Below are 49,074 nucleotides of genomic sequence, written 5' to 3' on the forward strand. Positions count from 1 at the left end.
ATTTCCATTGATTCACGAATTGCCGTCCCTGCGGTAATCACATCATCAACTACCACAACACGCCCTTGTAAAGGACTTCCGACTAACACGCCGCCTTCCCCATGGTCTTTAGCTTCTTTGCGGTTGAAGCAGTATGGCATATCGATGTCATGGTGCTCAGAAAGTGCTACCGCTGTCGTCGTTGCAATGGGGATCCCTTTATACGCTGGACCAAAAATGACATCACACTCAATTGCGCTATCTTGTAATGCTTGTGCATAAAAACGACCGACAAGTGCCAGATCACGCCCTGTATTAAATAACCCCGCATTGAAAAAGTAAGGGCTTTTACGACCTGATTTCAGCGTAAACTCACCAAATTTAAGTACCTGTTTTTTCATGGCAAGTTCAATAAAATCGCGCTGATAGGCTTTCATTGGTCATTCTCCTCGTTGATGATTATTTATCTATTTTCAAAGCTGGCACACTAGTTGATGAACCAGCAGGCATAAAAAAGGCGACTTTTCAGCCGCCTAATTAATGATTAACTTACTTCAGCGCTTCTCGCTGAGCTTCAAAAATGGTATTTAAACCTGTTTTAGCTAACGCCAATAGGGCTAATAACTCTTCATGACTAAACGGTTCGCCTTCTGCGGTGCCCTGTACTTCAATCATTCGGCCATCATCCATCATGACAACATTCATATCGGTTTCAGCTGCAGAATCTTCAACATACTCAAGATCACATAGAGCTTCTTGGTTTACAATTCCAACCGAAACGGCAGCAACCATTGATTTTAGTGGGCTTTTTGCAATTTTACCTTGCTCAACCATGTTATTCAGTGCATCAACAAGCGCCACACAAGCACCAGAAATCGCTGCTGTCCGTGTACCACCATCCGCTTGAATAACATCACAGTCTAAAGTAATCGTGTATTCACCTAATTTTTTAAGGTCAACCGCAGCACGTAAAGAACGTGCAATTAAACGTTGGATTTCCATCGTACGACCGGTTTGTTTTCCTCGTGCAGCTTCACGTTGATTACGTGAGTTTGTTGCGCGCGGTAACATGCCATACTCCGCTGTAACCCAACCTTGCCCCTGCCCTTTTAAAAAGCGAGGAACCCCTTCTTCAACAGTTGCATTACATAACACCTTCGTGTCGCCAAACTCAATAAGAACAGAGCCTTCTGCATGCTTAGTATAGTTGCGCGTGATGGTAATCGGGCGCATTTGGTCTGCTTGTCTATCTGCTGGGCGCATGGTGTTATCTCCATTATCAACTCAAATTGGGACGCATTATACGTTGTTCAAGCGATAATGCCTATCCTGTCATCCTGCATAGCGTTATAATCGCCTAAATCTTTACGATAATGGGAACGAATTATGATCCGTAGTATGACCGCTTTTGCCCGTCGGGATATCAAGGGTGAATGGGGGAATGCGGCCTGGGAGCTGCGTTCCGTGAACCAACGTTATTTAGAAACGTATATTCGCTTACCTGAGCAATTCAGAAGCCTTGAGCCCGTTATTCGCGAACGTCTGCGTTCTCGCCTAACACGTGGAAAGGTAGAATGTAGCCTACGCTTTGAGTTAGATGGCGCAAATCGTGGTGAATTAATCCTAAATGAACAATTAGCACGCCAATTAATCAGTGCTGCGAATTGGGTTAAAAATTACAGCCATGAAGGTGAAATAAACCCATTAGAAATTTTGCGTTGGCCGGGTGTGATGTCAGCAGGTGAACAAGATTTAGATGTCATCAGCGAACAGCTACTGGCAGGCTTAGATGAAGCTATTGATGCTTTCATTCAAAGCCGTGAAGCTGAAGGTGCTTCATTGCATGCACTTATCGAACAACGCCTTGATGGCGTCTTAGTTGAAGTCGCAAAAGTACGTCAACATATGCCAGAAATTTTACAGTGGCAACGTGAACGCTTACAAAATAAGTTAGAAGAAGCTGATATTCAAGTGGATAACAACCGTCTGGAACAAGAACTTATTCTATTGGCTCAACGTGTTGATGTTGCAGAAGAACTGGATAGACTAGAAGCTCACGTTAAAGAAACGCGTAATATCTTGAAGAAAAAAGAGGCAACTGGTCGCCGCCTTGACTTTATGATGCAAGAATTCAACCGCGAAGCTAATACGTTAGCGTCAAAATCAATTAATAGCGAAGTTACAACCTCTGCAGTTGAACTCAAAGTATTAATCGAGCAAATGAGAGAACAAATTCAGAATATTGAATAATCACTCCTTGACGATTTTAATCCATAAAAAGCTAATCGACCTTAATTATCGTTTGGCTTTTTTTGGAGATATTCTCAATATTTACTCGAAATAGGTGCTAGTTGTCACGATTTTTGAAGCTATACTCCACAACACCCCTTCGACGATATTAAAAAATTTATACCGAAGCAGTATTAATTATTCTTTCTCAAATAATTAGTAACGTCGATTAAATCGTTTCCCATGAAATCATAAAAACTTGATTTTTCATAATAAAATTTATTACCTATCTATTTTCCTAAAAATAAGATCTCGCTCATAAATCAATCAAATGTTTTGAGTTCAGTCACAGATAACAAAACAGATCTTTGACACCTCAATAACTGCTTATTAACATCCGTCTTGTATACAAGTTGAATTCAATATAAATACAATAAGGTTGATTACCTCGACAAACCAATAAAAAGGTAACTCTATGTCACATAATGATTCTGTTGTAACACCAGCAACGAAAGACTCACCAGGGCGTTTACGTTGGGGATTAGCAGCAATATTTTTTATTATCGGTTTGATTGCGTATATGGATCGCGCCAATATTTCCATTGTGGCCGAACATATGATGACCGATTTAGGAATGAGCAAAGTTCAATTTGGCTTTTTGGGTGCGTTATTTTCTCTTGGCTATGCACTAGCCCAAATCCCAAGCGGGATACTTGCAGAGCGGTTTGGTAGCAGACTAATCGCAACCATCAGCCTATATATTTGGTCTGCATTTACCATCTTAACTGTCGTGGCTCCTACCTATATTTGGCTATGTATCGTACGCTTCCTATTCGGCGTTGGGGAAGCGCCGCTCTACCCTGCAAATGCCGTTTTTAATACATGGTGGTTTCGCCAAAATGAAAAGGCACGAGCCGCTAGCTTCTTACTTGCCGGTTCCTATTTTGGGCCTGTGATTGCCCCCACTCTTACCGTATTTATTATGATTTCATTCGGGTGGCATGCCGTTTTCTATATATTTGGTGTGATTGGCATTCTTATCGGCATGGTTTGGTATTTTTTTGCCAGAAATAAGCCTGAGCAACACCCTAAAATTTCTCAAAGTGAAATCGCATTCATCCATGAAGGCCGAACAATTAGTGAGCAAGGCGGTACTGATGTTAAAGCCCCTTGGCGCAAATTTATGAAAGAACGTCCTTTCTGGGCTGTTGGCTTCCAATATTTTTTTGTTGCCTATATGACCACCTTATTCATGATTTGGTTACCCACCTACTTACAAGAAGCTCGAGGCTTTTCATTAACCCAAATGGGCGTAGCCGCCAGTTTTCCTTGGTTAGCAATTTGTATCGCAGTACTCACTGCAGGCTCAATTTCTGATTGGTTACTCAACAAAGGGTACTCGCAGTTAGTCGCTAGGGGCTATATCGCGATTGCCGGTTTTATTCTATTTATCGTGGGGATTTGCGGCGCAGCTCAAACTGAAAGTGCCATCGCTAGTGTTGCATGGCTAACCCTTGCGCTCGGCTCTCTAGGATTACCAGTTGTGACCTCTTGGGCAATCGCAGCAGATAAAGGCCGCCAATATGCTGGCTCGGTCAGTGGATGGATGAACTTGTGGGGTAATCTCGGTGGTGTTATTTCCCCTATTTTATGTGGCTGGCTTGCACAGCATTTTGGCTGGACCGTCGCTTTACTTTTCAATGTGATACCTATCAGTTTAGCGATTGTTTGCTGGTTTTTCATTCAGCCTGATAAACCTTTAGCTGCTGCCGTTAATCCTGACTAATTTTTACCCAAAACACATTATATTCAATAAATAAAGGTGTCCTTATGTTTACATTAAATCCTCGAGTTGCCTGTTTTAGCCCAGAAGTTATCGAAAGTTGCCGTGATGTTTGCCCGTCAACTATTGGACACATGACCGACTTCGGTTTTCTAAAAACATTACGCCCACAAATTGAACAGTGCCAATTTATTGGTAATGCTGTAACTGTACGTATTCCGCATATGGATTCATCTGCTGTACATAAGGTTTTCGACATCGTGCAAGAAGGCGATGTTGTCTGTATCGATATGTCTGGGGATTATGATCGTGCTTGTTGGGGCGAAATGGTTTCTTACATGGCACGGGCAAAGAAAATTGCCGGCGCAGTTATTGATGGTTGTGTCACTGATATCAAAGCATTACGTGAGATTGGTGTTCCTATTTATGCACGTAAAGTGAGCCCGTTGACGACGCGAATCTTAGGTATTGAAGGCGCAATTAATGTGCCAATTAGTATAGATGGCGTAACGATTCATCCCGGTAATTTAATCATCGCAGATGGTGATGGCATTTTAGTCGCCGATGAAGTTACTCTGCAAGAATATCGTCAACGAGCCCTTAATGCTCAACATGCTGAAATTGATGTTAAAAAGCGCATTGATGCTGGTGAAACATTAGCGGCGATTTCAGGTGCAGCTAAATTTTTTGAATAAGGAGACTCCATGAAAATTGCAATTGCTCAGCTTGCCAGTAGCCCAGATAAAGCTCTAAATTTAAAAAAAGCCTGTGACGCTATACAAAAAGCTGCTCAAGGCGGTGCCGACCTCGTCCTATTGCCGGAAATGTTCATGGCATTTGTTCCTGCAGATAGCGGTATTAGCTATGCCGATGTCGCAGAGCCTGTTGATGGCCCTTTTGTCTCCGAGTTGACAAAAACCGCTAAACAATGCGGTATTTATGTGACTTGTGGAATTTATGAAAGTGCCCCGAATGAGCCGAAAAGAGCATTCAACACGACAATTATGTTGAACCGCCAAGGTGAGCTTATCTATCATTACCAAAAAACCCACCTGTATGATGCCTTTTCATATCAGGAATCCCTCAACATTATTCAAAGTAATAATGCGTTAAAACCTGTGGAAACTGAATTTGGCAAAATTGGCGTTTTAGTCTGTTATGAGTTGCGTTTCCCAGAAGTTGCTCGAAAACTAACCTTAGCTGGCGCAGACCTTATACTCGTTCCCACAGCATGGGTAAGTGGGCCACTTAAAGAGGAGCATTACCAAACATTAGTTAAAGCACGCGCTTTGGAGAACACAATTCCTGTCTGCGCATGTGACCAAACTGGTAATATTTTTATTGGCCGCAGCCTTGTTTGTGATGCGCTTGGCGTAACCATTGCCTCTGCTGGCTACGATGAAACACTATTTTTTGCTGAAATATCAACGCAGCATACCGCAGAAACACGAGAAAAATTACCTTGCATGCAAAACCGGCGCCCTGAGCTGTATTAGTCTAAAAAACTGGCAAGGATGCTGGTTTATTCAACAAGTTAAGTTCAATTACCCACCAAAATTTAACAGCACCCTAAATAATATAAAACTAGTGCATTACTTGTATACCAGCCTATTCCTTTCTATACTCACTAAAATTTCTATTATTAACACAAGATCCTGATGAAAGATAAACCACTAAGCCAACAAGCCTATACCGCAATTAAGCATAAAATTCTCAGTAAGCAATTTGGAGAGGAAAGTTATACCTCTGAAAATAGCTTAGTTGAGGAACTCGGTATGAGTCGCACCCCAATTCGCGAAGCCTTATATCAATTGCAAAATGAAGGCTTAGTCAAAATTATCCCTCGAAAAGGTGTTTTTATTCAGAAACTATCGTTAAAAGAGACTCGAGATAATTATGATTTACGCTTAGCAATTGAGTCACATGCAATTAAATTAGTGCGTGAATATTTAACTAATGAGCATTTTTCTATTTTAGAGACCATTATTGAGCGGCAAAATGAATTATTGAAGGAAAATGACTATCAAGGTTGGATAAAAGAAGATGAACGATTCCACCGTTTCTTCTTAGAATTACTGGATAACTCAGTTTTCTTAGATTTAGCGGACAATATTCGCCAGCGAGTATATTTTCAGCCCGACCCTATTTATCGCAATGAATATTATTATGAATCTACACGCCAACATCAGCAATTGGTTGAGCAACTCAAAGCAAAAGAATTTACCCTTGCGGAAGAAACGCTGACTGAGCATATTTTACGCGGTAAACGTAATTATGTTTAATGTTAAAACTAACAAAAAAGAGAAAACCAAATTTATGGTTTTCTCTTAAATTGAATGTTATTTATAACGATTTATCTTAGCTAGATTTGGCTTCTTTCAGTGCTGCGTCTTTATCATGGTGATAATGGAACGTAAATTGGAATATTATTGCCAATACAACAGTATAAGAAGCAAAAACTAACCAAATCATTTGCCAATCTTTAATACCATCCACGGTGTAATAGTCGACAACCAATCCACTTAGTATCGCACCAAAATAGGCCCCAACACCGTTAACCATTGTCATAAATAAGCCTTGGGCACTCGCACGCATACGCGTATCTACTTCTCTTTCAATAAATATAGAGCCTGAAATATTAAAGAAATCAAATGCGCAGCCATAAACAATCATCGACATGATCAAGAACATCAAACCAATGGCTGATGGGTCGCCAAACGCAAAGAAACCAAAGCGTAGTGTCCAAGCGAACATACTTAATAACATGACTGTTTTAATGCCATAGCGTTTCAAGAAAAATGGAATTGCTAAGATAAAACACACTTCAGCCATCTGAGAGATCGATAATAATATCGATGGATACTGTACCACCAAACTATCTTGGTATAACGGGTTCAGCCCGAAGTCGTGCAAGAATGGGTTACCAAATGTATTCGTGATTTGTAAAACAGCGCCAAGTAACATAGCGAATAAGAAAAATACCGCCATAATAGGCTTTTTAAATAACACCAAAGCATCTAAACCTAGCTTACTGATCCAACTACTTGAAATCGCTTTTTTATTGACTTCAATTTTTGGCAAAGTTAGTGAATAAAGCGCTAAAAGCAATGAACAACCACCTGCAATATAAAGCTGCATACTACTTAGCTCAAATTTCAATAAGCTAATGCTCCACATTGCAACAATAAAGCCTACCGTACCAAACACACGAATAGGTGGAAAGTTACTCACTGAATCGAGCTGATATTGGCTTAATGATGAATAACTGATGCTATTTGAGAGTGCAATTGTTGGCATAAAGGCCATTGCATTAATTAACATCACCCAGAACATGATAGTTGAACTTGTGACTGTTGCGGCATAAAACAATGCAGCAGCCCCAATCAAATGGCAAATCATATATAAACGATTTGCTGGAATGTATTTATCTGCAATGATTCCGATAAGCCCGGGCATTAAAATAGCAGCAATACCCTTTGAGCTATACACCATACCGACTTCTGCACCTGAAAAACTCAATGTTTTCATCATGTACGAGCCGAGTGTAACTAACCAACTTCCCCAAACAAAATATTGCAGGAAAAGCATGATTTTCAAGCGGGATTTAATATTCATACAAGGCTCCGTTTGGAGTTATATTTATTTGTTTTTATTTTCAACTCAGCAATGGTAACACCCATAAGGATGACAGCAACACCAACAAACTGAATGAATTCAAGAGGTAAATGCAATACCGTTACGGATAATAAAATCGTGACAGGTAACTGCATTGAGCTAACAATGGTCGCTAAACTGGTACCGATCAGTGGAGTACCTTTGGCAAACATCCACATACCGAAGAAAGAACCAAAGAAAGCCAGAGGTAATCCGTATGAGAAAAATAGAGATTGAAACGTTGAAGCGCTCAATAAGAATGTTGGCGGAACAACAATTGATGTCAAAATTGCGCCCCCTGTTACCATAATTGCAGAACGCATCATAGGATCTGTTTTAACCGCTAATGCTCCACTGACGTAAACACGAATAGCGTTCGATAATGCTGCACATAATCCTAATAGCACACCAAGCCAGTGAAACACGATCCCTGAACTGTTTAACAAACCTGTCGCTAATACTGTTCCAATTAATATCACCACAACTGACACCATGGTCATTACGGGAGGAATTTTGCGGTCAATAAATGCGTTAATTGCAACCCCCATCCATGTAAATTGCAAAAAGAGTACGACACCAAGTGCAGGGGATAAATATTGCAATGATGCATAATACAAAAGCCCGGTTAACCCGGTTGTCGTCCCAGTGAGTAACATTAATAGGCCTTGCCGACGTGTTGGCCATACTAGACGTGCTTTTTTAACTAATACGCCTGCGACAACAAAAAACCACAGTAAAATCGCACCTAATACCGTTTGGCTACCGATGACATCATTCAAGGAATACCCTGCGCGGTAGGCCAACACGACGAGTGTTGAAAGGATGCCATAACTACAAGCGCCTAAAGAAACTAAAATTAGACCTTTAAATTTCATTTCAATATTCACCTTATTTAGTGTCATGGACATCTTTATATTAGTTTGAGAAAAAGAACCTAAAAAATTAGAAGCGTTCGATCACGCCTGTCACTAATTTCAAGAAGGTCGCTTTAACTTTTTCAGCTGTTTCAATAACTTCGTCATGACTAAGTGGCTGTTCTAAAATACCGCAAGCCATATTGGTTAAGCAGGAAATGCCCACTGTTTTAATTTGTGAATGATGAGCGACCAGAGCTTCTGGTACGGTAGACATACCAACAGCATCTGCGCCTAAGGTTCTGATCATACGAATTTCGGCAGGTGTTTCATAAGTTGGGCCTGTCCACCATGCATAAACACCTTCACGGACAGAAACACCTTGTTCAGCCGCTACATTCTTGATTGTTTGGCGTAATTCTTTGTTATACACCTCACTGACATCCAAGAAACGCACCCCTAATTCAGGGTTATTTGGCCCCATCAGTGGGTTATTTGCAGTTAAATTAATATGATCGGTAATAATCATCAGATCACCTGGGTTGAAGTCGGTATTTACCGCACCGCAGGCATTGGTGATAATCAATTTTTCAACACCCAACGCTTTCATCAAACGCACAGGGAAAGTGACTTGGTCAAGGGTAAAGCCTTCGTAATAGTGGAAACGGCCTTTCATGGCAACCACATTTTTACCTGCGATGGTGCCGATCACCAATTCATTGGCATGCCCTACCGCTTCAGATTTAGCAAAGTGTGGAATTTCGCTATAAGGAATATGCACTGCATTTTCTAATGTATCCGCAAACGGACCGAGTCCTGAACCCAGAATAATGCCCACTGTTGGTTTAATATCTGTGCGAGACTGAATAAAGCTTAAGCTTTCTAGAATATCTTTTGTATGATGCATGGTTGTTGTCTCCAAATTGACATCGACTAAAAATTGTTAAAATTGATCATAAAGCAATTTAGAAACAGAACAGCGATCTTAATCTCATTTTAATAAAAAGTATTTCGATATGATGTGTCACAGGAAGCAGAATCTTATGCGTATATTTGCTAATCTTTATCGATAGAGTCGGAATGAAAAGGAGTGAGGCGCTTGTTACATACACTATTAAATGAATTTCGCACCTCAAAAAATTCAAAAACACAAAAACTCAAAACGCTTTACCGATTAATTTTAAACCATGGTCCCATTAGGGCAGAGACGTTGACATCACTGGCTAGCATGAAACCAGCAACTTGTGCTCGGTTACTCGACGAACTGGGGAGAAATCACTTAATTTCGACTTCTGAGCTCGGAGAGTCGACCGGTGGCCGCAAACCAATCCTCTATAACATTAATGCTGCAGATGGTTATCTTGTTGGCATTGAAATGAGTGATATATATTCAACGATTGTTTTACAAAACCTAAAATTGGATATTTTAGGTATGGTAAAAGTGAAATATGAGCACCTAGAAACCGCAGAAAATATGGTGGATCATCTGCTCAACAGATTAGATATTTTATTAGCTGAACATGGACTTAGCGTAGAAAGCTTGTTGGGTATCGGCATCGCCATCGACCATATTTTAGAACGTGATAAACTGCCATATCATCAATACCACGCAAGAATAAAAGAACTTCACGACTACATTTCCAGTAAAGTTCCTTGTTTTGTGTTACTCGGAAGTGGGATTAGTTTTGCGGCTTTTGCTGAGTATCGCTTGCGCTATACCTCTGATAGCCAAAGATTTTTATTCACAACCTGTGATACTGATATTCGCAGTTGCACCATCATCAATAACCAATACGCTCCGGCCCCCATTAGTACAGCTCAAGCCTTTGGCCATACAACGATTGATATTAATGGCCAGCGCTGTGAATGTGGGTCATTTGGCTGTTTAAAGCAATATAGTTCACTGTCTGCGATTAAGGCACGAGTAATCCAGCAACTCAGGTTGGGTAAAAGTTCAATAATCAATGAATTAGTTAATAATGAGTCTGAAATTAGCTACCATACTATTTTCCAAGCTCTCACATTGGACGATGCCCTGTGCCTCGAAGCGCTTGGTGAAGCGGCCTATTATTATGGTATCGCCATCGCTAATGCTATTTTAACGACTCAAGCCGATGTGGTGGTGTGCGGCGGCACCCTGACACCTAAAAATCACTTTTTTGAGATGACCAAAAAGTCGATTGAAGAAAAACTCGCTATTTTCCCCCATATTAAGACACGCATTTATCCCGCCAATGATTCATATGAAATCGTTGCTCAGGGTGCTGGTGGAATGGTAATGGAGAAGTACCTTGCTGATTAAGCGGTTCTTTCATTAAAACAGATAGAGTGTAGAATAAATCAACAAACCTATACTCTATCACTATTAATGAGGGGATCATGTTAGAATTTGAACACATCAGTAACACGGCGAAATCACTGGTACTACAGCAACTTAATTCTCAATCTCCTCTTGTTCATTGCATGACAAACGATGTTGTTCAGACCTTCACTGCCAATGTCCTATTAGCACTCGGCTGTTCCCCAGCCATGGTGATTGAACCCGAAGAAGCTGAGCAGTTTGCCGCTATCGCACATGGCTTACTAATTAATGTGGGCACATTAACGACAGAGCGTCGATATGCGATGAAATGTGCGGTTAACAGTGCAAATCAAGCACAAAAACCTTGGGTACTTGACCCTGTCGCTGCAGGTGCGCTCAGCTTTCGTACCCATTTTTGCCATGAATTGTTGACACTCAAACCTGCCGCTATTCGCGGTAATGCTTCTGAAATTATGGCGTTAGCAGGAAGCAGTGCAGGTGGCAGAGGCGTTGATTCCCTTAACTCCACTGATGATGCACTCCCCGCGGCACAATTATTAGCGAGACAAGCTAAGACTATTGTTGCGATAAGCGGTGAAGTGGATTACATCACCGATGGAACACGCACCTTTGCGGTGACTGGCGGCCATATTTTAATGACTCGGGTGGTCGGTACGGGATGCGCTCTTTCTGCGGTGGTTGCTGCATGTTGTGCTCTACCTGGTGATAGGCTGCAAAATGTTGCCGCTGCTTGCGCTATCATGAAGCAAGCCGGAGAAACCGCAACCCAGCGCTGCCATGGGACAGGTAGTTTTATCCCTGAATTTTTAGATGCGCTTTATCAATAGTTTTGTTGTGATCGGTAACTTTGTTATTTTCGGTAATTTAGTAGTAATGAAAACTTGGCATAGCACACTAAAGCCGAGTTTTCTTTCCTCTTATTTTTCTTGACCAATGACGAAAGTTATCTCTAAAACGAATAAAGCGATAAACACAATTTTTGCTATCGGGTTCAATATCGTAAAAACGCTGTAATGCAATTAAATCATTCGCTTTGCAAATAGCAAAATTACCATAATCTGATAAATCAATAACCTTTAGCCCCACATTGGTTACAACAAAGTTTCCTGCATGGATGTCATTAGAAGATAAACCATAGTTATGTAATTGGTTAATGACAGACTTCATTTCTGCATAGTAAGGCGTAATATCATCCAGTTCAGATAAAACCGTTCCTTCCACATATTCCGCAATAATCCATGTTTCTACTGACTCACGACCGACCATTTTTTCAGCAACGAAATAGATGTCATTGGTTACCATACAACCTTTATTTTGAGCAGAGACTAATCGCATTAATAACTGTGAATAAAAAGGTCCTGAAATAATACGCATCAACCGTTTTTCAATACGCTTATCCCGTTCTTTTTCACATTTAATAATATAGTTTTGCCCATCTACATGAATACGAGCAACACTTCTCTCAATATTTCCGCTACCTAAATTTTTACCCGAGATCTTCCCATCAATATAATCATTAACAATTTGCCAAAAATCTATCTCACCTTCTTTTTGATAGGTGATAAAACCGTCTCTTTGTTTTTTTATTATGTTCTGCATAGCAAAATAGCCAATTTTTAATCAATTGACGGATGCTAGCAAATGGCAAACGACATTTCTTAGCGATTGTTGCAAAATGGCGTCTAAAAATAGGTAAGTTGTGCGATATACCTCAAAATTGGTAAGGTTTTAGAAAAGCTGTACGGCTCTATCTATGAGAGCAGGTCACCATAGTGCCAACCTACTCTCATAAAAACCGCTTAGTCGTTACCAAATAAATCGCGGGTATAGACTTTCTCTGCCACATCTTCCAGCTCAGGCACCATCCGGTTGGCTAAAATAATGTCGCTTTCTGCTTTGAAAGTCTCTAAGTCACGAATAACTTTAGAGCGGAAAAATTCATTTTCTTTTAAAACAGGCTCATACACCACCACTTCGATACCCTTGGCTTTGATGCGTTTCATCACACCCTGTACCGCAGAGGCGCGGAAATTATCAGAGCCAGCCTTCATCACTAAGCGATAAACACCGACTTTACGTGGTGCTTTAGCAATAATCGCATCGGAAATAAAGTCTTTGCGGGTACGGTTCGATTCCACAATGGCGTTAATCAAGTTATTTGGCACATCATCGTAGTTAGCTAACAGTTGTTTGGTATCTTTTGGTAAACAATAACCACCGTAACCGAATGATGGGTTGTTATAATGGCTGCCAATACGTGGGTCTAAAGAGACCCCTTCAATAATTTGGCGTGCATTTAGACCGCGGCTTTCTGCATAGGTGTCGAGCTCATTAAAGTATGCCACACGCATCGCTAAATAGGTGTTGGCAAACAGCTTAATGGCTTCGGCTTCGGTGCCATCCGTAAATAACACGGGAACGTCTTTTTTAATCGCACCTTCAAGCAGTAAATCCGCAAAAATTTTCGCGCGCTCTGAACGCTCTCCTACCACGATACGGGACGGGTGCAAGTTATCCCACAAAGCGCGGCCTTCACGTAAAAATTCAGGGGAGAAAATCACGTTGGTATAACCAAATTCTTCACGTAAACGCGCGGTAAAGCCCACCGGAATAGTGGATTTTACGATGATCGTCGCTTGTGGGTTAATTTCATTCACATCATGAATAACAGACTCAACCGATCTAGTATTGAAGTAATTGGTTTTTGGGTCATAGTCAGTTGGTGTAGCCACAATCACGTACTGAGCGCCTGTGTAGGCCTCTGTTTTATCTTCTGTAGCGCGAAAATTGAGCGTCTTTTCCGTTAAAAACTGCTCAATTTCTGCATCAACAATCGGTGATTGATGGTTGTTTAACATCGCCACTTTTTCAGGGATGATGTCCACGGCGACCACTTCGTGGTGTTGTGACAGCAACATGGCGTTAGATAAGCCGACGTAACCGGTTCCTGCGATTGCTATTTTCAAACTTGCCTCTCAAATCCTGCTAAAGATGTTACAGCTTATTGATATTATTGGTGGTAATAAGAACGATACCAATCCACAAATGCCTGAACACCCTGCTCAATAGAAACTTGTGGGCGATAACCAGTCACATTAAACAAGTCTTCTGTATCCGCCCAAGTGGTGTATACATCACCCGCTTGCATAGGTAAAAAGTTTTTAATCGCTTCTTTACCCAGTGCTTTTTCCAGTGCAGAAATAAATTCAATCAATTTAACGGGTTGACCATTACCAATATTATAGATTCGATATGGCGCGCTGCTTTCTGCCGGTGATGCCGAAGGGTTATTCGGGTTTGCTTGTGGAATTATATCTGAAATACGGATCACACCTTCGACAATATCATCAACAAAAGTGAAATCACGACTGAGATTGCCGTTATTATAGACATCGATAGGCTCGCCCGCCAAAATAGCTTTCGTAAACTTGAATAAAGCCATGTCTGGGCGCCCCCATGGGCCGTAAACCGTAAAGAAGCGCAACCCAGTCGTTGGAAGCTGGTATAAATGCGAGTAGGAGTGCGCCATTAATTCATTAGCTTTCTTCGTTGCCGCATACAGTGAAATAGGGTGATCGGTTGCCATGTCCGTGGTAAATGGCGTCTTATCGGTCACTCCGTACACCGAACTTGAAGAGGCATAGACCAAATGCTTCACTTTTGCTTGGCGACAGCCTTCTAAAATAGCGAGGTGACCAGTCAAATTACTGTCTGCATAAGCAAATGGGTTTTCCAATGAGTAACGGACCCCCGCTTGTGCTGCTAGGTGAATGACTCGGTCAAATTGCTCTTGGGTACACAATACCCGAACGGTTTCACGGTCAGTGAGGTCAAGATGAATAAAGCGAAATAAAGGGAACTGCTCCAATAAATGTAAACGGGATTGTTTAAGCCCTTGATCATAATATGCATTTAAGTTATCAATCCCAACAACTTCATGTCCGTCCTCTAATAAACGCTGGCAAAGCTTAAAACCAATAAAACCCGCACTTCCCGTGACCAAATATTTCATATTCATTGTCTTCTAGCGTTAAACCATTCTTAAGCTCTGAATGAGCACCAAATTTCACAGAAAAAATACCTAAAATTAAGACAAAAATAATAACGAATGGTTTTGTTATTAAAACAAGAAAGCCTAAAAAAATAATAAATTTTAAGAAAGTATTAATATTTTAGGTAGGAAATAACAAAAAAGAGGGGATCAGCCGTAAATATCTACGGCTGATAATAACATACTATTGCATATCACCTTTATTGGCGTTAGCCGCTTCTAAAGTTCCATAAACATAGTTACGGTAGCTATCAAGTAACTTTTGGTCTTCACAATCATTCAGCTTGCCATCACATAAGTGACGCATTTTGATGTTAGCCTCATAAAATGGGGATATTTTTAAATTCGCTCTTTCCAATAAAATACCACCTAAGAAGGAAATATCGGTTAGCTGGCCCGTTTTGATCACCGTCCCTGATTTTAAATTATCCCGTAAGGTAAATTGTGTTAAGTAAGCGGGAGATGAAAATGAAGAATTATACTGATTTAAACTAATGCCTGGCTGATGGTCACCAAAATATAAAAACATCAACGGGCGCTCACGTTTTTCAATAAAGTCTGCAAAATTGCGTATTGATGCATCTGAAGTGGCGATTTTGTCCATATAATGGCTAAATTCACCCGCAGCATCAGGGTTTTTAATTTTGTCTTTTATGCCATAGTCATCACTATGACTCTCTTTATAAGGGCCATGTTCATACATGGTAAGAGAGAAAATAAATACAGGTTTATCTGTTTCTTGAGCTAAGATTTCTTTCACGTATTTCAGCATATCATCGGTGCTGATCGTCCATAAGTTATCTTGTAGTTTTCCTGGGTAGCCAAGTTCTTGTGGTTGAATAATTCTATCAACCCCAAGCGTTTCATAGGCATGGCCTGAATGGTATGCACCTTTATTAAAAGGAGTAAGTACCACAGTATAATAACCGTTGGCCTTCATTTCTTTGAATAAGCTATTTTTAAGGTGGTCAACGATAAAATAAAATACACCGCTTTTTTGCGCACCGAAATCATCGCTATTTAAGCCAGTTAAGGCGGAGAATTCAGATAACCAAGTTCCCCCTCCAAAAGTTTGTACCCGCATCTGACTATGCGCACTTACGCCATTATCTTGCTGGAACATAAATAAATCGGGAAGCTTGGTTCCTTCAGGTAAATCATAAATATGTGGGTCAACAGTAGATTCTTGTAGTAATAAAACGATGTCTGGCTTTTCTGATACCACATTATTTTCTAAGGAGACAGCAGCTGCTTTTTTTACAAAGTAATCAGCTGAACCTGCAAATTCAGGAGACTGATAACTCGCATTTTGTGCTGACATAATAATATTGGTCACTGTCCCTCGGCCTTTTGGCAACGTCTGAGACCATCTGTCATAATAATGTGAGCTTGTGAAGTTAATACTAAAATAACCTGCAACAATAAGAACGACACCAATAACGCGAGTAATCTTTGATTTACTTGGTTTGACCAACCGCCAGCTAATAACCCCATTAATGACTAATAATATAAGCAACCCGACCAATGCGACACCCGCTAACCAATAATGACCCAAGGTCCCCATATTGGAAGTGTCCGTCATGATATTGATATCACTAAAGAAGAGTTGTTCTTTGTAATAATGAACTTTTAACTGGTTCAGGAATTTAATGATGATAAATAATGTACTGGTAATAATCACAGAAAATAACCAGCGGGCTGTTAGCACCATTAAAATACCGAATAAAACGGCATATACACTGACCGATATGAGTGCAGGATAAATTACACTACCTTTTTCAAAGACTAAGAAAAGGGAGCCAATAAAGATCAATGCCAGATAAAAGCCTGCAAATAACTTTTTCTTCATTAGTTTTACCACAAGTTTAATATTGGAGGTTGCTATGAAGCACTACTATAACGGATTAAAACACTCAATTTATTCAACGAAAATGCCTTTATCTCGTAAATGGTGACCATCGCCTTTACGACGAGTAAAACCGCTTTTATCAAAAAACTCAAGAATTTGAATCGCGAGTTTTCGACCAATCCCTAATTCGTTACGAAAATCAGCCGCAAAAATAGCTTCATTTTCCAAGCAATAACGATGAATAAGTGAAGCAAAATAATTAATTTGTTCATGACTATAATAGCGGTCACGAACTATTGCCGTAATTAACCCCATTTGTGCCGCCTTTTTTAACACGCGACGCATCGTATCTTCTTCATAACCACTTTCTAATGCTAAATCACGCACCCACCACGCCTCATTACGTGAAAATAATGGGTATATTTGTTGCCAAATCAGCTGCTGTTGCGCATCAAAAACCAACCCATGTTGAGGCATATGCAACCAGCCACGTGTTTGCTTAATAACATTGTCAGTAATTAGGTCATCAATGAATTTAAAGGCTAATGCTTCACTCATTGAAGGCAGAGCCATACGTTTTAAACGTGCTTTGCCAACACCAATTTGGTCACTGTGTATTTCATTAAATTTTTCAAGAGCTTGAACGATATGTTCTTTCGCTATTTGCGTTTTAAATATGGATAAAACGTGATTGCCAACCCGTTCCACATCCGTTTTTGCTAATAAGTTATCTAACGCCTCATGGGTGAGCTGCCGCGCCCAACTGTAATCCCGTAAATTAAGTTCACCTTGTGGAAGTTGTAACTTAAAGTGAGCCAGTTCGTCTTGTTCTCGGCAAAGCCTAGATAACCAATCCAAAAACTCTGGGAGTCTTTTACCTCGGCGTGGGGAAACCAAACGTATCACTCGAGCCCCACCTAACGTTTGGCGAGCGCTAATATCACGAATGATTAACCGGTCATTCTCTACTAACCATAATGGGGTATCTAAAATTAATTCTGCGAGAACAGGGGTTTCTCCTTGTTCCACTAATAATGATACTCGGCCAGTGATATGGCTTGCACCATGATAGAGATGCACAGGCTGCCAGTGCTTAATTAATGTATCGCATTCCAGTTCGACAATAACCCGTGTTGCAATAAATGCGGGTTGCTCTGCAAGTAACCAATCACCTCGAGTGATATTTTCTTTATCAATATCACCTGTCAAATTTAAAGCCACACGGTCCCCCGCGACAGCGAATTCAGATATTTGGTTTTGCCGGTGAATACCTCTGACACGAACTTGCTTATCCGCCCCAGTCACCCAAAGTGACTCGCCAACGTGAATTTTTCCCGCTAACGCGGTACCAGTCACCACAATCCCTGCACCTTTAACCAAAAAAACGCGGTCAATGGCTAAACGAAAACGACGTTGGATATTGGGATGTGAACCACTTTGCTGATGAAGCTGTTGCAGATATAACCGTAGCGCATCAATGCCACGCCCATCTTCAATAGACGTAATAAATAGTTTTGCATCTGGCCAACCTTGCTGAGCCAACTCAGAGGTAACTTGCTCCGTGACCTGTTCAATTCGCGAATGATCAACTCTGTCAGCCTTCGTCAGTATGACACTGACATTTTCACAGCCCGCTAGTCTTAAAATAGAAAGGTGTTCTAGGGTTTGCGCCATTACACCATCATCACAAGCGACAACCAAAAGCGCATGATTTATACCGCCAATCCCAGCCAACATATTGGCTAAAAACTTTTCGTGTCCTGGAACGTCGATAAAACCAATCGAGCTACCATCAGGCTGCGGCCAGTAGGCATACCCTAGGTCAATGGTCATTCCGCGCTTTTTTTCCTCGGGGAGGTGTGCGGTATTTACGCCAGTAATAGCTTGAATTAATGAGGTTTTGCCATGGTCAACATGGCCTGCTGTCGCAAAAATCATGAAAGTAAAGCCTGTAATAACGCATGTTCATCATCAAGACAGCGCAGGTCAAGCCACAATTTACCTTCTTTCATACGCCCAATCACAGGTTGAGGTAACTGACGCCATTGCGTAGCGAGTTGCTCTAATGTGCTACCTTTTCCATTTAATGGTGTAAAGGTTACCGCAAAGCTTGGAAGACGGTCGATGGGAAGTGAGCCGCTACCTATTTGTGAGAGGCAATGCTCAACTTCAACAATAAATTTATCCCCGTAAAAGGCTTGTAGAGCAACAACTATGCTTTCTGCGCTATCACGAATAATTTCAGGATCTCGTGTTAGCCAACGTAATGTGGGTAATTCTGTTGTGAGTTTTTCGGGCGTTAAATACAGTTTTAGCGTTGCTTCAAGTGCAGCTAGAACCATTTTATCAACCCGTAAAGCACGTTTTAATGGATGTTTTTGAATTGCATCAATCCATTTCTTCTTCCCTAAAATAATCCCTGCTTGTGGACCACCGAGAAGTTTATCTCCAGAAATTGAAACTAAATCAATACCTTGAGAAAGGTAACTTTGTGGCATGGGCTCTGCGGGTAGCCCATAAGCCGTCATGTCAATCATCGAACCACTGCCTAAATCAATTGCCGTTGGTAATTGGTACTTTCTACCTAGCTCTGCAAGCTCTTCACCTTCAACTTCAGCAGTAAATCCTTCAATACTGTAATTGCTGGTATGCACTTTCATTAATAGTGCAGTTTGATCATTAATCGCATTCTCATAGTCACGTAAGTGGGTCCGATTTGTTGTTCCCACTTCAACTAATTGGCAGCCAGCCTGAGCCATGACATCAGGCACTCGAAAAGCCCCGCCAATCTCAACTAATTCACCACGAGAAACAATAACTTGCTGGCCATTCGCAACCGTTGCTAACAATAATAAAACTGCAGCAGCATTATTATTAACAATACACGCATCTTCTGCGCCAGTGAGCTCACACAGTAAATCAGCAATCGCACGGTCACGATGCCCACGCATCGCGCCATCTAGAGAATATTCTAATGTGACAGGCGAACTCATCACTTGGCTAACCGCATTCACGGCTGTGGTCGACATTACCGCACGACCTAAATTGGTATGTAACACCGTACCGGTCAAGTTAAACACGTTTTTTAGGGCACTTTGCCCTAAAGCTTGATGGCGTTGAGCTAACTCTTTTACCCAATCTTCCTGCCAGGCAGGTAATTTCCCTGCCTGTGCAATACAGGTTCGAGCTTGCTCTTGCATCTCACGTAAACATGCAGTGACCCAGTGAGCCCCTGATTGTTCAATCAATATTTGCACTTCATCGAGTTGCAATAATTTATCAATCGCAGGAAGTTGGCGATATAAAACCAAGTCTGATTCAGCCATAGTCACGATTCTCTTTTACCGCTTATTTTTCACCAGGGAACAAGAACGGATTAATACTGCTACGTGCAAAACCTTCTTCTTCCATGCGAGCATCTAAAATAATTGACGCTAAATCATCAGCGACAGCTTCAACTTTAGCTTCTTTTTCTTGATAAAGGATTTTCAGATAGCTACCACAATCACCACAGCTTTCAGCTTTAACAGCCGCATTTTCATCATCCAATGACCAATAATTCAATTTACCCGTTTGCTCACAGTTACTGCATTTAACGCGCACCATATGCCATTCAGTTTCACATAAATTACAGTGCAAATAACGTAAACCTTGTGATGTACCAATTTGCACAATACTCGACACTGGCATGCTATTACATACAGGGCAGAAATGACGATGGTCACCATGTTCTGCACGCGCTTTACCCGGGATATTTGCTGCCATTTGTGCCCAATACACCGATAATGCAGCCCAAATAAACATCGATTTATCCGCAGGAACTTTTTCAAATTCTTCATTTAGCAGCGCAGTTGCCATAGCTTCAAGTTCTGTTTCAGACGCTTTATTCAGGTTTTCTAACGCAGGGCGTACAGACTCAGGCACGACTGGCATTAATTCGGCAATAATTGCCGTCAATAATTTGTGCCAATGTGTTGTGCGTGGAAATGTTTTTGCATCCAATGGCGAATTATTGGTATTTGTTGAACGCTCAAGGATAGATGCCATATCCATTTCTAATGGATTATCATGCTGTGCATTATGTTGCGCGGTTGCCACTTCAGCGGCAAAATTCAGATAATCTGCAAAAGGATGTTCTCCCGCACCAAGTTCTTTAAGTCGCTCAGCACGGCGCTGATATAAGCTTTTTAAGTTAGGAAACAGAACTGGTGGAATAAAACCAATTCCTTTTTCTTTCAATCTTTCTTGTCCTAACTCTTCTTTAGGAACGATACGAATACCCATTGCGTTCTCTCTTTTCTATTTTTTTATAACGACAATTCCCGAGAAAAGGCTATTTATTTTCTCGAAAGCGTTTTTGCTCATCATATTTATATCCGCGAAAGCGGTTCTCTAATGTTCAGGATAAAACAAAAGTCATCTTGAGGCTACTCTAGCCCCTGAATTATCCCTTCCATTAACCCGGAGTAGATCAAGGTAAATGTAAATCAGGATGATGATTGTTTTATTTGATATAAATAAATTGTTATCACTAGGATAAAAATTCTGAAGTTATGGTTTGAAGTGGTTATGACTACAAGCTTATGCTGCAAGCAGCCTTCTATTTGCAACAGGAATAGGTATTTCACTCTTATCTCAGGTGTTTTTTATTGCCGTTCTTCAATAAGAAATAAATAAAAACATAAATATAATTAATATCATATCTACTGTACCTTTTAGATAAAAATAAATATAAAAAGCATTTATGGTCAATAGAATACGCGACCAAATACTATTCGGTCGCGTAACAATGAAATAACAGTTTTGCTTCTTTAGGGGTATAACAGTCCCTTTGGTATCATCAAAATACCAAATAAAAAGCCAATATTGTTAACAACGAATTAGGTTTTAGATTTTCAGTAATTCAGGGTAATACATACGCTTAATTGCGAGCTCTAAACCTCTAACTTCTGCTAAACCTTTTAAGCGCCCAATAGCGGAATATCCTGGATTGGTCACCTTTTTCAAATCATCTAAAATTTGGTGGCCATGGTCTGGTCTCATTGGAATGGGTGCAAGTCCCGCAGCATAGCGTTTTTGTTCAACCGCTAAAATGGCTTTGACCACTTCAAACATATCAACATCACCTGCAATATGATTGCCTTCATGGAAGGTATTCGGGTTATTTTCTCTCACCGTTGAACGTAAGTGCGTGAAATGAATGCGATCACCAAATTCATTAATCATTTTTACTAGGTCGTTATCGGCTCGTACACCATAAGAACCTGTGCACATAGTAAACCCATTATGAATACTATCGCAGCTTTGCTTAATAAACCGCATATCTTCAATGGTAGAAACAATACGTGGCAGGCCTAAAATTGGGCGTGGAGGGTCATCAGGGTGAATAGCTAAAACCACATTTTCTTCTTCACAGACAGGAACGATTTTCTGCAAGAAATAACGTAAGTTCTCACGTAACTGATTTTCATCAATATTATTATACAGCGCCAAGCGCTCACGGAATTGGTCTAATGTATAACCTTCTTCCGCACCCGGTAGCCCTGCGATGATGGTTTTAATCAGGTTTTCAATGTCATCAGATGACATATTGGCATAATACTCAGCCGCTTCTTTAACTTCTTGTTCTGAATAACTCTCTGCCGCATTTTCACGCTTTAAAATATGAATTTCAAACGCAGCAAAAGCAATATTATCAAACCGTAACGCTTTGGAGCCATCCGGTAGCGTGTAAGCAAGGTCAGTACGCGTCCAATCTAGAATTGGCATAAAATTATAGCAAATGGTCTTAATACCACAGGATGCTAAATTACGAATACTCTGTTGGTAATTTTGAATATAGAGATCAAAATTACCTTGTTGAGTTTTAATATCTTCGTGAACAGGAATACTTTCCACGACAGACCAAACTAACCCAGCATCTTCAATAATAGCCTTACGCTTTAAAATCTCCTCGACACTCCAAACTTCACCGTTAGGAATATGGTGGAGCGCAGAGACGATACCTGTCGCCTCTGCTTGCCTAGCATCACTTAAAGAAACAGGGTCATTAGGACCGTACCAACGCCACGTATGCTCCATGAGTACTTCTCCTTCGATTATTCAAAAATAGTCTGATAAGGAATTGTTTCAAATAGGTAACCATCAAAATTGGGGTCATCAAAATCAGAAAGCTGCATTAGCGTATTTTTGACATTCTCTAAATGCTGCCACATCTCTTTTTTAGCCAACTCCGGATCACGTTTTTGTAGTGCATTTAAAATATTTTCATGATCAACCAACCACTTTTTTCGGTAAGTGGTGTTGTCAATATGTTCGTGAAGCTTATCCCACATAGGGCTTTGTAACCGCACAGCCCAGATATCATCAATAATCTTCGCCATCATGTCATTCTTGCTTGCGCGAGCAATTAACACATGGAACTTATGATCATTAGCATCGTCACTTTCATTATTCGCGACTTTGATTCGCTCATCTTCTAATAATGCGCGGATCTCTTGGATATCGGCTTTTGTTGCTGACAAAGCAGCGCATGCAGCTATTGCACTTTCAATCACTTGGCGAGCTTGCAGTATTTCAAAAGGGCCATGATCTAAACTTTTAATTTCATCAATCAATAGGTCTGGATGATTAATGACATAAACCCCAGAACCTTTCTTGATAGAAACCAATTTTTCAATTTCCAACATGATGAGTGCTTCACGTACCAATGAGCGACTAACATCATATTTTTTAGCGATCTCACGCTCTGGCATTAAACGACTTCCTATCGGATATTCACCAGATGCAATGAGCTCTTTTAACTGCTGACCTAGGTATTGGTACGAGCGGTATTGAGTTTTCATATATATGTACAACGCGTTGTCGAATTAAATTTAGTTCTTCCATTGTAGATTATCGTCCCTCATTACAATGGTCAACCAATTTATCCACTATTTCCGCAAAATTAGTTAACCAATTTGTGATCAGATTCACTTATTGTCGTCTTTTTAGTCATTGTTTTTTAATTTACCGATTGATAGAGTGAAAAAAAGAGAATTTGGTCAACCAATAAATAAACCACTTTGAGTATTTCATGGTAATTTGGTTGATCAGTTGGTTAACAAGTAATAGGGATTTGGGCCAAAATGAAAATTATAAAAGCAGAAGTCTTTGTATGTAGCCCCGGTCGTAATTTTGTCACATTAAAAATTACAACCGATGAAGGCGTATATGGATTAGGTGATGCCACCCTTAACGGGAGGGAGCTCTCTGTAGCATCCTATCTTCAAGATCACCTCTGTCCTCAGCTAATAGGCCGTGACCCACATAAAATTGAAGATATTTATCAGTTCTTCTATAAGGGAGCTTACTGGCGTAGAGGCCCAGTTACGATGTCCGCCATTTCTGCGATTGATATGGCACTGTGGGATATTAAAGGCAAAATTGCCAACCTTCCGGTCTATCAGTTACTCGGTGGCGCTTCTCGTGAAGGAGTGATGGTTTATTGCCACACCACGGGTACCGATATTGCTGAAACACTAGATAACTACGCAAAATATAAAGAAAAAGGTTTTAAAGCGATCCGTGTGCAGTGTGGCATTCCAGGAATGGCAACTACCTATGGACAGAGTAAAGGAAAAAACCTTGCTTATGAACCTGCCACAAAAGGCCATCACCCTGAAGAACAACTTTGGTCAACCGAAAAATATCTGGATTTTATGCCCAAACTGTTTGAAGCCGTTCGGGACAAATACGGATTTAATGAACACCTTCTACACGATATGCACCATCGCTTGACCCCTATTGAAGCGGCTCGCTTCGGTAAAAGTATTGAAGATTATCGATTATTTTGGATGGAAGATCCAACACCAGCAGAAAACCAAGCTTGTTTTAGATTAATTCGTCAACATACCGTCACCCCAATCGCCGTAGGTGAAGTTTTTAATAGCATTTGGGATTGTAAACAACTGATTGAAGAGCAACTCATCGATTATATCCGCACCACAATTACCCATGCCGGAGGTATTACAGGCATGCGCCGAATTGCGGACTTTGCATCGCTTTACCAAGTCAGAACCGGTTCTCATGGTCCATCTGACCTATCCCCAATTTGCCATGCTGCCGCCTTACACTTTGACCTTTGGGTACCCAATTTCGGCGTTCAAGAGTTTATGGGCTATTCAGAAGAAATGTTGTCCGTATTTACGACTAACTGGACGTTCAACGATGGTTATATGCACCCAAGTGATAAGCCCGGTTTAGGTATCGATTTTGATGAAAAACTGGCAGCGAAATACCCGTACAACCCAGCTTATCTTCCAGTCGCTCGTCTCGAAGACGGCACGTTGTGGAACTGGTAATTTTTATTTTATTCGGAGTCAAATATGAAAGCTGTAAAATCGGTAGTAATCAAAGAACCCAATACATTATTGATTGAAGAACGTTCAGTTCCTGAACCGGCTGAAAACCAAGTACAAATAAAAGTTCGCTTAGCTGGTATTTGTGGTTCTGACAGCCATATCTACCGTGGCCATAACCCATTTGCAAAATATCCACGTGTGATTGGCCATGAATTTTTCGGTGTCATTGAAAAAGTGGGTTCAGGCATAGATAGCAAACGCATTGGTGAACGAGTCTCTATCGACCCTGTCCTTAGCTGTGGTCATTGTTATCCATGCTCAATTGGTAAACCAAATGTGTGTGAAACACTAGAAGTATTGGGTGTTCATACTGATGGCGGGTTCACTGAATATGTCAATGTCCCTGCGGCTAATGCTTATACTATTCCTGATTCAATCAGCGATGAGTGTGCCGTTACCGTTGAGCCATACTCTATTGCCGCCAACGTGACTTCGCATGTTCATCCAACTCAAGATGACATCGCATTAGTCTATGGTGCGGGTACGATTGGGTTAACCTGCGCACAGGTTCTCAAAGGGGTTTATCAAGTCAAAACCTTGATCATGGTTGACCGCGTGGCTGAGCGTTTAGCTAGAGCAAAAGATTGTGGTGCTGATATTGTCATTGATAACTCACAAACCCCACTACCAGATCAACTCAAAACACTGGGTCTTCGCCCAACGTTAGTACTTGATGCAGCTTGCCATCCCGCTATCTTACAAGAAGCCGTCTTGATTGCTTCTCCCGCAGCAAGAGTTTCTATTATGGGCTTTTCAAGTGAAGCAAGTGCCGTTACACAGCAAAGTATCACCAGCAAAGAGATTTCATTGTTTTCTTCACGTTTGAATGCCAAAAAATTCCCTGAGGTGATTAGCTGGATAGAATCTAAAAAAATTGACCCAACGAAAATCTTGACGCATCAGTTCCCATTCACTGAAGCGCAAGAGGCAATCTTAACCTTTGAAAAAGACCAGAAAACCTGCTGTAAAATTCTTTTAACCTTTTAATTTAATTAAAAAAACTAAATCCGATTTGGATACTACCCTACGTGATTAATAGGATAATAATATGAATACTCAGTCAATTGACCCATCAGGGAAAGTGGAACGCAGTTCTGGCGATCTAACCAAAGCTGCAGTTTCTGGCTGGCTAGGAACCGCTCTAGAGTTTATGGATTTCCAGCTTTACTCGTTAGGTGCAGCACTTGTTTTCCATGAAATATTTTTCCCTGAACAATCCGCTTCAATGGCATTAATTCTTGCGATGGGAACTTACGGTGCCGGATATGTCGCACGTATTGTTGGTGCGATTTTCTTTGGTCAAATGGGCGACCGAATCGGCCGTAAAAAAGTACTCTTTATCACCATCACCATGATGGGGGTGTGTACTACATTAATCGGGGTATTACCAACCTACGCACAGGTAGGTATCCTCGCACCGCTGTTATTAGTTCTCTTGCGAATTATTCAAGGCTTAGGGGCAGGCGCTGAAATTTCGGGTGCAGGTACCATGCTAGCAGAATATGCACCAAAAGGCCGTCGTGGTATTGTGGCCTCATTAGTGGGTCTGGGAACAAACTGTGGCACATTAAGCGCAACTGCAATTTGGGCTGTCATGTTCTTCTGGTTAGATAAGTCAGACTTATTGGCTTGGGGCTGGCGTGTACCTTTCTTGGCAAGCTTCGTGGTAATGCTGTTTGCAGTATGGTTACGACTGAATCTGAAAGAAAGCCCTGTATTTGAGAAAGTGCAAAATACGGAAGAACAAGAAGCCAAAGTTGCAGTACAAACACCACCGAAAGAAAGTTTCTTTGCCATGTTTAAATCTAAAGCATTTTGGTTAGCGACTGGCATTCGTTTCGGTCAAGCAGGTAACTCTGGGTTAATTCAAACTTTCTTAGCAGGATATTTGGTTCAAAGCCTGTTGTTTGATAAGAGTATTCCAACTGATGCGATCATGATCAGCTCCGTTGTCGGTTTCCTAACTATTCCTGTGATTGGTCTGATATCCGATAAATTTGGTCGTCGTATTCCTTATATTATTCTTAGCTTATCTGCTATGTTGCTCGCCTATCCGATGTTATCTGTCATCGTCGATGGTGCGAACAGTGTTAGCTTAATTACCATCTGTATTATTATCGTTCATAACTGTTCAGTACTCGGATTATTTGCCTTAGAAAATATTACGATGGCTGAAATGTTCAACTCACGTAATCGCTTCACCGGTATGGCTGTGGCCAAAGAAATTGGTGGCTTAATTGCCTCTGGCTTAGGCCCAGTTCTAGCAGGTATTTTCTGTAGTGTCACCGGAAGCTGGTGGCCAATTGCCATCATGATCATCATTTACTCTGCCATTTCATTAATCAGCGCCATCATCATGCCTGAAGTGAAAGATCGTGATTTAACCAGTACGTTGGATGCTGTTGAAGAGGCTGAACAACAAAAAGGTAAAGTGAAATATGCAACTGTCAACCAATAACCTAAACCAATTACCTGCGAATATCAAAGTACCAAGCTATGATAGGGAGCAGATAAAGGTAAAAATGCTTCACTTAGGTTTCGGCGCGTTCCATCGCGCCCACCAAGCCATCTTTGCGGATATTTTAGCTACAGAACAGCAGAGTAATTGGGGTTTTTGCGAAGTCAATTTAGTCGGTGGCGAGCAACAAATTGAAGATTTACTCGCTCAAGATTGCCTTTATAACGTAGTTGAAATGCAAGGCGATAATTGGCAAACCCGTACGGTGGGGGTGGTAAAAGAAGCATTACACCCAACCATTCACGGAATTGATGCTGTTATCAATCGCATGTTAGACCCTAACATTGCCATCGTTTCCATGACTGTTACTGAAAAAGGTTATTGCTATGTACCCGCGACAGGCTCGATTGATTTTGCTAACCCCGCTATCGCACATGATTTAGCCTCACCAAATGCTCCAAAATCATTGCCGGGCCTGATTGTTGAAGCGTTAAAACGCCGTAAAGCACTGGGTATTGCACCATTTACAGTCATGTCCTGTGATAATATGCCTGAAAATGGCCATATCACGAAAAATGTCATTTTAGCGATGGCCGCAAAACAGGATATCGCACTGGCCAATTGGATTGAAGCCAACGTCACTTTTCCATCTACCATGGTGGATAGAATTGTACCTGCCATGACACCAGACACTGCGGAGAAAATTCAATCTCAACTGGGCCCTATCGTCGATAACGTCGCCATTGCCTGTGAGCCATTTCGCCAGTGGGTGATTGAAGATAATTTTGTCGCGGGTCGTCCTGAGTGGGAAAAAGCGGGCGCTCAATTAGTGACAGATGTCATTCCATTTGAAGAAATGAAACTGCGCATGTTAAATGGTAGCCACTCTTTCCTTGCATATTTAGGTTATTTGGCTGGTTATCAATACATTAATGAGTGCATGCAGGATAGCGCTTATGAAAAAGCGGCTTATCACTTGATGGTCAATGAGCAAGCGCCAACGTTATCCATCAAAAATGTGGATTTACCCGCCTATGCTAATGCCCTGATTGAGCGTTTCAAAAATACGGGGTTGAAACATCGTACTTGGCAAATCGCGATGGATGGAACGTTGAAATTATCTCAACGTTTACTCGACTCTATCCAAATTCATCTTAAAAACGGCCGATCATTTGATTATTTAGCCTTAGCGGTTGCAGGATGGATGCGTTATGTCAGCGGAAAAGATGATCATGGTGCAGAAATTCAAGTCAGCGACCCACAGGCTGTAAAATTGGCTGAACTAGTTGCAAACAGCACTGATGATGAAAGTCGTGTTCATGCACTGCTTTCTCTCAACAGTTTGTTTACCAAAGAACTCGTTAATAATTCGTTGTTTACTGAAAAGGTGACTGCATTCTACCTTTCACTACGTGATAACGGTGCCCAAAAAACGGTTGAAGCGCTTAACCACCAGCACGCCTTGTAACAACATCTTAGTAGGCGGGGCTTCCCCCGCCTCTTTCACTCAAACTAGTTTGAATCTATTGGCATTCCTTTATTTTCTTTCGAAAACTGATGTCCAAAGAAAAATATCAAACACAATGGGATTAATGTAGCAAATAAAGCGTATTCCTTTGCAAAATCAGCTAATAACACCATCATGAAAGCCCCGCCAGCAAAACCCAATAGCGTCAGAAAATAACAATAACTTTTATATAATGCACTTTTTCTTTCTTGGCCTTTAAATGCAATAGATTCTGCCAATGAACTAAAGCCAAGTTGCACATTCAAAGTAACCGCAATATTGCCATATAGCATGCCATTAATCTTATGAAACGCATTACCTTGCATTCCCGCAATAAAAGAAAGAGCCCAAACAGCATGAAACCCATTTGACTGTACGTTAAATAAAAAAATATAAATAATAAGTAATAATAAAAGGACAATTTCCAGTGACAATAACGTAAATGTCCAAGTTTTTTCATCAGTATTATAGCGATAACGGATCCATGCCAACAGCATTGCTCCCGCACCAAAGGAAATAATAGAAATAATATAAGGCATCACTGCGGTTAGGCCGTGCTTAGCAAACTCATAGCCTAACATAATAATATTGCCTGACTGAAAAGTAGCGAATGATTTAGTCGTAAAAAAGGCATATCCATCGAGCATTCCTGACGCAATAGCTAATAAAAATGCGATAGTGGGTAGCTGCATAAAAGGAACTTTTGGAGAGGAAATCATAGTTTACTTACCTGTCTTGATGATTCTTTTTCTGACTGACTTAGTCGACTAATAATCGAGGTGATGTATACCGTAAAAATAGGAAAAACCGTCATACCGGTAGCCGCTAGAATAGTGGTAATGACTTTGCCAGCACTCGTCACAGGGATAATATTTGAACCCAATGTGGTGACAGTCATTGCCGCCCACCAAATGGCATCCCCATACGTTTTAACATCAACATTAAGACCCCTTTCGAAAATGTAAAAAATTAAGCTAATAAAATAAACCGTTGAAAATAACAAAATCATATAAGATAAAAATAATGCTGTCGTATTTCGTTTTACAACCATCATCATAAGCATGACAAACGCTGCACCACCACGAAATAAGGGGATAAACCGAATAAGATAAATTTGCTCCTCAGTAAATTTTATCGATGTGTAATCCAATATGGTTAAATACGGAACAGATAACAAAACGATAATCGCGTATTTTTTGACAAACTTTTTTTTATTTTTTGAAATAAATAAAAAAATAAAAAAATCACATGTAAAATAAATACAGATCCAAAATTGAATATCAAAGTAAATTGACCGCTTAAGAAAGGGGTCATGATTAAAGGTTTCAATAGAAATACTCGCTATTAAAACCAACGAGGCCACAATCCCTAAAAAATGAAGTGTTTTAATCCACGTTTCTTGACTACCAAACTGTCGAAAAGTCAGCATATTAATAATCTAATTATTGAAGCCATTAATAGGGCTTTTATTCATGATAAGATCCCGTTGCTATTTCTCTAACAACAACGGGAAAATATAAACATTACTGTGTTAACGGGGGAAACCAAATAGCTTGCTGACCACTCACCAACCGTTCTTGGTTAATCCACGTAAAAGGAGCAGGTACCTGAGCTTGCAAACGCACATCTTCAGCCCCTCGTTGTGCTGTTAAGGTTGGAGTAAGCACGACAGGCTCTGGCCCATAAATAGCCGCTGACGTAGAATCACGTTCGTTTCGTCCTCCACAAACCACCCATAATTGGTTTAATGTCGCGATGGCATAAGGGATAAAATCGGCACGTCCTGTCGGCGGCTCTTCAACCGAAAAAAGATGGCTATCAATTTCTACTTTTAAATCACTCGGGATACCGGCTGGCGCAGCAAGGATATCAGCGCGTAACGTACTGTATAACCCCCCTAATTCAGGAACATCTAATTCATGTGCAGCCGCCAGTGCAATACGCCCAATTGGCGTTGCTGTCACACTCACAGAACTACCCGCTGTTGCCCAGCCACTATCTCGCTCATTAAGATGTGTAACGCGATAGCGCGCTAATATTTCCCCTAATGGCCCTGCAAGCACCACCGTATGGAACAATCTATCCGTTTCAATTTCAGGGTAGCTTCCAACAATATACCCTTTCCCCTTTTGAGCCGCCTTACTCAATGTTTGCTCAAAAGTGCCCCCTTTTTGTTCGGCATAAGACAAAATAATGTTGGGATCGTTGGTATAAGGTAGCGCAGAAAGCTCAGGAAGAACCAGCAGCTCATTTTCTCCCACTTGGATTGAGTCTAGCTTAGAAACTGATTTTTCCCACTGCGCCGCAATCAGCGTTGTTTGCGTTATTGTTGATGTGGCATTGATATCTGTCGGGCTACGATGAAAAGCAAGCATTGGGAAATATAATTCAGGCCGTCGCTTCGCCAGTAATGCATCGCGCTGTTTATCCGCTTCATCTAAGTCAATCATCGCACTGTATATGCCATTTAACCCCGGTTCTAACTCTAATGGGCTAAGCACTGGAGATTGAGCCACTTTATGTCCTGATGGCGCCCATACGCTCGAACCACCATTATAATAGAGCTGCCCTTTGGTAATTGGGTTAGTTTCAATTCCACTGCGTGTTGCACAAATTACCCAAACACCATTGAAAGCACTCATATGCTGTACATGCGCAACGGTTGAGTGATCCCCAAGCATTTCAGCAGGACTCGCGTTAGGCATCATACGGTCGGATACTGAATGCCAACCAATGATTTGTGCCCCTTCTAATGCGGCTAAACGTACATATTGCCAGTAGGTATCATCATAACAAATCAGTAATGCAATACGGCCAATTGGTGTTTCAAAGGTTTTGACGCCAGTATTACCTGGAGCAAATACTTTTTGATCTTGAGAATTTAGGCCTATTTTACGATATTTACCAATAATGCCTTCCGGCCCCATCAAAACAGCTGAATTATAAGCCAGTCCAGTTTCGCTATCCCGCTCCGCAATACCCACACTCATATACATTCCTGTTCGAGCCAATACAGGCAGTATTGCAGCGGTCGTTTTGCCAGGAATAGTATCTAAATAAGGTGCTAATTCTGTAGAGTCCGAAAATAAATAACCACTCACAGCCGTTTCTGGAAATACGGCATAATTTATCCCTTGAGCGGCCACTTTTTCTGCCGCTTCAACTAAACGTTGAATATTTCCATTTAAATCTCCCCATGCAGGAATAAAATCAACGGCTGCCACCTTACTACTTTTTTTTATTTCAGCAATACTCATACAATAATCCTTATTCAAAGAATTTATTAGTAAATAAATAATTTTTTGCTATTAATAAAAATAAATATTAAATAGGAAGAACATTTCTATAATTCCAAATAATTTAGGTAATAATAGCTTGAGTGTAGCGGCTATATTTGAATACATCGAGTATCTAAATATAGCCGCTAATATTAATTTTCTTTTTTAGAGAGTCATATTAAGAGCGAATTTAATGTTATTAATTAAATAACATTATTTTTTTTCATTTCCATAATTTGTTCATCACTATAACCAAGCTCTTTTAACACTTCGTTATTATGTTCCCCTAACAATGGAGCACTTTTAATTTCAGGAATAAACGCTGAAAACTTCATTGGGCAACCCACCGTTAAATATGAGCCTCGTTTTGGTTGTTGAACCTCGACAATTGAGCCACTACGACGCAAAGAAGGGTCTTCCATAATTTCTTTCATACTTAATACTGCAGAACATGGCACATCAAACTGATCAAAATAATCGGTTAGTGCATGTTTATCTTTGTCTTTGGCGATTTCTTCGATTGCATCCCATACATCTTGGATATGGCTTGCACGTGCCTGTGTAGTAGCAAAAGCAGGGTCAGTCTTCCATTCTGGGCGCCCAATTGCATCACAGGTATTTTCCCAATTATGATCTTGATTAATAAAATAAATATAGGCATTTGGATCAACATCACTGCCTTTACATTTGAGCATCGTCCCCGGCTGGCCACCCCCACTCGCATTTCCCCCACGGGGAACTGCATCACCAAATGTTCCATTGGAATATTGAGGATACTCCTCTAAGAAACCGAGTTTTTCTAAACGTTGTTGATCACGTAATTTCACACGACATAAATTAAGCACCGCATCTTGCATCGACATCGTAACACGTTGCCCTTTACCTGTTTTTTCTCGGTGTAATAATGCCGTCAGTATGCCTATCAATAAATGCATCCCCGTGTTACTGTCCCCCAATGCCGCAGCGCTTACCGTCGGAGGGCCATCAGGAAAACCTGTCGTTGATGCGGAACCTCCTGCAGATTGAGCAACATTTTCATAGGCTTTAACATTCGCATAGGGCGAATTTTCATTAAACCCTTTAATCGAGCCAAAAATTAACCGAGGATTAAGTTCTTGGATGTACTCCCACGTAAACCCCATATGGTCGATAGCCCCCGGATGAAAATTTTCAACTAATACATCAGACTGACGTATTAATTTCTCCATCACGGCTTTTCCCTCTGGGGTTTTGGTATTAAGCTCTAAAGAGCGTTTATTACTATTTAACATCGTAAAATATAACGCATCGACATCAGGGATATCTCGTAATTGATTACGAGTTACATCCCCAACCCCTGGACGTTCAATTTTGATTACATCAGCACCGAACCAAGCAAGCATTTGTGTACAAGATGGGCCTGACTGGACTCCTGTAAAATCAAGAACACGTATCCCATCAAGCGGTTTTGAAGAAGTCATAATTCACCTTTTTACAAAACTGCCATGGCGTCATTTCTCACGCCATGGCAACTCATTTTGACCTATTTATTCTTTCTATGAAACAAGTCGAGAGATATAGATCCACGCTGGAGCTGCGATGATAAAACCAAGCACACTCACCGCCAGCGATGCTGTTCCTGTCCGGGTATACAGATTAAAGCGACTCGCAATAATTATTCCAGAGAAAGCAGGTGGCAACGCCCCGGCTAATACCATCATTTGCAGTTGCTCTGTCCCCATATTAAACATCATACCTGCCAGTAACATTAACCCTGGCATTAACACTAGCTTTAATAACGTGTTATAGACAATCTCACCATCGAACTCGAACTTATTCGCGGCTAATGTCAGGCCCGCAGCAAATACCGCAACACCGGAGTTTGCTTTCGCAATTAAATCAAATGTCGGGTCCCAAACCGTTGGAATTTTCACACCAACCAGTACCAAAGCAGTCGCGAGTACCGGAGCCCATACGACAGGTTCTTTAAAGGCTGAGATTAATGCATCCATACCGCCACCGCCTTTTTTCCCTTCTGCATCAGATGGGTTCAGCAAGAACAAGCCGATAGGGATTGTAATGGCATTAACGATGATGGATATAATGGCAACAACTAACCCCGTTGAAACGGTTTCACCATAAATAGGGTCTAGAACCGCAAACCCTAAGAAACCAATTGTCGGAGAACCTGCAATTAATGCACATACCGCAGCTTCGCCACGACTATGTTTAAAAATATATTTACAGCTAAAGAAAGAGAAAAAGAAACAAACGAGCAAGACCACAAATGAAATAATAGTCAATTTAGCGTCTGCAAATATCATTTCTCGATTAGCACGCGCGATAGACACAAATAATGCAGCAGGTAATGCGTAATTTAATACCAACTTATTAAATGCTTTCGCTTGGTCACTGGTAAACACATTTCGTTTACCACTCACATAACCTAGTACCATAATAATAATGATAGGTAATAGGTCGCTCATAAAAATCTTATACATAAAATCAGCCATAAGACCCACCTATTTGGCAATAAGACCCCGTACGCAGCTCATCAATATGAGCCGCGTAAGGTAATCTTTGTTAGTTAACGTGATGCTGCGTTAATTCTTCACTACAGACTTCGGATTTAAATTACCAATATGGCCACTTTCCGTTCCAACAGCAGGGTCAATAACGACATTTATCAAGGTTGGATGACCCGATGTTAAACCTGCCTTCAAGGCTTCCTGTATCTCTGCTGGCGTTGTTGCTTGATAACCAATGCCACCAAAAGCCTCGATCATTTTGTCATAACGCGCTCCACCCATTAAAACTGTAGGGGAAGGGTCTTGGTCACCATGGAGATTTACGCCATCACCACGGTAAATCCCACCATTATTGAAAATCAAAATGGTGACCGGCAATTTGTAACGACAAATCGTTTCAATTTCCATACCACTAAAGCCGAATGCACTATCGCCTTCAATCGCTACAACAGGCTTACCACTGGTTACAGCAGCACCAACTGCATAGCCCATTCCAACGCCCATCACGCCCCAGGTTCCACAATCTAAGCGTTTACGTGGTTGGTACATATCAATAATATTTCGTCCGTTATCAAGCGTGTTAGCACCTTCATTGACGACATAAACATCTTGGTGATCGACCAGCACATCACGGATTGCACGTAAGGCGTTAAAGTAATTCATAGGAGAAGTGTCAGTGTTTAACTTAACTGCCATTTTCTCGACATTAATTTTCTTGTGCTCATCAATACTAGCAAGCCATTCCGTTGGAGATTTAACAGGGATTGATTTAAGCCCTGCCAATAAAGACTCGATACTTGAGTAAATATCACCAACAACAGGTGCGGTTATTGGGCGGTTACTATCAATTTCAGAAGGTTCAATATCTAACTGAATGAATTGAGTTTCTGGTGACCAGTGCTTACCTTTACCATGATCAAGTAACCAATTAAGGCGAGCTCCCATTAACACCACAACATCCGCACTGGATAAGGCATATGAACGAGCAGATGCCGCTGACTGAGGATGCGTATCTGGTAACAGCCCTTTTGCCATTGACATCGGTAAATAAGGGATACCCGTCGTTTCAATAAATTGACGAATATTGTCATCTGCTTGAGCATAAGCGGCGCCTTTACCCAAAATAATTAATGGCCGCTTAGCTGAGGCGAGCAGCTTAAGGGCTTTATTCACTGAATCGGGTGATGGAATTTGTCTTGGCGCAGGGTCTTCGACTGTAAAAATGGTTTTATCCGCCGCGTCTTTATCCATCACGGCAGACAACACTTCCGTTGTTAAATCAAGATAAACTCCACCTGGACGGCCTGATACCGAAGCGCGGATTGCTCGCGCGAGTGCGATACCAAGGTCTTCGGGTTTATTCACACGATAAGACGCTTTTACAAAGGGTTTTGCCGTGTTCATTTGGTCTAATTCTTCGTAATCACCCTGCTGCAAATCAATTATTGCTCTGTCGCTCGAACCACTGATTTGAATCATTGGAAAACCGTTGGTGGTTGCATTAGCCAGCGCCACCATGCCATTTAAAAAACCTGGCGCCGAAACCGTTAAGCAGATACCCGGTTTTTGGGTGATAAAACCACTAATTGCAGCCGCATTACCCGCGGATTGTTCATGGCGAAATCCAATATAGCGAATACCTTCAGCTTGTGCATGCCTTGCCATGTCAGTCACTGGAATTCCAACAACACCGTAGATTGTATCAATGCCATTTTTTTTAAGCGCATCGACAATAATATGCATACCATCAGTCAGGTTTTGGGTTTGATCAGCAGACATGTCTACCTCATAATTAACTGATTAAAAGATTAAAGGGAGTGATAAGCCACTCCCAATTTTTAAAATTAGATCGCTTTGTTCGCGCGCATAGCTGCAATTTCATCTGCGCTATAGCCTAATTCAGTTAGGACTTGATCTGTGTGCTCACCCAACAATGGCGCGCTTTTGATATCAGGTGTAAATGAGGAGAATTTCATCGGGCAACCCACCGTCAAGTAAGTCCCGCGTTTTGGTTGTTCAACTTCAACAATACTTCCACTCTTACGCAGCGATTGGTCTCGTGCAATTTCACGCATACTGAGTACAGGGGCGCAAGGTACACCGTATTTACTCAAATATTCGACCGCTTCATGTTTATCTTTATCTGCTAAGAATTTTTCAATTTCAGCAAAAATATCAAAGATATGAGGTTGACGAGCCTTTGGTGTATTGTAAGCAGGGTCAGTTGCCCATTCAGGCTTACCAATAGCGACACAGGTTTGCTCCCAGTCCTGTTCTTGGATAGTAAAATAAATATAAGCATTTGGGTCAGTTTCCCAGCCTTTACATTTTAAAATCCAACCTGGCTGGCCGCCGCCGCCAGCATTACCACCACGAGGAACAGCATCACCAAACGTACCATTTGGATATTGCGGGTATTCTTCAAGGTAGCCAATTTTCTCTAATCGTTGCTGGTCACGAAGTTTGACTCGGCACAAGTTGAGTACAGCGTCTTGCATCGACATAGTCACTCGCTGACCTTTGCCTGTTTTCTCGCGGTGTAATAGCGCTGCAAGTAAGCCTATGAGCAAGTGCATACCCGTATTGCTATCACCTAATGCTGCGGCACTCACTAATGGTGGGCCATCCCAAAAACCTGTCGTGGAGGCAGCTCCACCAGCAGCTTGGGCAACGTTCTCGTAGGCTTTAACATTTGCATAAGGAGAGTCTTCATCAAAACCTTTGATGGAACCGAAAATCAAACGAGGATTTAATTCTTGAATGTGTTCCCAAGTGAAACCCATATGGTCAATTGCACCTGGATGGAAGTTCTCAACGAGGACGTCGGCTTGCTTAATCAGCCGCTCCATCACCTCTTTACCTTCTGGTGTTTTGGTATTTAATTCTACTGAGCGCTTATTACTATTAAGCATTGTGAAATACAGCGCATCCACATCAGGGATATCCCTTAATTGATTGCGCGTGACATCTCCAACTCCCGGACGTTCAATCTTAATAACATCCGCGCCGAACCACGCTAACATTTGAGTACAAGATGGCCCTGATTGTACACCGGTGAAATCCAGTACTTTAATACCTTGTAAAGGAAGATCCATGTGTTACCTCTTTATTTAGCTGTCGTAAAAGGAATGTATGACGGTTCAATTATTTAGCTGCGTTAAAAAGATATTTATATATATGATGGTTTTTATATTTATTACTAACTACATGACTATTTTTATTAAATAATATCACCAATGTCCAGTAATTAATTCTATTAATATATGTAAACCATATCATTCTTAAAATACTCCAACGCCAGCATATTAATTCAACTTAAACTTGCAATTAGAAACAAAATATCGAATTAATCAACAACGTTCATTTAAGATAGCTATTTATTGATCTAATATCAATATTCAATAGCTATTCACAAAGAAATAACAATTATAAAAATTATTTATTATCAACAAATTAAAGAATTATCATCTTTTTTTTACATAAAAATAAAACAAATAAATATTTATTTGTTTATTCTTGGTTTAAAAACCAATGTAAATTATACGCGAAATAAGAGCATCTTTATTTGATGTGTATTTTGTATTAATCTTATTTTGATTAACTATAATGATAATAAATCGTAAACAGGTCATCAAATAAATATATCTAATTTTCTTTCTTTCAAATAAATTGAATGTTTATATTTTTTAGATATAAAAAACCCACAAATAACATTAGTCATTTGTGGGTTTGATAACAACAATAATAAAACTTAGTTTTTCTCTTGTTGCTGTTTTTGCTGTTTTTCTTTTTCCAAAAGCTGACGGTACCACAATGGATGGTGCTTTCTAGCCCAACCACGAGTCACCCAACCTTCAACCATCGCACGCACTGAACCTTTCACCCAAATCGCAGCATAAGCGTGAACCACAATCATGATGATCAGCGCAATCGCAGAGAGCGAGTGAATAAGAATAGCTGCACGATAAACAGGGATTGGGAAGTAATCGGCGAAATAAGGACGCCACATGATCACACCCGTGACCACCAGCGCTAATAAGCAGATAGTGACTACCCAATACACCCCTTTTTGGCCGAGGTTATATTGACCTACATCACCTGCTTCTTCGTTTTTCAGTACTTTACCGATATTTTTTGCCCACTTGATATCTTCTTTATTAATGAAGTTATGGTGGAAATAGCGGAAGAACATAAATACGAACAGCAAGAACATCGCCGTACCCACAAATGGATGCAAAATTCGCGACAGCTGTGGTGTGCCTAAAATGTTCATAAACCAGTTTAGTGAAGGGAAAAAGAACCCTAACCCACTGATTGCGGTGAACAAAAAGCAAATCACAACCGCCCAGTGATTGATCCTTTCAATCGGTTTATGGCGGATGATTTTGTCGTTATCATCTGGCATCATTTCTGATCCTCCCCTTCTTTTGATTTCGAAGTGTCAGAGGACATTGCATTATGCAAATCTTCTAAAGCTTCTTCTTCATCTTTTTTGGAGACGCGGTTCGGACCAATACCCACATAGTGGAAGATGGCCGCCGCAAATGTTGCAGCAAAACCAACCGCTGCTAACGGCTTCCAGATACCTTTCCAGAAAGTGACTGTAGGGCTGATTGTCGGGTTTTCCGGCAATCCGTGATACAACTGCGGTTTATCTGCATGGTGTAAAACGTACATCACGTGCGTACCACCAACCCCCTCAGGGTCATATAAACCTGCGTTTGCATAACCACGAGTTTTCAGCTCTTCAACACGCTCACCAGCCATGTTAATCATGTCTTCTTTGCTACCGAAGTGGATAGCGCCGGTTGGACACGTTTTCACACACGCAGGCTCTTGACCGACTTCAACACGGTCAACACACAGCGTACATTTGTATGCACGGTTATCTTCTGGGTTGATGCGCGGTACATCAAACGGACAACCCGCAATACAATAACCACAACCAATACAATGTTCTGATTGGAAATCAACGATACCGTTTTTGTACTGTACTATCGCGCCTTCCGAAGGGCACGCCTTCAGACAGCCTGGGTCAGCACAGTGCATACAACCATCTTTACGGATCAGCCATTCAAATTTATCGTTCTCTTCCACTTCAGAGAAGCGCATTACCGTCCATGATTTAGCGGTTAAATCTGTTGGGTTATCATATACCCCAACGTTCGTCCCGATTTTGTCACGGATATCGTTCCATTCGGAACACGCGACCTGACAAGCTTTACAGCCGATACAGGTCGTCACATCGATAAGCTTTGCAACTTCTTCCTTATAGTCCCGCACCTGAGGCGCGGGAGTCAGGGAATTGGTGGCAGAGCGACGAATAATGTCCTGAGATTGCATTGACATAATTTATCTCCTTACACCTTTTCCACATTGACAAGGAACGATTTAAATTCCGGTGTCTGAGTATTCGCATCACCCACATACGGCGTTAACGTGTTAGCAATAAAGCCTTTCACAGCCAAGCCTTCAAAGCCCCAGTGAATAGGGATACCGATAGTATCAATATCTTTACCCGCCACTTTCAGCGTATGAATACGTTTGGTGACCACCGCTTTTGCTTTGATATAACCGCGTTTAGAGCTGACTTTCACCGTATCACCTTGTTTGATACCTTTTTCATTCGCCAGACGTTCACCAATTTCTATGAACTGTTGTGGCTGAATGATGGCATTTAACAAGGCATGCTTTGTCCAATAGTGGAAATGTTCAGTCAAACGATAAGTCGTTCCCACATAAGGGAATTCTGTCGCTTTACCCATTTGTGCCCAGTCATCTTTAAACACACGAGCAGCAGGGTTTGATACTACTTTTGGATGCAATGGGTTAGTATCCAGCGGCGTTTCAATTGGTTCGTAGTGCTCTGGGAATGGGCCTTCAGCCATTTTATCCAGTGCGAATAGACGTCCCATACCTTCTGGCTGCATGATAAATGGACCAACACCACTTCCCGGCGCAGCATTGCTATAGTCAGGAATATCCATTCCTATCCATTTGCTACCGTTCCACTCGAGGATTTGGCGTTTCGGATCCCACGGTTTACCCATTGGGTCTGCCGATGCACGGTTATAAATCACACGACGGTTTAGAGGCCACGCCCATGCCCAACCTAATGTGTTACCTAGACCCGTTGGGTCAGAGTTATCACGGTTAGCCATTTGGTTACCTTTCGGCGTCCAACTACCGGTGAAAATCCAGCAACCACTTGCAGTAGTACCATCATCACGCAATTGGGCAAACGAACTCAACAGCTCACCTTTTTTCGCAATAACGTTGCCATCCGCATCTTTTAAGTCAACTAAAGCATAACCATTGTTTTCTTGAGCGACTTCTTCTGGCGTTGGGTTATCACGGTCGAAGTAATTCCAAGTCATACTTAGAACTTGTTCAGGTACTGCACCACCTTCAGAGGCATACAGTTGGCGTAGACGATGGAAAATACCAGACAGAATTTCACCATCACTGATCGCTTCACCTGGGGCATCCGCACCTTTCCAGTGCCATTGTAACCAACGCGCTGAGTTAACAATCGAACCATTTTCTTCAGCAAAACAGCAAGATGGCAGGCGGAATACCGTAGTTTGGATTTCTTCCGGATTCACATCATTCATTTCGCCGTGGTTTTGCCAGAAATTCGAGGTTTCCGTATTCAGTGGGTCAACGGTAATCAAAAATTTCAGTTTTGACAGCGACTTAACGACTTTGTTTTTATTCGGGAATGATGCTAATGGGTTAAAGCCTTGGCAGATATAGCCGTTAACTTCCCCTTTATCCATCATTTCGAAATAACGCAGCACATCATAGCCTTGATCCCATTTCGGTAATAAATCAAAGCCCCAATTATTTTCTTTCTGCGCTTTATCTCCGTAGAAAGTCTTCATCAAACTAACAAAGAATTTCGGGTAGTTACCCCAATAGTTAACTTGACCTTCAACCGTTGCTTTTGGCGTGTTTGCAGCTAAGTAACTTTCTAATGTGGTTTGTTTGTCTGATGGTAAGGTTAAATAACCCGGTAAGCTCTGAGATAGCAAACCTAAGTCAGTTAGACCTTGGATATTAGAGTGACCACGCAGTGCGTTTACACCACCGCCTAACATCCCCATATTACCCAGCAGTAATTGGATCATCGCCATGGTACGAATATTTTGCGCACCCACGGTATGTTGAGTCCAACCTAATGCATATAAGAACGATGCTGTTTTATCTTTAGCACTCGTTTCTGCAAGGTATTCACAGACTTGCAAGAAATCTTTAATTGGCGTACCACAGATGTTATTCACCACTTCAGGTGTATAACGGCTGACGTGTTCTTTTAATAGATTTAACACACAACGTGGGTGTTTCAGAGTCGGATCGCGCAGCGCAAGGCCGTTTTCATCCATCTCATAGTTCCACGTGGTTTTATCATATTGACGTTTTTCTTCGTCATAACCTGTAAACAGGCCGTCATCAAAACCATAATCTTCACGAATAACTAAACTGGCGTTGGTATACGCTTCCACGTATTCACGCTGAATTTTTTCATTATCCAGTAAGTATTTGATAACACCTGATAAGAACGCGATATCTGTACCCGAACGGATAGGCGTGTAAAAATCCGCCACTGCCGCAGTACGGGTAAAGCGTGGGTCAATAACAATAAGTTTGGCTTTATTATGGATTTTAGCTTCCATCGCCCAGCGGAAACCGACTGGATGCGCTTCTGCTGCATTTCCACCCATAACGACAACTAGGTTTGCATTTTTAATGTCAACCCAGTGGTTGGTCATCGCACCGCGACCAAATGTTGGAGCAAGACTTGCTACCGTTGGTCCGTGTCAGACACGCGCTTGGTTATCAACGGCAAGCATGCCGAGAGCGCGGGTGAATTTTTGCGTTACAAATCCGCTTTCGTTACTCCCCGCCGATGCGCATAGCATACCGGTGGTCAGCCAACGATTTACCGTGACACCGTCTTTATTTTTCTCAATAAAGTTCGCATCGCGGTCTTCTTTCATTAACTTAGCGATACGGTCAAATGCTTCGTTCCACGTGATACGTTTCCACTCATTAGTACCCGGCTCACGCACTTCAGGATACTTCAAGCGACTTTCACTGTGGATGAAATCGATAAGTCCAGCACCTTTCGGACAAAGTGCACCACGGTTTACCGGATGATCCGGGTCCCCTTCAATATGGAAAATGCTCTCTTTTGCATTTTTCGCGCCATCACCGAGGCTGTACATTAACAGCCCACAGCCGACAGAACAGTAGGTACAGGTATTTCTGGTCTCTTTCGCACGCAGTAATTTATACTGGCGCGTTGACGCTAACGCGGTGGCGGGTGCAAAACCCAAGGCCGCTGCCGTCGTACCTGCCATACCGCCAGCGCAGATCTTAAAGAACTGCCTTCTGCTGACTTGCATGGGGATCTCCTCATTTACATTGCTCATGTTTACCTAACGCCAATCGCGATAATCAGGTAAACTGTTTTTATTCAACGTCTTCCTTACGTCCCAGGTTCATTGCCCGGCAAATGGTGTAAATTCTTTTTACCCATAATTAATATTATGTATCATTAATGCTAGGAATTCATCTAATGTATGAAACAAATACTACAAATGACTCCAAATTAACCAAAATGATTGGCTTAAATCACACAACCGTGCAACAAAAAGGCAACCTGAATTTACTCGTAAATGACTATGTAGCAGAAGAATCTCCTGTCGCTTTAGTCTTCAATGGCATATCCCATGTGGTAATGATGGCAACGCCAAAAGATCTTGAGGATTTTGCAGTTGGCTTCGCACTTTCTGAAGGGATAATACAGTCAGATGATGAAATTCGTGGAATTGATATCGTGGAAGGCTGCAACCGCGGAATTGAAGTGCATGTTGAATTATCTAGCCGTCGGTTTATGGAACTCAAAGAACGTCGCCGTAATTTAGCAGGGCGTACAGGCTGTGGTATTTGTGGCACTGAGCAACTCGATGAAATTTTCAAACCGATCGCCCCACTACCTTTCACCCAAACCTTCTCTCTCTCGCATCTCGATAATGCATTACATGAATTGAAAAAAGTGCAAGAAATTGGCGCACTGACAGGTTGTACCCATGCGGCCGCATGGATTTCACCAGAAGGGCAATTAGTCGGTGGATGTGAAGATGTCGGCCGTCATGTGGCTCTGGATAAACTTTTAGGTATGAAACATCGTAACCAATGGCAACAAGGCGCAGTACTGGTTTCTAGCCGTGCTAGCTATGAAATGGTACAAAAAGCCGCTAGCTGTGGTGCAGAAATTCTATTTGCTGTTTCCGCCGCCACTGCACTCGCTATTGAAGTCGCAGAAAAAGCCAATTTGACCTTAGTCGGCTTTTGTCGTCAAGGTAAAGCGACGGTGTTTACGCACGGGAGTCGGGTAAGGGATTAACTTTCCAACTGAAGATAATCATTTTAGATTAAGAGAAGTCAGAATAGCTTAATAGCGAATTAAGGCAGGAAAAACGCGGGGACTACCGATAAAACAAACCTACACGGTATGACGTGTAGGTTTTAGGCGATACCGCATCACTTCCCAATACAAAAACTTGAGAAAATACGGCCTAATAAATCATCAGAAGTGAACTCACCAGTGATTTCGCTGAGTTCTTGCTGAGCTAAACGTAATTCTTCCGCTAATAACTCACCGGAGCGAGCGTTCACTAACTGGTCATAGCCCTGTTCTAGGTGAACAGCTGCCGCATTCAATGCTTGTAAATGGCGACTACGAGCAAGGAAACCACCCTCAGTATTGCTATTAAAGCCAATGGTTTCTTTTAGGTGATCGCGCAACAAATCAATGCCTTTTTCTTCGCGTGCAGACAAACGAATTAACGGATAACGAGTATTATCAATAAACTCAACTGGTTCGCCTGTCATATCGGCTTTGTTACGAATTACGGTGACCGGAAGTTCATCAGGTAAGCGCGCCATAAATTCAGGCCAAATTTCTTGTGGTTCCGTGGCATTAGTTGTAGTGCTATCAACCATAAACAGCACATGGTCCGCTTGTTCAATTTCTTTCCAAGCTCGTTCGATACCAATTCGCTCAACTTCATCACTGGCTTCGCGCAGGCCTGCAGTATCAATGATATGCAATGGCATACCATCAATATGAATATGTTCACGTAATACATCACGCGTCGTTCCCGCAATATCCGTGACAATCGCAGCCTCACGCCCCGCCAATGCATTTAGCAAGCTCGATTTTCCTGCATTTGGGCGCCCTGCAATTACCACTTTCATTCCTTCACGCAATAAACTACCTTGGCGCGCTTGGGAGCGAACTTGTTCTAAATCTGCCACCACTTCGTTGAGTTTAGCTTCAATTTTACCGTCAGACAGGAAGTCAATTTCTTCATCTGGGAAATCGATAGCTGCTTCCACATAGATGCGCAAGTGAGTGAGTGCTTCCACCAATTGGTGAATATGAGAAGAAAATGCGCCCTGTAACGAATTCATCGCTGAACGCGCCGCTTGTTCAGAACTCGCGTCAATCAAATCGGCAATTGCTTCCGCTTGGGCTAAATCGAGCTTATCGTTTAAAAATGCTCGCTCAGAAAATTCACCAGGATTCGCAATGCGAATACCATCAATCGTTAGTATTCTTCTGAGCAATAAATCAAGAATAACTGGCCCGCCGTGTCCTTGTAATTCAAGCACATCTTCACCCGTAAATGAATTTGGCCCAGGGAAGTAAAGCGCAATACCTTGGTCAAGAACAGAGCCATCCTCATCACGAAATGGCAGGTAATCCGCATAACGTGGTTTAGGGAGTTTTCCCAACACGATTTCGGCAATCTGCGCCGCTTTCGGGCCAGATACACGTAAAATACCGACACCACCACGACCGGGAGGTGTTGCCTGTGCGACGATAGTATCGTTGATTTGCATGATGTTTCTCTGTTTTGACTTAAAAACTGTTTTTTGAAAAGAATAAAGGCGACCGTGTTTGGTCGCCTTAATACTACTATAGAATCCCGCTTTGTGAAGCCATTCTCAGTTTACTGAGAAGCGAGACTATTTTTTCTCTTTTTTATCGCGACTGTGCAGACCACGTTTTTCCAGACCACGGTAAATCACTTGTTGCTGGATGATGGTGACTAAGTTACTCACGATATAATACAGAACCAGACCTGATGGGAACCACAGGAAGAAGATGGTGAACACGACTGGCATGTACGTCATAATCTTCTGCTGCATTGGGTCAGTCACAGCGGTTGGTGACATTTTCTGAATCACAAACATCGTCACACCCATCAATACTGGCAGAATGTAGTACGGGTCTTGTGCAGACAAGTCTTGAATCCAACCAAAGAATGGTGCGTGACGCAGTTCAACAGAACCCATCAACATATAGTAAAGTGCAAGGAAGATAGGCATTTGAATCAGCAGAGGTAAACAACCACCCAGTGGGTTTACTTTTTCTGCTTTATACATCGCCATCATTTCTTGGCTCATACGTTGTTTATCATCACCAATACGCTCACGCATTGCAGCCAGTTTAGGTTGCAGTAAACGCATTTTCGCCATCGAGGTGTACTGTGCTTTAGTCAGTGGGTACATAATACCACGAACGATAAAGGTGATAACGATGATAGCAATACCCCAGTTACCCACAAAACCGTGAATGAATTTCAGCAGTTTAAACAGTGGCTGAGAGATAAACCATAACCAACCATAATCAACGGTTAAGTCTAAATGTGGTGCAACTGCAGCCATTTCAGACTGAATTTCAGGACCAACCCATAACGTTGATGAATAAGTACCAGCGCCATTAGCTGCGATAGTCATTGGTTCACTCTTATAACCAATGATGGCAGATTTTTTATCAAGGTCAATGGTGTAGAAAGTACTCTTTTCAGCACTTGCCGGGATCCACGCGGTTGCAAAATACTGTTGCAACATCGCTACCCAGCCACCTTTGGTGGTTAAGTCGAGGTTTTTATCTTCGATGTCGCCAAAGCTATATTTTTTATAGTTGTTTTCATCAGAAGAATACGCCGCACCACGATAGGTATGCAGAGCAAAATTGCTGCTGCCAGTGTCACGCTCTTTAGGTAACTCGATAGTTTGTTTTAACTGACCGAAGAAAGCGAGACTCAGTGGTTGAGCGGTTGGGTTTTGAATACTGTATTCAACTTCAACAGTATATTGGCCACGTTTAACAATGTACGTTTTCTGATATATAACACCGTTATTATCAGTAAATGTCATTGGTACGCGCAAGACGTCTTGGCCTTTCTCTAATGTGAAAGTTGTAGAATCTGCGCTATACAGCGGACGTTCGCCATTATTATTTGCTGGGTTGTCTGGACCATGAAGACCAATCAAACCACTCTGTGCCTGGTAGACAAAGCCTGGATTAGTTTCCAGTAAACGGAAAGGGCTTTCCGAATGAAGGGTCGCAGGATAGGCTAACAGGTCAGCCTCATCGATATCACCACCACGAGTATTGATGCGAATATCCAGTACATCAGTTTTGACTGTGATGAGCTTACCTTGCCCACTGCCAGTTACGGCTTGAGCATCACTGCTTGGCATATCCGCTTGTTGCGAAGTTTGAACAGTTTTAACGTCCTGAGCAACTTTATCGCTCTCCCAGGCCTGCCAAACTAAGAACGACACGAACAACAAAGCGATGAGTAGAAGATTGCGTTGCGAATCCATCGTTATAATTCTCTATTATCATCAGTTTTTCTAGGTGGGACAGGATCATCTCCACCAGCGTGTAAAGGGTGGCATTTTAATACGCGTTTCGCCGTTAACCAACTCCCTTTTAGCATACCAAACCTGCGCAATGCCTCAATTCCGTAATTTGAACAAGTAGGATTGAAGCGACAACGAGGCCCTAACAACGGGCTAATTGCCAGTTGGTAGCCTCTGATCAGCATGATCAGGATTTTTGAGCCAAGCGACGGTGACGACGCCATAACTTATCCAATGCTTCCGTGATCTGTTGATTGTCGAGATTAGCGACCCCTTTCCTTACCAATACCACAAAGTCCATTGAAGGCAACTCATGTTGATGCAGACGAAAATATTCACGCGCTAACCGTTTAATACGATTTCGCTCATGAGCTCGTTTAACATTTTTTTTGGCGATGGTAAGACCGATGCGGGGATGCCCCAGCTCGTTTAGGCGACCAAGGATTGTTATCTCTGGGGAACTCGCCCTCTGCGGCTGCTTAAAGACATTATCGAAATGCCTGGGAGTTAACAAACGTAACTCCCGGGTAAAAGCGAGCGTAACCACTTGAATAGAGGGCTAGCTTTATTACTTAGATGAAACGGTCAGACGAGCGCGGCCTTTAGCACGACGGCGAGCCAGAACCTGACGACCATTTTTAGTGGCCATACGAGCACGGAAACCGTGTGAACGGTTGCGCTTCAGTACGGACGGTTGAAAAGTGCGTTTCATAACGATTTCTACCTAACTTTTAAATTTATTACTGATTCAGTAAACGCGTTGGCAACCAGTGGAAACTGATTTACACCTGTGCCTCTATCGCAACAATATAGAAAGAGGCAGGATTGTAATAAAACATAGGGGGTCACGTCAATGAAATGACGCAATCAAACCACTTTTATTTATAGCCTGGCTGACCGGTTTGCCGACATATGTTGTGACAGCCGACGAATGATTACATTCGCATACTGGCTGAAAACCTGTTTTTTGCCCCGCCCCACCTAACATTAACGTTAAAATAAAGCGATATAGCCCAACAAGTTTACCTCAGTTTCGTGTAAAAATCACATCTGTACTGTACACAGGGAGGAAGATTATACGGACTCCGACCCAAAGCGCAAGGATCTTCAAGAGATCTAAAAATATTTTTTGATCATACAGAATATTTACTGTAAATCGTCTAAAGTTATCCCCAGCATGTGGAAAAATGACGATAAATTTAGGTAGCCCAGTCTATTTCTTCTTTATAAGAGGGGCCTTATCACATTTACCTGTGGATAAAAAGCATAAAAACTGTGTAAAAGAATGGAGATCTCTGACTAATTTTGCGGTATGATCGCTGGTCTATTTCTGATCCATCGATCGGCAATATGCAGTAAGTAAGCGTTAATCTAAAATATTTTTGGGTCATAGCACTAAGAATGAGCCCGAGAAACTCTTTGTTTACATCCGTACTTCTTGTTCCATTGACCTTGTTTAGGGGAGTCCAAC

Annotated in this window: 41 protein-coding genes (1 of these 41 running past the window's edge); 12 read left to right on the forward strand and 29 right to left on the reverse strand. The window is 41.6% G+C overall.

All coding sequences use genetic code 11. The features are described from left to right. Positions 1 to 416, reverse strand: partial view of an orotate phosphoribosyltransferase gene (gene pyrE, locus FVA69_RS21090; protein WP_004906896.1) — the 5' portion only. Its footprint begins 229 nt before the window's first position; 416 of the gene's 645 nt are visible here — the first part of the coding sequence; it begins with the start codon at positions 414 to 416; its stop codon lies beyond the left edge, outside the window. A 112-nt stretch (positions 417 to 528) separates the two neighbouring features. Further along, a complete protein-coding gene (rph, locus tag FVA69_RS21095) occupies positions 529 to 1,242 on the reverse strand; it encodes a ribonuclease PH (RefSeq protein WP_004265108.1) in 714 nt (237 codons plus the stop codon). Between the two features lie 123 nt (positions 1,243 to 1,365). Between rph and FVA69_RS21100 the strand changes: the two genes are divergently transcribed. The 5 genes from FVA69_RS21100 to FVA69_RS21120 all read left to right on the forward strand — a co-directional run bounded on the left by FVA69_RS21100 (position 1,366) and on the right by FVA69_RS21120 (position 6,273). Beyond that, on the forward strand, positions 1,366 to 2,229 hold the full coding sequence (locus FVA69_RS21100; RefSeq protein ID WP_004906895.1) for a YicC/YloC family endoribonuclease: 864 nt from the start codon (positions 1,366 to 1,368) through the stop codon (positions 2,227 to 2,229). 454 nt (positions 2,230 to 2,683) lie between these two features. Continuing rightward, positions 2,684 to 3,994, forward strand: a complete 1,311-nt coding sequence (locus FVA69_RS21105; protein ID WP_109912527.1) for an MFS transporter — start codon at positions 2,684 to 2,686, stop codon at positions 3,992 to 3,994. Positions 3,995 to 4,038: 44 nt separating this feature from the next. Further along, positions 4,039 to 4,686 carry an RraA family protein gene (locus FVA69_RS21110; RefSeq protein ID WP_004906874.1) on the forward strand — a complete coding sequence of 216 codons (648 nt, stop codon included), beginning with the start codon at positions 4,039 to 4,041 and terminating at the stop codon, positions 4,684 to 4,686. A 9-nt stretch (positions 4,687 to 4,695) separates the two neighbouring features. Then, the gene (locus FVA69_RS21115; protein ID WP_164529302.1) at positions 4,696 to 5,487 is read left to right on the forward strand and encodes a carbon-nitrogen hydrolase family protein; all 792 of its coding nucleotides are present in this window, start codon (positions 4,696 to 4,698) and stop codon (positions 5,485 to 5,487) included. A 162-nt stretch (positions 5,488 to 5,649) separates the two neighbouring features. Then, entirely contained in the window at positions 5,650 to 6,273 is a 624-nt protein-coding gene (locus FVA69_RS21120; protein WP_109912529.1) for a GntR family transcriptional regulator, read from the forward strand. Positions 6,274 to 6,349: 76 nt separating this feature from the next. Here the strand turns inward: FVA69_RS21120 and FVA69_RS21125 are convergent, their stop codons facing one another. From FVA69_RS21125 to FVA69_RS21135, 3 genes are all read right to left on the reverse strand, one after another. Then, positions 6,350 to 7,606 (reverse strand): nucleoside permease, encoded by a 1,257-nt coding sequence (locus FVA69_RS21125; protein WP_109912530.1) that lies wholly within the window; start codon positions 7,604 to 7,606, stop codon positions 6,350 to 6,352. Next, positions 7,603 to 8,520 carry a DMT family transporter gene (locus FVA69_RS21790; protein ID WP_004906867.1) on the reverse strand — a complete coding sequence of 306 codons (918 nt, stop codon included), beginning with the start codon at positions 8,518 to 8,520 and terminating at the stop codon, positions 7,603 to 7,605. Before FVA69_RS21790 ends, FVA69_RS21125 begins: the two co-directional genes overlap by 4 nt. A 67-nt stretch (positions 8,521 to 8,587) precedes the next feature. Next, on the reverse strand, positions 8,588 to 9,406 hold the full coding sequence (locus FVA69_RS21135) for a purine-nucleoside phosphorylase (RefSeq protein ID WP_004906865.1): 819 nt from the start codon (positions 9,404 to 9,406) through the stop codon (positions 8,588 to 8,590). A gap of 321 nt (positions 9,407 to 9,727) precedes the next feature. Here FVA69_RS21135 and FVA69_RS21140 point away from each other — a divergent pair, with 321 nt between their 5' ends. Further along, positions 9,728 to 10,801: an ROK family protein gene (locus FVA69_RS21140; protein ID WP_227024238.1), complete on the forward strand. Its 1,074-nt coding sequence runs from the start codon at positions 9,728 to 9,730 to the stop codon at positions 10,799 to 10,801. Between the two features lie 77 nt (positions 10,802 to 10,878). After that, a complete protein-coding gene (gene thiM / locus FVA69_RS21145; protein ID WP_004906861.1) occupies positions 10,879 to 11,649 on the forward strand; it encodes a hydroxyethylthiazole kinase in 771 nt (256 codons plus the stop codon). 67 nt (positions 11,650 to 11,716) lie between these two features. Here the strand turns inward: thiM and FVA69_RS21150 are convergent, their stop codons facing one another. From FVA69_RS21150 to FVA69_RS21190, 9 genes are all read right to left on the reverse strand, one after another. Then, positions 11,717 to 12,421: a lipopolysaccharide core heptose(II) kinase RfaY gene (locus FVA69_RS21150; protein ID WP_115168219.1), complete on the reverse strand. Its 705-nt coding sequence runs from the start codon at positions 12,419 to 12,421 to the stop codon at positions 11,717 to 11,719. A 200-nt stretch (positions 12,422 to 12,621) separates the two neighbouring features. Then, positions 12,622 to 13,788: a nucleotide sugar dehydrogenase gene (locus FVA69_RS21155; protein WP_004906857.1), complete on the reverse strand. Its 1,167-nt coding sequence runs from the start codon at positions 13,786 to 13,788 to the stop codon at positions 12,622 to 12,624. 44 nt (positions 13,789 to 13,832) lie between these two features. Further along, positions 13,833 to 14,834, reverse strand: coding sequence for an NAD-dependent epimerase (locus FVA69_RS21160; RefSeq protein ID WP_004906856.1), 1,002 nt, complete (start codon positions 14,832 to 14,834; stop codon positions 13,833 to 13,835). A gap of 223 nt (positions 14,835 to 15,057) precedes the next feature. Further along, positions 15,058 to 16,722, reverse strand: coding sequence for an LTA synthase family protein (locus FVA69_RS21165; protein WP_164529303.1), 1,665 nt, complete (start codon positions 16,720 to 16,722; stop codon positions 15,058 to 15,060). Between the two features lie 69 nt (positions 16,723 to 16,791). Then, a complete protein-coding gene (gene selB, locus FVA69_RS21170) occupies positions 16,792 to 18,660 on the reverse strand; it encodes a selenocysteine-specific translation elongation factor (protein WP_164529304.1) in 1,869 nt (622 codons plus the stop codon). Beyond that, positions 18,657 to 20,048 carry an L-seryl-tRNA(Sec) selenium transferase gene (selA, locus tag FVA69_RS21175; RefSeq protein WP_164529305.1) on the reverse strand — a complete coding sequence of 464 codons (1,392 nt, stop codon included), beginning with the start codon at positions 20,046 to 20,048 and terminating at the stop codon, positions 18,657 to 18,659. The genes selB and selA overlap by 4 nt, the downstream gene beginning before the upstream one ends. 22 nt (positions 20,049 to 20,070) lie before the next feature. Continuing rightward, on the reverse strand, positions 20,071 to 21,006 hold the full coding sequence (gene fdhE / locus FVA69_RS21180) for a formate dehydrogenase accessory protein FdhE (protein ID WP_004906186.1): 936 nt from the start codon (positions 21,004 to 21,006) through the stop codon (positions 20,071 to 20,073). Positions 21,007 to 21,609: 603 nt separating this feature from the next. After that, entirely contained in the window at positions 21,610 to 22,803 is a 1,194-nt protein-coding gene (uxuA, locus tag FVA69_RS21185) for a mannonate dehydratase (protein WP_109912535.1), read from the reverse strand. 17 nt (positions 22,804 to 22,820) lie between these two features. Next, positions 22,821 to 23,567, reverse strand: coding sequence for an FCD domain-containing protein (locus tag FVA69_RS21190; protein WP_042851476.1), 747 nt, complete (start codon positions 23,565 to 23,567; stop codon positions 22,821 to 22,823). A gap of 282 nt (positions 23,568 to 23,849) precedes the next feature. Between FVA69_RS21190 and manD the strand changes: the two genes are divergently transcribed. The 4 genes from manD to FVA69_RS21210 all read left to right on the forward strand — a co-directional run bounded on the left by manD (position 23,850) and on the right by FVA69_RS21210 (position 29,050). Then, positions 23,850 to 25,064 carry a D-mannonate dehydratase ManD gene (gene manD / locus FVA69_RS21195; protein WP_004906847.1) on the forward strand — a complete coding sequence of 405 codons (1,215 nt, stop codon included), beginning with the start codon at positions 23,850 to 23,852 and terminating at the stop codon, positions 25,062 to 25,064. A gap of 24 nt (positions 25,065 to 25,088) precedes the next feature. Next, complete coding sequence (locus FVA69_RS21200; protein WP_109912536.1) at positions 25,089 to 26,111, forward strand: Zn-dependent oxidoreductase; 1,023 nt, start codon at positions 25,089 to 25,091, stop codon at positions 26,109 to 26,111. Between the two features lie 61 nt (positions 26,112 to 26,172). Further along, positions 26,173 to 27,582 carry an MFS transporter gene (locus FVA69_RS21205; RefSeq protein ID WP_004906844.1) on the forward strand — a complete coding sequence of 470 codons (1,410 nt, stop codon included), beginning with the start codon at positions 26,173 to 26,175 and terminating at the stop codon, positions 27,580 to 27,582. Then, positions 27,563 to 29,050, forward strand: a complete 1,488-nt coding sequence (locus FVA69_RS21210; RefSeq protein ID WP_115168225.1) for a mannitol dehydrogenase family protein — start codon at positions 27,563 to 27,565, stop codon at positions 29,048 to 29,050. The genes FVA69_RS21205 and FVA69_RS21210 overlap by 20 nt, the downstream gene beginning before the upstream one ends. 44 nt (positions 29,051 to 29,094) lie before the next feature. On the opposite strand, the gene FVA69_RS21215 is transcribed toward FVA69_RS21210, so the two are convergent. From FVA69_RS21215 to fdnG, 10 genes are all read right to left on the reverse strand, one after another. Then, on the reverse strand, positions 29,095 to 29,808 hold the full coding sequence (locus FVA69_RS21215) for a YoaK family protein (RefSeq protein WP_004906840.1): 714 nt from the start codon (positions 29,806 to 29,808) through the stop codon (positions 29,095 to 29,097). Continuing rightward, the gene (locus tag FVA69_RS21220; protein ID WP_196718927.1) at positions 29,805 to 30,518 is read right to left on the reverse strand and encodes a potassium channel family protein; all 714 of its coding nucleotides are present in this window, start codon (positions 30,516 to 30,518) and stop codon (positions 29,805 to 29,807) included. The genes FVA69_RS21215 and FVA69_RS21220 overlap by 4 nt, the downstream gene beginning before the upstream one ends. Positions 30,519 to 30,612: 94 nt before the next feature. Next, positions 30,613 to 32,346, reverse strand: coding sequence for a nitrilase-related carbon-nitrogen hydrolase (locus FVA69_RS21225; protein WP_164529306.1), 1,734 nt, complete (start codon positions 32,344 to 32,346; stop codon positions 30,613 to 30,615). Positions 32,347 to 32,570: 224 nt separating this feature from the next. Further along, entirely contained in the window at positions 32,571 to 33,827 is a 1,257-nt protein-coding gene (frc, locus tag FVA69_RS21230; RefSeq protein ID WP_164529307.1) for a formyl-CoA transferase, read from the reverse strand. A 75-nt stretch (positions 33,828 to 33,902) separates the two neighbouring features. Further along, positions 33,903 to 34,847, reverse strand: a complete 945-nt coding sequence (gene yfdV / locus FVA69_RS21235; protein WP_004906833.1) for a transporter YfdV — start codon at positions 34,845 to 34,847, stop codon at positions 33,903 to 33,905. Positions 34,848 to 34,949: 102 nt separating this feature from the next. Then, positions 34,950 to 36,653, reverse strand: a complete 1,704-nt coding sequence (gene oxc, locus FVA69_RS21240) for an oxalyl-CoA decarboxylase (RefSeq protein WP_004906831.1) — start codon at positions 36,651 to 36,653, stop codon at positions 34,950 to 34,952. A gap of 65 nt (positions 36,654 to 36,718) precedes the next feature. Next, entirely contained in the window at positions 36,719 to 37,969 is a 1,251-nt protein-coding gene (gene frc / locus FVA69_RS21245; protein WP_004906829.1) for a formyl-CoA transferase, read from the reverse strand. 656 nt (positions 37,970 to 38,625) lie between these two features. After that, positions 38,626 to 39,282 carry a formate dehydrogenase cytochrome b556 subunit gene (gene fdoI, locus FVA69_RS21250; protein WP_094961977.1) on the reverse strand — a complete coding sequence of 219 codons (657 nt, stop codon included), beginning with the start codon at positions 39,280 to 39,282 and terminating at the stop codon, positions 38,626 to 38,628. Continuing rightward, positions 39,279 to 40,223, reverse strand: coding sequence for a formate dehydrogenase subunit beta (fdxH, locus tag FVA69_RS21255; protein WP_004906826.1), 945 nt, complete (start codon positions 40,221 to 40,223; stop codon positions 39,279 to 39,281). Before fdxH ends, fdoI begins: the two co-directional genes overlap by 4 nt. 11 nt (positions 40,224 to 40,234) lie before the next feature. After that, a complete protein-coding gene (gene fdnG / locus FVA69_RS21260) occupies positions 40,235 to 43,282 on the reverse strand; it encodes a formate dehydrogenase-N subunit alpha (protein ID WP_109912541.1) in 3,048 nt (1,015 codons plus the stop codon). 173 nt (positions 43,283 to 43,455) lie between these two features. Here fdnG and fdhD point away from each other — a divergent pair, with 173 nt between their 5' ends. After that, positions 43,456 to 44,286, forward strand: coding sequence for a formate dehydrogenase accessory sulfurtransferase FdhD (fdhD, locus tag FVA69_RS21265; protein WP_109912542.1), 831 nt, complete (start codon positions 43,456 to 43,458; stop codon positions 44,284 to 44,286). Between the two features lie 137 nt (positions 44,287 to 44,423). Here fdhD and mnmE read toward each other — a convergent pair whose 3' ends face one another. From mnmE to rpmH, 5 genes are all read right to left on the reverse strand, one after another. Beyond that, positions 44,424 to 45,788 carry a tRNA uridine-5-carboxymethylaminomethyl(34) synthesis GTPase MnmE gene (gene mnmE, locus FVA69_RS21270; protein ID WP_004906817.1) on the reverse strand — a complete coding sequence of 455 codons (1,365 nt, stop codon included), beginning with the start codon at positions 45,786 to 45,788 and terminating at the stop codon, positions 44,424 to 44,426. 126 nt (positions 45,789 to 45,914) lie between these two features. After that, positions 45,915 to 47,564, reverse strand: a complete 1,650-nt coding sequence (gene yidC, locus FVA69_RS21275; protein ID WP_004906815.1) for a membrane protein insertase YidC — start codon at positions 47,562 to 47,564, stop codon at positions 45,915 to 45,917. Between the two features lie 2 nt (positions 47,565 to 47,566). Beyond that, entirely contained in the window at positions 47,567 to 47,827 is a 261-nt protein-coding gene (gene yidD / locus FVA69_RS21280; RefSeq protein WP_036959180.1) for a membrane protein insertion efficiency factor YidD, read from the reverse strand. Next, positions 47,791 to 48,150: a ribonuclease P protein component gene (gene rnpA / locus FVA69_RS21285; protein WP_004906229.1), complete on the reverse strand. Its 360-nt coding sequence runs from the start codon at positions 48,148 to 48,150 to the stop codon at positions 47,791 to 47,793. Before rnpA ends, yidD begins: the two co-directional genes overlap by 37 nt. A gap of 21 nt (positions 48,151 to 48,171) precedes the next feature. Further along, entirely contained in the window at positions 48,172 to 48,315 is a 144-nt protein-coding gene (rpmH, locus tag FVA69_RS21290; protein ID WP_004906236.1) for a 50S ribosomal protein L34, read from the reverse strand. Positions 48,316 to 49,074: the final 759 nt, after the last annotated feature.

It is taken from the genome of Providencia sp. PROV004 (assembly GCF_011045615.1).
Classification (GTDB): Bacteria; Pseudomonadota; Gammaproteobacteria; order Enterobacterales; family Enterobacteriaceae; genus Providencia; species Providencia rettgeri.

Bases quoted from the DNA above. Each gene is read 5' to 3' on its own strand.
- rph (WP_004265108.1), bottom strand. From the start codon at position 1,242: ATGCGCCCAGCAGATAGACAAGCAGACCAAATGCGCCCGATTACCATC.
- FVA69_RS21100 (WP_004906895.1), top strand. From the start codon at position 1,366: ATGATCCGTAGTATGACCGCTTTTGCCCGTCGGGATATCAAGGGTGAA.
- FVA69_RS21105 (WP_109912527.1), top strand. From the start codon at position 2,684: ATGTCACATAATGATTCTGTTGTAACACCAGCAACGAAAGACTCACCA.
- FVA69_RS21110 (WP_004906874.1), top strand. From the start codon at position 4,039: ATGTTTACATTAAATCCTCGAGTTGCCTGTTTTAGCCCAGAAGTTATC.
- FVA69_RS21115 (WP_164529302.1), top strand. From the start codon at position 4,696: ATGAAAATTGCAATTGCTCAGCTTGCCAGTAGCCCAGATAAAGCTCTA.
- FVA69_RS21120 (WP_109912529.1), top strand. From the start codon at position 5,650: ATGAAAGATAAACCACTAAGCCAACAAGCCTATACCGCAATTAAGCAT.
- FVA69_RS21125 (WP_109912530.1), bottom strand. From the start codon at position 7,606: ATGAATATTAAATCCCGCTTGAAAATCATGCTTTTCCTGCAATATTTT.
- FVA69_RS21790 (WP_004906867.1), bottom strand. From the start codon at position 8,520: ATGAAATTTAAAGGTCTAATTTTAGTTTCTTTAGGCGCTTGTAGTTAT.
- FVA69_RS21135 (WP_004906865.1), bottom strand. From the start codon at position 9,406: ATGCATCATACAAAAGATATTCTAGAAAGCTTAAGCTTTATTCAGTCT.
- FVA69_RS21140 (WP_227024238.1), top strand. From the start codon at position 9,728: ATGAAACCAGCAACTTGTGCTCGGTTACTCGACGAACTGGGGAGAAAT.
- thiM (WP_004906861.1), top strand. From the start codon at position 10,879: ATGTTAGAATTTGAACACATCAGTAACACGGCGAAATCACTGGTACTA.
- FVA69_RS21150 (WP_115168219.1), bottom strand. From the start codon at position 12,421: ATGCAGAACATAATAAAAAAACAAAGAGACGGTTTTATCACCTATCAA.
- FVA69_RS21160 (WP_004906856.1), bottom strand. From the start codon at position 14,834: ATGAAATATTTGGTCACGGGAAGTGCGGGTTTTATTGGTTTTAAGCTT.
- FVA69_RS21165 (WP_164529303.1), bottom strand. From the start codon at position 16,722: ATGAAGAAAAAGTTATTTGCAGGCTTTTATCTGGCATTGATCTTTATT.
- selB (WP_164529304.1), bottom strand. From the start codon at position 18,660: ATGATTTTTGCGACAGCAGGCCATGTTGACCATGGCAAAACCTCATTA.
- selA (WP_164529305.1), bottom strand. From the start codon at position 20,048: ATGGCTGAATCAGACTTGGTTTTATATCGCCAACTTCCTGCGATTGAT.
- fdhE (WP_004906186.1), bottom strand. From the start codon at position 21,006: ATGGGTATTCGTATCGTTCCTAAAGAAGAGTTAGGACAAGAAAGATTG.
- uxuA (WP_109912535.1), bottom strand. From the start codon at position 22,803: ATGGAGCATACGTGGCGTTGGTACGGTCCTAATGACCCTGTTTCTTTA.
- FVA69_RS21190 (WP_042851476.1), bottom strand. From the start codon at position 23,567: ATGAAAACTCAATACCGCTCGTACCAATACCTAGGTCAGCAGTTAAAA.
- manD (WP_004906847.1), top strand. From the start codon at position 23,850: ATGAAAATTATAAAAGCAGAAGTCTTTGTATGTAGCCCCGGTCGTAAT.
- FVA69_RS21200 (WP_109912536.1), top strand. From the start codon at position 25,089: ATGAAAGCTGTAAAATCGGTAGTAATCAAAGAACCCAATACATTATTG.
- FVA69_RS21205 (WP_004906844.1), top strand. From the start codon at position 26,173: ATGAATACTCAGTCAATTGACCCATCAGGGAAAGTGGAACGCAGTTCT.
- FVA69_RS21210 (WP_115168225.1), top strand. From the start codon at position 27,563: ATGCAACTGTCAACCAATAACCTAAACCAATTACCTGCGAATATCAAA.
- FVA69_RS21215 (WP_004906840.1), bottom strand. From the start codon at position 29,808: ATGATTTCCTCTCCAAAAGTTCCTTTTATGCAGCTACCCACTATCGCA.
- FVA69_RS21220 (WP_196718927.1), bottom strand. From the start codon at position 30,518: ATGCTGACTTTTCGACAGTTTGGTAGTCAAGAAACGTGGATTAAAACA.
- FVA69_RS21225 (WP_164529306.1), bottom strand. From the start codon at position 32,346: ATGAGTATTGCTGAAATAAAAAAAAGTAGTAAGGTGGCAGCCGTTGAT.
- frc (WP_164529307.1), bottom strand. From the start codon at position 33,827: ATGACTTCTTCAAAACCGCTTGATGGGATACGTGTTCTTGATTTTACA.
- yfdV (WP_004906833.1), bottom strand. From the start codon at position 34,847: ATGTATAAGATTTTTATGAGCGACCTATTACCTATCATTATTATTATG.
- oxc (WP_004906831.1), bottom strand. From the start codon at position 36,653: ATGTCTGCTGATCAAACCCAAAACCTGACTGATGGTATGCATATTATT.
- frc (WP_004906829.1), bottom strand. From the start codon at position 37,969: ATGGATCTTCCTTTACAAGGTATTAAAGTACTGGATTTCACCGGTGTA.
- fdoI (WP_094961977.1), bottom strand. From the start codon at position 39,282: ATGATGCCAGATGATAACGACAAAATCATCCGCCATAAACCGATTGAA.
- fdxH (WP_004906826.1), bottom strand. From the start codon at position 40,223: ATGTCAATGCAATCTCAGGACATTATTCGTCGCTCTGCCACCAATTCC.
- fdhD (WP_109912542.1), top strand. From the start codon at position 43,456: ATGTATGAAACAAATACTACAAATGACTCCAAATTAACCAAAATGATT.
- mnmE (WP_004906817.1), bottom strand. From the start codon at position 45,788: ATGCAAATCAACGATACTATCGTCGCACAGGCAACACCTCCCGGTCGT.
- yidC (WP_004906815.1), bottom strand. From the start codon at position 47,564: ATGGATTCGCAACGCAATCTTCTACTCATCGCTTTGTTGTTCGTGTCG.
- yidD (WP_036959180.1), bottom strand. From the start codon at position 47,827: ATGGCGTCGTCACCGTCGCTTGGCTCAAAAATCCTGATCATGCTGATC.
- rpmH (WP_004906236.1), bottom strand. From the start codon at position 48,315: ATGAAACGCACTTTTCAACCGTCCGTACTGAAGCGCAACCGTTCACAC.